Raw genomic sequence first — 57,671 nt, 5'->3', positions numbered from 1 at the left:
GCAAGGTCGTGCACAAAATGCTGTAAAAGAGTTGTGTGAACTTTTGAAAGAGCAGGGTGTTCGCGTTCGCTTTGCAATCCATCCGGTTGCAGGCCGTATGCCTGGTCATATGAACGTACTACTTGCTGAAGCAGACGTAGCATATGAAGACATTTTGGAAATGGATGAGATCAACTCAGACTTCCCAGCAACAGACGTAGTACTTGTAATTGGTGCAAACGACGTTGTAAACCCAGCTGCAAAAGATGACCCAAGCTCACCAATTTATGGTATGCCGATTCTTGAAGCTCATAAAGCGCGTACAATCATGGTGATCAAGCGTTCTATGGCAACTGGTTATGCTGGTCTAGACAACGACTTGTTCTATAATGAAAAAACAATGATGATCTTTGGTGATGCTAAGAAAGTTGTTGAAGATATGACAAAAGCAATTAACGGTACAGGCCACTAATTTGCTTTGAAATAAAAAACCACCTTCGGGTGGTTTTTTTATTTGGGCTGATTTTTTAAAGAAATTTTTCTACAAGATCCATAGATTGTTGATATAAGTCACGTGCCAGTTGCTGATTTTTAGCATGTGATGATTTCCAGTCTGGCATATGTGCACTGACATATTCGCCATTACGGTGTTGCCATGCTTCAGAAGTTGCCATTTCTGTAATGAGGTTTGCTGGAACTGAAGTTGGTACTAGTCCTAATTTCATCGCTGCATAGACAGGTTTTGGTAAGTCTCGATAAATATCAGAAGCAACACCACCCGGGTGTAATGCATTATTGGTAATTGAACTTCCAGCTAACTGTTCTGCTAATGCATTGCTGAATAGTAAATTCGCAAGCTTTGATTGACCGTAATAGAACAGGGGATTGTAAAAACCTTCTGCACGAAATTTATTGGGTTTAATTGAGCCAACCCAATGAGCAATAGACGCAAGATGAATAATGCGCGCTTTAGGAGATTGTTGTAAAACTGGGAGTAGTTTTTGAGTTAATAAAAAATGGCCTAAATAATTAACCCCAAATTGTTGCTCAAAGCCTTCACTGGTCAACTGTTTGGTTTTGGCAAATAAACCTGCATTATTAATAAGTACATCAAGGTTGCCATAGCGATCAGCAATTTCATCGGCGGCTTTTCTAGTTAATTCAAGACTATTTAAGTCGAGAGAAACGACATCGACTTGTCCTTGGTTAAGTGAGCTTAGTTTGTTTTGTGCCTCTTGCGCTTTCTGAGGATTTCGACATGCCAAAATCACATGTTGCCCTTGTTTAACGAGTTGTTCTGCTGTGGCGAAACCTATGCCCGTATTAGCACCTGTAATTAATATCTTCACTTTCTGTACTCTGGTTATGCTATTTATTGGTGGGGACTTCAAGAATTTGTATAGTGCTGTAAATTTGACAATTTGTCATGTCAAATTTAGATATATGTGATGATTGGTGTTTTGGGATAGGGTATGGTATTTGAAAGTGCTTAAAATAGATGTGGATAAATAAAAAAAGCAGCTCAAAAGAGCCGCTTTTTTTAAAAGCAAAATTTTAAGCAACCGACTCTGGAGCCGTACGCCATAAGCTTTCTAAATCATAGAATTTACGAGCTGTTGGTAGCATTACGTGTACTACAACAAAGCCGAGATCAATTAAGATCCATTCTGCATCTCGTTCACCTTCAACGCCAATCGGGCGGAAACCGGCTTTTCGAGCTTCTTCTGCAACATTGTCAGCAAGTGCTTTGACATGGCGAGTAGAAGTACCACTTGCAATTACAATAGCATCAGCGACATTGCTAATTGAGCTAACATCTAACTGGAGAATATCTTTTGCTTTTACATCAACTAAAGCATCGTGGACGACTTTGAGACAAGCTTGTACGTCTTTATTTGAGGTGTTCATTGCGAAATCGTGAGAATTAGACACGCTGGGCGATGGTTCTAAATTCATATAGGGTATATTTTCCTGACAATTACTCACTATCTAATATAGTGGTTTTCGCACTAAATTTCAAACAGAAGTCGTAACAGTTTATATATTTACATCATCAGAAAAGTATTTTTTCTTCCATGTAAACGACTGATTTGAACCATTTTCAGGTTTATATTCCGCTGCAATATAGTTCTGATATGAACTTTGCTTTAACCAAGAAAAAATTTGTTCATAAGGAATTTGAGCTGTATCAGGCTCATGGCGGCCCGGACAGTCTGCAAATTGAATATGTCCAATTAAGTTAATATTCTCTTGCAAACCCTCAAGTACATCTTCCCCCATCATGGCCATGTGATAGCAGTCATATTGCATTTTGAGGGCAGGATGATTGACTGCTTCTAGCATTTCTTGGCCCTGCGCAATGTTCTGCACCAAAAAGCGAGGCATATCCGTGCCATTAATCATTTCAAAAACGGGTTCTATATCATGTTCACTGAGTAAGTTGCAGGCAAGTTTTAAATTGGCTGCTAGTGTTTTTAAACAAGGAAGTAAGTCAGCATCTAGTGGTTGCTTACCCGCCAAAATATTAACACGAGGAACGTTTAAAGCCGTGGCATAGCTAATAGCCAATTCTAATGCCTCATGGAATGCTGTTTCTTGGCCGGGAATGCCTGCTAAACCGTTTCCGCCTTGCATAAGATCACCTGCAGGCACATTAATTAAACAAAGGCTGAGGTTATAGCGTTCGAGTTGAGTTTGAATATCTGCAATAGACAATTCATAAGGGAATTGAATTTCGACATATTCAAAGCCCTGAGCATGGGCCAGAGCAAAGCGTTCAATTAAAGGAACTTCGGTAAAAATCATGGATAAATTGATTGCAAGACGACCCATACTCAAACTCCGTTTATTTTTGCTCTATTAATTGAATCATAGTAGCTAAATCTTTCTCGGCAAAGCCATTTTTTTGGTGAGTTTGTAGCTGTAATAGAGCTTTTTGTGCAACTGGGATATCTAAATTAACATTGTTAGCCAATGTTACTGCGTTGTTAAGATCCTTTGATAATGTTTGAACTTTCCATTGAACAGGTTCAAAGGTATGAGTTGCCATACGTGGGGTGAGAATTTGAAAAGGTTTTGAATCTGCAAATCCACCTGCTAAGGCTGGAGCGAGCAAAGTCGTATCTACACCAGCTCGGTCTGCAAGAGCAACAGCTTCTGCAATAAGAGCACTGTTGGCTGCAACAATGAGTTGATTGCAGATTTTGGTGGCTTGGCCAGTTCCTGTGTCTCCCATTCGTGTTACACGTTGAGATAAGACATTATAAACAGGCGTTAATTCTGTAATGGTTTGAGCATCACCACCTGCAAAAATAACAAGTGTGCCTTGTTCGGCACCAGCTGTTCCACCTGATACGGGTGAATCAATCCATGTAACGTCATGCGCGGAAGCTGCTTGAGCAAGTGTTTTTGTTGCAGCAACAGATAAGCTTGAGAAATCCACAATAACTTGTTTAGCTTTTAAGTTGGGCTGAATTTTTTCAAATACTGCCTCTACGGCTTTGTCGTCTGCTAGACAGATTAAAATAACAGGATATTCGCCAATATTTATAAGATCTAGAGGCTGTGCGCCGATATCAATCAGTTCTTCACATGCAGAAGGGGTTCGATTCCAAACCGCAACTTGAAAGCCAGCTTGAATAAGGCGGGTTGCCATGCGGCTCCCCATAAGCCCTATACCTAAAAAAGCAATAGGGGTGTTGCGATCAAAATTCATAATCTAAGCTCTTTATTTATATTGGCGTGGTAAAAAATTAACTTCCGGATGTTTGTCTTTTTTACGAGCAAGTTTGCTATTTTTACCAAGTAATAATTTAAGTTGCCAGATTTTTTCTAGACGTAATGATTTTTCTGGTTGGTGTTCCATTGCATCAAGTACACGTTTTGCAGCAGTGAGAGCATCGGGTGAGCGTTGTAACATTTCAGTGGCAATTTCATTTGCTTTTTCTAGCGGAGAGTCACTTAAATGAGTTACAAGACCAATTTCTTTTGCATAATTTCCATTGAAAACACGAGCGGTTAAGGTGAGTTCTTTTGCAAGATCAACGCCAATTAGTCCCTTCAATGAACGAGTAAGTCCCATGTCTGGCACTAAGCCCCAACGGCTTTCCATAATCGACATTTTAGTGTCTGGATGAGAAATGCGAATATCAGCTGCTAAGGCAAGTTGCATTCCGGCACCAAAACAATATCCTTCAAGAGCTGCAATCACAGGTACAGGTAAATTTTGCCAAATCAGGAATGCTTTCTGGAATAGGCTTTGTCCGGGTTTCACAAGCTCCCAAATGGCAAAGGCAGAATTTTTCGGATTATTCAGATCAGATAAATCAATTCCAGCACTAAAAACTTGTGCTTCACCTGTCAAAATCACACAGCGGATCTCTCTATCTTTTTTAATGGCTTTTGCTGTTGAAACGAGTTCTTTGAGAAGGGCAAAACTCATGGCGTTACGTTTATCAGGACGGTTTAGATAAACTGTTGCAATGCCATTATTCTTTTCAATACGTAAAAGTGCCATGAAATTCCCGCTTATTTTTTTATCGATAAGCGGAGCATAACATGGCTGTAATTTGGAAACATGACAGCTCAGTCATGCCTATTTAGTCGGTCTGTTAGTCAGGGATTACTAAGATTTGATGAGCAGCACTTTCTACTTCTTTGACAACAAGTCCTAACTCATCAAAGCGTCTCATAACTTCTTCAATAAAGCTTTCATCGGCTATACGGCGTTCTTTGCGTAGTGTTGAAACAAATTGCTCAAAGTCACCGGTCACTTGTTGTAGTTTTGGAGTCCCTACATAGCGTGTAGCGCCATAAAGACGATGTAAAACATGCTCAAGTTGAGGGAAGTCTTCAAGCTCAATAAGCTGCTGCATTTCGTCTAGCTCAGTTGGGAAACTATCAACTAACATTTTAAGTAAATCTTGAGCAAGATCTTCTTTGTTTGCTGCAAGCTGCAAGCTTTGTTGCCAGTTTAGAATTTCTGGGTCTAATGCTTCTGCAACGACATGATGGTCTTTATCTGGAGCTTTTGCTGTAAAGTTGTTTTTAGTCCATTGCGTTAGAATCTGGATAATTTGTTCCATTTGAATTGGCTTGGTGACATAGTCATTCATGCCGACTTTGAGAAGTTTTTGTTTTTCATCGGCAAGGGCATGGGCTGTTAATGCAATAATTGGAAGTTGCATTTCACCATCTAAAGTCGACTCTAATGAACGAATAGCGCGAGTTGTATCAATACCTGACATAACAGGCATTTGAATATCCATAAACACTAAATCAAATGGTTTGAGTTTCTGATCGATTCGCTCTTGAATCAGATTAAGCGCTTCTTGACCACTGATTGCTTTAGTTGTTCTAACGTTAAGTTCACCCAGTAGGGCTTCTAAAACAATTAAGTTAGGTAAATGGTCATCCACTGCCAGAATGTGTAAACCCTGACCATTAAAGTCTTGTTGTTCCTCTTCAAAAATAGGCTGATCATTTAATAATTGAATGAGTCCGCTTCGGCTGAGTGGTTGATAGAGAGGACGAGCACGATATTCAGTGAGCATGTTTGGCTCAAGCGTCATTTGATAGCCATAAACTGCCAAATTACCTTGATAACGACTACGAATTTCTTTTAATAACGCTTCAGTATCACCACTATGGTCAACAATGAGCCATGTATTATCTTTCTGATCAAGATGCTTTAAGCGGCTAAACAAGTCCAGAATCGATTGCGTCTCGATGTGAGGAACATGATAGTTCTCAAGGTAATAACGTAAAACACTTGCTGTAGCGGGGTGGGCAAGATAAGACACCACTTGTAAATGTTCAAAGTGCGGGTGTTCAATCTCGTAATCTTCATCTACTACAAATTGTGCGGTAAACCAGAAGGTTGAACCTTTTTCTGTTGGAGCACGTTCCTGATTGTCCTCAAAGCCAATTTGGCCATGCATGAGATGAACGAGCTGTTTAGAGATCGCAAGACCTAAACCTGTACCGCCAAATTGACGTGTAACGGATGCATCACCTTGCGAGAATGATTCAAATAATTTTTTACGATCTGTACCGCTTAAACCAATACCACTGTCTTGAACACTAAAATGAAGTAGGCATTGTCCGATATCATCATGTTCCATACGAACACGAACAATAATTTCGCCATCTGGAGTGAATTTAATCGCATTCGAAATCAAGTTAGTCAGAATTTGTTTGAAGCGTAAAGCATCACCAATCACTTGTTGTGGAATATTGTCGGCATAGTAAAAAGCCATAGCGATATGCTTTTGGGCAGCCAGTGGAGACAGCATATCCATGACGTCAAAGACGGCTTCTTCTAAATCAAACGGCGCTGTTTCGAGCTCTAATTTACCAGCATCAATTTTTGAGAAATCTAATACATCATTAATTAATGCCAATAAATGGGCTGATGACTTGCGAATAGTTTGCAGGTAAAGATTTTGTTCGTTATTTAGGTTTTGTTGACGAAGTAATAAATGAATAAAGCCATCAATACTGTTTAAAGGCGTTCGAAGCTCATGACTAATATTGGCAAGAAAAACCGATTTGGCTTGGTTTGAAGAAATCGCTTGGTCACGTGCTTGACGATAGGTAATGTTTTGAACTTCTAAGGTATCTAGCGTTCTGCGTAAGTCTTCTTCGGTTTGTTCGGTGTGTTCTTTTAACTCTAAAAAGCTAAAGTGCAATCGTTTAACAACGTTTGCAATATCACGCTGTAATAAGCGCAATTCACCCGTACTGTTAATGACCATATGCTGGTCCAACGTGTCTGCATTTAAACGTTGCAACTGCATGCGAATTTCGTACATCGGTGCAATCCACCGACGCGAATAAAAATTCAAGCAAAGTAAAAGTAACAGTAAGGTCATTAAGCCAGTAATGACGAGGGCAATCAAAATACGGTAACGTGCCAATTCTAGTGGCTGATTATCCATTTCAATCACAAGCCAGACAGGTGCTTTTCCGGGTGTGTCGCTAATCCGCTGTCCATAAATATTGTTGTGGTTATAAGAGATTGGACCAAAAAAATTATTTTTTTCAGTAAAGTTTGGCCAATAACGATTGTCTCGATAACCGATACTTAAATAAGTCTGACCATTGCTATCAATTAACGCAGCACGTTTTAGATTTTTTTCATTAAACATGCTTTGCATGATGTGCTGAGCATGGTCATATTCATCGGGCTGTAGTTCAACTAGGTGGTATAAATCTAGTGCGATTTGATTATAGCGGGCTAAAATTGCTGAGGCATGATGTAGCTGTTGTTGTTTTACTGAATGCGAGGTTTCAGTTAAAACCAGAAAAGCACCAACACACGTTAAAATCATAATGGGCACAAAAATAAGAGCAATCAATTGCCCATATGCGTGATTCAGACGTAAGCGTTTCGATAAGGTTTTATTGAAATTAGACATGGCTACATCAGATTTATCTCTCTGTAGGGCATCTTATCACGCTTTATTTTAAAACAGACGGCATTTTATAAATGACCGAGCTTTAATCGCTTTCATGAAAAAGCATATTGAAATGGGTGCAGTACCGAGCATTTTTTCATACAATAGGCCCACCTCGATATAGGTGTTGATCATGAGTAATACACAACCTGATTTTTTAGCCGACGAATTTTTGTTAGATCACTATGTAGGTAAGACGCCTCTAGTTCGTTTGCAGCGATTAGCTTCTCATACGCAAGCGATAGTTTTAGCAAAATTGGAAGGTAATAATCCGGCAGGTTCTGTAAAAGACCGTCCTGCATATAACATGATTATGCAGGCAGAAAAACGTGGTCAAATTAAACCGGGTGATACATTAATTGAAGCAACCAGCGGTAATACAGGTATTGCTTTGGCTATGGTTGCGGCAATGCGCGGCTATAAAATGAAACTTATTATGCCGAACAATATGAGCCAAGAGCGTAAAGACGCAATGTTGGCTTATGGCGCAGAGCTGATTGAAGTGACACCACAGCAAGGAATGGAAGGTGCACGTGATTTAGCCTTACAAATGGAAAAAGAGGGTAAGGGGCACGTTTTAAATCAGTTTGGTAATCCTGATAATGTTGAAGCTCATTATCTAACGACTGGTCCTGAAATCTGGAAACAAACAGGCGGTAAAATTACCCATTTTGTGAGTTCAATGGGCACAACCGGTACCATTATGGGTGTTTCTAAATATTTAAAAGAACAAAACCCAGATATTCAAATTGTTGGTTTACAGCCTGCAGACGGATCAAGTATTGCCGGTATTCGCCGTTGGCCAAAAGAATATTTGCCTACTATTTTTGATAGTAGCCGTGTTGATCGTATTATCGATATTCCACAAATTGAAGCTGAAAAAACTATGCGTAAATTAGCTCGTATGGAAGGTGTTAGTGCTGGTACATCTTCAGGCGGTGCAGTTTGGGCATCAATCAAAATTGCAGAAGAAAATCCGGGTGCTGTTATTGTTTGCATTATCTGTGACCGTGGCGATCGCTACTTGTCTACAGGTCTGTTTTCAGTACAGGACGATAACTCATAATTGAGAGAAATAATGCGTTTCCCTACCTTAGTTTTTGATATTGAAACTTTAACTGATTTAAAAGCGGGTGCGCATTTATATCATCTTGATTTACCTGAGGCAGATGTAGAGCAAGCATTGACGAAAATCCGTCGCCAAGAATCTGGTATGGACTTTCAGCGTTTGCCTTTACATGAAATTGTTTGTATTTCTGGCTTATGGATCGATGAGTCTGGTTTTCGATTATTTTCTTTTAGTCGAGAACAATATTCTGAAGCAGAAATTTTACAGAAATTTTTATCTATTTTTGATAAGCGCCATCCGACGCTAGTAAGTTGGAATGGTTCGCAATTTGATTTACCAGTTATCCTATTTCGCGCTATGTATCATGGGCTATCTGCCCCTGGTCTGTTTGATCAAGGCGAGATTGATAGCCAGAAGCGTTTTAATAATTACCAAAACCGTTATCACCATCGCCATATAGACTTAATGGACGTTATGGCAATGTTTAATGGCCGTAATTTTCAAAAGCTTGACGATATTGCCTGTATTTTAGGTTTGCCGGGTAAGCGTGGTGAGTCGGGTTATCATGTGCCTGAATATGTTCGTAATCAACAGTGGTTAAAATTAACGAGCTATTGTGAAGGGGATGTGCTCAATACGTGGTTTATTTATTTGCGTTGGTTAGTACTAAAAGGCCAATTAAATGCAGATGAACATAACCATTGGATTAGTTCGAGTATTGAATATTTACAGACCATGCCACAGCAGGCTGATTTTCTTGAAGTATGGAAACGCACTTCAAAACATACTGAATTTACTTCTCACTATTTTAATTCTTCAGATTTTTAGGTTCATTCTTTGAAACAACAAGCCAAATCTCGCAACCTTCAACAACCAGAATATATTTTTCAGGTTGAAACACTTTCTCATGAGGGGCGGGGAATTGCGCATTATGGTTCTCATCCAGATCATCCGGCAGATAAGCATGGCAAAAAAGTTTTTATTCGTTATGCATTGCCAGGAGAAACTGTAAAAGCTCGGATTACCCATCAAGCGAAGCGTCTTGAAGAAGCTGAAATGTTGCAGTTGTTAGGAGAACCTTCATCACATCGTATCGAGGCAATTTGTCCTCATTATGGGATCTGTGGTGGATGTAGCATGCAGCATATTCACCCTGATGAACAAATCCGTTTAAAACAAAGTGTACTTCAGTCACATTTACAGCATTTTGCAGGTATTCAGCCTGAACAGTGGCTACAACCGATTCGATCTTTACAAAGCGATTATCGTCGTCGTGCTCGAATCGGTGTGCGCTATTTACCAAAACCAGATCGCTTAATTATGGGTTTTCGCGAACATCATAGTAATCGTCTAACTTCGATTCATAGCTGTAGTGTTTTGGATAAAAACTTATCAAATAGTCTGCCTGAGTTACGCACTTTACTCCAAAGTCTAAAAGGCAAAGCACATATTGGTCATGTAGAATTAGCAAAAGGTGATCATGAAGTTTCTTTATTGGTTCGTCATGTAGAAAAATTAAACAATTCTGATGTCAACCAATTAAAGCAATTTGCGTTACACAAAGGGTGGCAATTGTATTTGCAACCTAAAGGTCCGGAAAGTATTCATCGTATTGATGATGAACAAGGTGCTTTACGTTTACATTATGCCTTGGAGAGGTTTAATGTAAATTTTGCTTTTTCGCCATTGGATTTTACTCAGGTCAATGCCACAGTAAATGAACAGATGGTTCAATTGGCATGTGAATTGCTTCAGTTGCAACCAGGTGAAAAGGTACTTGATCTATTTTGCGGTTTGGGCAATTTCTCACTCCCGTTAGCACGATGTGTTGGTGAGAGTGGTCAGGTTGTCGGTGTTGAAGGGAGTGAAGAAATGGTGCAGCGAGCAACAGCTAATGCGAAATGCAATAGTTTGGTGCAAGCAACCTTCTTTTCACAAGATTTAACAAAAGATTTTTCGCATCATTCTTGGGCAAATCAAGGATTTGATGCATTATTGATTGATCCTCCTCGTGCTGGTGCATATGAAATTATGCAGTATGTATCAAATTTTGGAGCAAAAAGAATCGTTTATGTATCATGTAATCCAGCTACACTGGCAAGGGATGCGGGTGTTTTGGTCCAATATGGTTACCAGTTAAAAAAAGCAGCAGTGATGGACATGTTTACGCATACCGAACATGTTGAATCCATTGCACTATTTGAAAAAATTCAAGAGATAAACGATTAAAAACATGAGTTACATATTGAGGAGAATGGTATGGTCACAGTACGTGAACAGTTACCTGAACAACTAACCGAGTTGTCAGAGGAAACGACTGTAGAGCATGCCGCCGAAACGCAAATCGGTTTAGCCTCATGGTTGGATCGGGTGCGTGAAATATTAGATGGGGCGGAGCTTGAACAACTTGAAAAAGTCGCTCATTTAACCCTGCAAAAAGAGTTAGATTCAACGGTTAATCATCGTTCCAATACTTTTGCTACAGGCGTTGGAATGGCCGATATTCTGGCACATCTTCACGTAGATGAAGATACTTTATCAGCAGCAATGCTTTATCGTAGTGTGCGTGAAGGCATTACCGATATAGAAGAAGTAAAACAGAAATTCGGAGAGCAAGTTTACAACCTTGTCAAAGGTACTTTGGCAATGGGTAAACTCTCAGAACTTATTGAAAAAAATAAACGGTTAGAAGATCACTTTAATAATAATCAACGAGAACATCTAAGCGGCATTTATAAAATGCTGATTTCGGTGACCGAAGATGTTCGTGTTGTTTTAATTAAACTTGCTGAACGTACTTATTCTTTGCGAGAGCTTGCAAATTCCTCTCGTGAACGCCAAGAACGTGTAGCGCGTGAAATCCTTACTATTTATTCGCCGTTGGCACATCGACTCGGTATTGCTCAGCTTAAATGGGAACTTGAAGATCTAGCGTTTCGCTATTTGGCTCCAGATCGTTATAAAGAGATTGCTTCATTACTCAATGAAAAGCGTTTAGAGCGTGAGCATTATATTCAGTTCGTCATTGACCGTTTGAAAAATGAGTTAGCGTCTTACGGCATTGAAGCTGAAATTACAGGGCGTGCAAAACACATTTATTCGATTTATCGAAAAATGAAGAGCAAAAACCTGAGCTTCGACCAACTTTATGACATTCGTGCCTTACGTGTGTTGGTCAATAGTGTGCCAGAGTGCTACCACTCTTTAGGTATCGTACATCAAATCTGGCGTCATATTCCGCACCAGTTTGATGACTATATTACCAACCCGAAAGCCAATGGTTATCGTTCTTTGCATACGGCTGTAATTGCTGAAAATAAATCTCTTGAAGTGCAAATTCGTACTCATGAGATGCATGATGAAGCAGAGTTAGGCGTATGTTCACACTTTAACTATAAAGAAGGTTCAAAGAATACCGACCATTCTTTTAACCATCGTTTGCATTCGTTACGTGCTGTTTTAGAACACTATCAAGAACGTAATGAAACGACGGTACATCAAAACGAAGATGAAACAGAAGGCTTTGACCAGTTACAAGACTTTGAAGGCTTTGAGAAGATTTATGTTTTCAGTCGTGATGGTGATATTAAAGAGTTGCCGCGTGGTTCCACAGTTTTAGATTTTGCCTATCATGTGCATACAGAAGTAGGGAATAAGTGTTATGCAGCGCGGGTCAACCAGCGTTATGTGCCACTTACCTATACTTTAAAAACGGGTGAACAGGTTGAAATTTTAACTAAAAAAGATCGTGAACCAAACCGTGACTGGTTGGTGAACTCTCTAGGTTATATTAAAACCTCTCGTGCACGTGACAAGTTGCGTCATTGGTTTAGACAGCAAGATCGTAGTAAAAATCTTGAAGTAGGTCGAGAACTTCTTAATAAAGAGTTAGCTCGTCTTGCGATTCATCCAAAAAGTATCGACCTAAACGATTATTCATCACATTTTAATGTGAAGACTGGCGACGACATTTTGGTGAATCTGGTCAGTGGCGATATTAGCTTACATGCCCTGATTAATCAGGTGAACCGCCAAATGCATCTAGATCAGGATGAGCCTGAACTAGTACTTAAACCAACATTAAATCCACGTGCCAGCCATACGCTATCAGCACATGGCATTTTAATTGATGGTTTAGACAATGTAGAGCTCCACATCGCTCAGTGCTGTCAGCCGGTGCATGGTGAATCAATCGCTGGATATATTACTTTGAACCGTGGTGTCAGCATCCATAAAGTCATTTGTTCTGACTATCAGCGTATGATTAAGCAAGAGCCAGAGCGTGCTGTTGAAGCTGATTGGGAAATGCAGCCAACACGTGGTCAAAGCGTTCAGATTGTGGTGGAAGCTTATGATCGTCGTGGTCTGCTTAAAGACTTAACTCAAGTGATTTTCTCTGACCAAATTAATATTCGTCAGGTCAATACAATTTCTGAGGCAGATGGTATTGCTAATATGAAGTTGCTCATTGAGGTTAAAGGTTTAGCGCAGCTTTCTCGTTTATTGGCTCGCCTAGAGCAGCAACCTGGAATCATTAGTGCACGACGCATGATTCAAGGCGTTTAATAAATTAAGTAAAAAGGCTGTCAAATGACAGCCTTTTTATTGCAAATTACTTTCTAGATAAATAAATATTGGTGAGTCGATTTAGAAACTGAGGACTCAACGTTGATAGTTGATAAAGCAGTTTGGTTTTTATACCCACTGGAGTGTGGGTAGGCGTCCAAAAATGAGCCTTTTTCTCTACAAGCGTAAGCACCTGCTGAGCAATATCATTTGGTGTTAAATCTATCCCCATATTTTGAATAGTGCCTGCATCCATATTGTTAACCATTGCAGTTTGTACAAATAGTGGCATCACATCTAAAACGCGAATACCATATTTTTTCCATTCCACATCTAAACCTTCAGTAATCCCGCGAACAGCAAATTTACTGGCTGAATAAGAGATCAAATCAGCTTGACCATAAATTGCAGAAGCTGAAGAGAGGTTGATAATACGTGCAAAAGACGCTTGCTTTAAGTAAGGGAGAGCAGCGTGACAGCCATTGATTACGCCGTTTACATTAATATTTATTGTTCTTTGATGAGCTTTAATATCAGTCGTTTCAAACGCGCCAGAATATAAAACACCTGCATTATTTACCAAAATATTAAGTTCACCAGCCCATTCGGTAAATTCTTTTAATATGTGTTGCCACTGGCTGTAATCACTTACGTCTAGATAGCCGGCACGGGCATTTGAGCCTAAGTCATTTGCTAGTTCCTGAGCAAGCGATTCATTAATATCGTAAATGCCTACTTTATATCCTTGTTTGTAGAATACACGTGCAATTTCAGCCCCAATACCTTGAGCGGCACCACTAATCAGAATACTGTATCTCATCTTTTTTCTCTTTGTCAGTACAATAGTGCGACTGATTTAATCGCTTTGATTTTGATCATAACAAATTAAAATCTTAGATTGACTGACCGACTTTTTAAACTTGAGGGTTACCATGGATAAATTGCTTAAAATCATGCAAGAATTACGTGAAAAATGTCCGTGGGATCAACAACAAACCCCAATCTCACTGACTAAATATGCGATTGAAGAGGCATATGAAGTCGAGGCGGCCATTCGTCAAGGCGATATTAATGAAATTAGAAATGAGCTAGGCGATTTGTTATTACAGGTTGTGTTTCAATCACAAATGTTTAGTGAGCAAGGCGCTTTTAATTTTCAAGATGTTGTTGAGGCAATAAGTGAAAAGTTAATACGCCGTCATCCCCATGTTTTTCAGGCAGATCAATTTAATAATTTAACACCAGAACAAGTAAGTGAGCTTTGGAAACAAATTAAACAACAAGAAAAACAAGGCAAGCCGCAATCAAGATTAGATGAAATAAAGCATGGGCCAGCATTGTTGCAGGCACAAGAAATTCAAACAAATGTAGCTAAGGTTGGGTTTGATTTCGAAACGGTAGAAGATGCGTATGAAAAACTAGAAGAAGAGTTGGATGAGTTTAAGCAGGCCCTAAAAAATCAAAATATTGATGAAATTCAAGACGAATTTGGAGATTGCCTGTTTTCTTTAGTCAATGTTGGACGTAAACTTGCGATTTCAAGTGAAACATCACTTTTATCGACAATACATAAATTTAGAAGCCGTTTTGCTTTTATTGAAGATCAAGCCCAAAAACAGCAAAGAACATTAGAAGACATGACCCTGTCTGAAATGGATGAATTGTGGAATCAGGCAAAGCGGCAGTTAAAGTTAGGGGAAAAAACACATGCAATTCAGCATGAATCTTTGGAAAAATAAGCACAATATTTTCATTATTTTATTTTGGAGCGTGATTTCATCAACTTTTGTTCAGGCTCAATCTTTTGATCAAAATTTTAAGGAGTGGAAGGCTAAACAGCAGATGTATGATCAGAAGTTGAGCATGCAACACGCCTCTCATTCTAATAGTCCAAAAAGCTCAGTTATGACTGATTCATCAGGACAAATTCATTTGAATCAAGCCAATATTGATGAGCTCCAAAAGCTAAAAGGTATTGGTGAGAAAAAGGCTCAGGCAATTGTGGAATACCGTCAAAAGAATGGCGGCTTTAAAAATATTGATGAATTTAAAAACGTAAAGGGTATTGGTCTAGCCATTTTTGAAAAGAATAAAACGCGTTTGACTTTATAAATCATCTGTCTGTCAATTATCATTTCATGCGCAAACTACAGAGAATCAAATTGCCCTTTGTGTGCGTTAGAGCTATGATTAGCGACAACTTGTTATTTACGTCCTGACGTAGGAGACAGCGTCTTTTGCAAACCTTGCGAGCGTCAAAATGTGGTTTGTCCACAGCCCAACTTCCTTCTTCGATTTTAGATGTGATCGATAGCCTGACTAAAGCTGGCTATGAAGCTTATATTGTTGGGGGTGGTGTCCGTGATTTAATGCTAGGGCTTAATCCTAAAGATTTCGATGCAGTCACTAATGCAACACCTTCCCAGATTAAAGAAGTTTTTGGTCGACGTTGTCGAATCATTGGCCGTCGATTTGAATTAGCACATGTCTATTCAGGGCGTGAGCTTATTGAAGTTGCAACCTTCCGTGCTCCTCCAAAAAAAGCAGTCACCAGTGCTTCAGGCATGATTTTACGTGACAATAACTGGGGAACCATCGAACAAGACTTTGCTCGCCGTGACTTTTCAATCAATACGCTATATTACCAACCGCGTAAGAGTATTGTGCTTGATTTCTGCAAAGCAATTGACGATGTAAAAAATAAAACTCTACGTTTATTGGGCGATCCTGCACAGCGCTTCGAAGAAGACCCTGTGCGTATGCTGCGAACTTTACGTTTTGCAGCCAAGTTAAATTTCAAAATTGATTCAGATATTCTCGATATATTTGATGCAGAGATGACGCAACTATTGCGTGATGTTTCTCCGCATCGTTTATATGATGAATCTCAGAAGCTCTTTACAATGGGACATTTGGCGCGTGTTTTGCCAATGTTGATTGAGTTTGGTGTTTGGAAACAACTCTTTGCCGATATTCAGCCTAACCTCACTCCATTTATTTTAAGAGCAGCAAAGAATACAGATCAGCGTATTCAAGTGGGTAAAACAATCAACCCTGCATTTTTCTATGCAGTCTTATTGTGGCAACCATTTTTAGAGCGTTGTGAATTTTATTTATCTAAAGGTGTGGTACCAGCTGAAGCGCGTGCACAAGCTGGTTTAGATGTCTTAAAACGTCAGGCAACACGCACTGTGATTCCTCGTTTTGCAGAAACTTTTATTCGTGAAGTTTGGGAAATGCAGACCCGTTTGCTTAATCCGAAACCACAGCAAATTGAAGCATTGGCTGGACATGCGCGTTTCCGTGCTGGTTTTGACTTCTTGTTACTTCGTGAAAAGTCAGGTGATGACACGACACAGGGAATGGGAAGCTGGTGGGAAGCCTACCAAGAAATGTCGAATGACGAAAAAGAAGCTGCAATTAGCCAGTACAATCGTCAGAAAGCTAGAAACCGTCGTAAAACCGTTGCCGAACCTGTTGAAAACAATAAAGTTGAGACGGAAATCGAACCTTTGGTTGATATTCCTGAACCACGCAGCCGTCGTGGGAAAAAAGAACGTGCTCGACAAGAACAATCGATGGGTCGTTTCGTTGAAAAAGCCTCTGCTTCAGAAGCTGGGGTGATGAGCGACCATCCGATTTTGAAGCGTAAGCGAGTACAACGCGATTTAAGCCAAGTTATTTTTGGGCCAACGCAATGACAACGAAGACCTATATTGGTTTAGGAAGTAATTTGGGTGATTCGCGCCAAATCTTATCTGAAGCCATTGCTAAGCTTAAAACTTTAGGTGCAGTGAAAGTTTCTAAACTTTATCAAAGTCCACCTATGGGGCCTCAAGATCAACCAAATTATTTAAATGCAGTTGCAGAGCTAAATACCGATCTCACGCCTTTAGATTTGTTAGACCAGTTACAGCGATTTGAGCAAGAAGCTGGTCGTGTACGCCTTCGTCGTTGGGGAGAGCGTACCTTAGATCTGGATTTGCTTATATATGGTGATGAAAAAATTCAAAATGAGCGCTTAACTGTGCCACACATCGGAATTCTAGAGCGAGATTTCGTTGTAATTCCTTTATTAGATTTAGACGCTGATTTACATATTAACGATCAGCCACTTAAAAATTTAGAACTCATACAGCAGCCTACGCTGACTGTACTTGCTGATGAGTCTTGGGCTTAAAGCCTGACTTATTACGTTCTGCAAACTCCTGTAGAGGATACCATCATGATTAGTCTAAGTGACTTAAGAAAATTTAAAGCCGAAGGACGTAAGTTCTCTTGTCTAACTTGTTACGATGCGAGTATGGCAAAAGCAATGGAACTTGCTGAAATTGATACAATCTTAATTGGTGATTCTCTTGGAATGGCAATTCAAGGTCGTGACTCAACTCTACCTGTAACTGTTGAGGACATGGCTTATCATACGGCGGCGGTGCGTCGTGGTAACCAGCATGCTTTGATTATGACTGACTTACCATTTATGAGTTATGCCACCTTAAATGATGCTTTGCAAAACGCAAGAACAGTTATGCAAGCTGGTGCTCAGATGATCAAAATCGAAGGCGGCGCTTGGCTAAGTGAAACTGTACAAGTGTTAACTCGTAATGGTGTACCTGTGTGCGTACATTTAGGTTTAACTCCTCAATCTGTACACGTATTTGGCGGTTACAAATTACAAGCTAAAACACGTGAAGCAGCTGATCAACTTATTGCTGACTGTACGGCAGTGGTTGAAGCAGGTGCGGCAGTTCTATTGCTTGAATGTGTTCCTGCTCAGTTGGGACAAGAAATTGCTGAACTATTTCCAAATACACCTGTGATTGGTATTGGTGCGGGTAATGCGACTGATGGTCAGGTACTTGTAGTACAGGATATGTTGGGTTTAACTTTTGGTCGAGTTGCGCGTTTTGTCCGTAACTTTATGAAAGAACAATCTGGCGAAACAGCAATCCTAGACGCTTTTAAAGCTTTTCATGCTGCTGTGCAGGACCAGTCATTTCCAGCCAAAGAACATACTTTCCACGTTGAGCTGTAATTCATGAAAACAGAAACCACCATACAAGGTCTTGCAGCTTCTTTAAATCCTGCTAGAGCTGCGCGTAAAATTATTGGTTTTGTCCCAACAATGGGAAATCTACATGAAGGACATCTCACACTTGTTCGTGAAGCGAAAAAGTTATGTGATGTTGTAGTTGTTAGCATCTTCGTAAATCCAACTCAATTTGGACCAGGTGAAGATTTTGATAACTATCCTCGTACTTTAGAGCAAGATAGCCGTCTATTGGCCGATGTCGGCTGTGACATTATTTTTGCACCATCAGTTGAGCAAATGTACGGTACTCAGCCACGTTTAACCAATATAAGTGTTAGCCAAATTACTGATGCTTTATGTGGTAGTTCACGTCCTGGGCATTTTGATGGCGTAGCTTTGGTGGTCACCAAACTCTTTAATATTGTGCAACCTAACTATGCTTTCTTTGGTCAAAAAGATTACCAACAGTTAGCAGTGATTCGCCAGTTTGTACAAGATTTAAATATCCCGCTAGAAGTAATTGGTGTGCCAATTGTTCGTGCAGCAGATGGCTTGGCTCTTAGTTCAAGAAATGGTTATTTAAGTCCTGAGCAACGTCAGGCCGCTCCGGTTATTTATCAGAGTTTAAAGCAAGCTGAGCAACAATTACATCAAGGCAAAGATCTACAACAAGTTTTAGAAGATATCAAAACTCAGTTGACAGATAATGGGTTTGTTGTGGATTATGTCGAAGCTCGTCAGTCAAATCTGTTACCTGCTACTCAGTTTGATCGTGATATTGTGTTATTTGTCGCGGCAAAATTGGGTGCAACACGTTTGATTGATAATTTAGAAGTTGCCTTTACACCCCAATAAACAGATCAAAGGACAGCCATGCCATGAAGCGTATACTTATCGTGACAGGACAGTCTGGTTCAGGAAAATCTTCAGCTCTCCAAGTGTTAGAAGATTTGGGCTATTACTGTATTGATAATTTGCCTTTGGCATTGCTGCCCGAAATTGTGGCAAAGCTAGATCATGAAAATAATCTAGAACAGTTGGCATTAGGTGTGGATGTTCGAAGCACTCGTGCAGATATGCAAGAGTTCGATCATGTTTTTGAGCAACTACAAAAACATGGCACAGTTGATGTGATTTATCTGACTACGCAAGATCAGGATTTGATCGCACGTTTTAGTGCATCACGTCGTCCGCATCCATTAGCCAATCGTTTTAAAAGTCTGTTGCAATGTATTCATGAAGAAAAGCAGTTACTGCTCCCAATTCAGTTCCGCGCTACGGTTCATATTGATACAACAGATAAAAGTGTTCATGATCTAAAGCATATTTTACTGTCTAAATTGGGGCAGTCAGATAAGCTCATTGTGATATTGCAGTCATTTGGATATAAACATGGCATTCCTCTAGATGCTGATTATGTTTTTGATGTACGGCATTTACCAAATCCGCATTGGGATTTAGAATTGAGACGTTTTTCTGGTTTGGATGAGCCAGTAAGACAATTTTTAGAAGCAAGTCCGCAAGCAAACGAAATGTTTGATGATATTCTTCACTTCTTGAAAAAATGGCTTCCAGCATTTGCTGAAGGACATCGTCACTATATGACGATTTCTATTGGTTGTACTGGCGGTCAACATCGTTCCGTTTATATCGTAGATAGACTAAAACAAGCACTTGAGGCAGAATGGTCTGTTCAGGTCTTACACAGAGAAATGAAGCACTGGTCATGATAGACACAACTGTTGATGTAATTAATAAACTCGGTTTACATGCTCGTGCATCAGGAAAACTGATAGAGGTCACTACAAAATTTCGTTCGTCGATCCAAATTGGAAAAGGCGATCATTTAGTAGATGCAAAAAATATTATGTCTTTGCTGATGTTAGGTGCAGGTAAAGGGACCACTTTGCGATTGGTCATTGATGGTACCGACGAAGAGCAGGCATTAAATGAAGTACAGGCGTTATTCGCCGCAAAATTTTATGAGGCAGATTAATCGTGGCACGTCGTCCCCAACGTTATACTGAAGAAGATTTTGGCTCTTTAGAAGGACGTGCAAGTAAGACAGAGCAGAAAAAAGCAGTTCAACGTATGGCTGCTTTAGGTGAGCAATTAGCACAACTTTCTGTTAAACAGATTCAAAAACTTCCAGTTGATGAACGTTTAATTGATGCGTTAATGGAAGTACAGAACATTAGTTCTTTTGAAGCTCGTCGTCGTCAGTTTCAACGTATTGGTAAATTATTGCGCAATGAAGATGAGACCGTTATTTTGTCTTATCTAACTCCGCAGCAAGGCGCAAAAAAGCAGGCTCAATTGATGCGTTGGGTTGATCGTATGATCGAACAAGGTGACCCTGCAATTAATGAATTTAGTAAAATTTATAATGCTTCGGAACGTCACACCTTGCGTCAGCATGTGTTGAGAATCAAGCGTGATAAGACTCAAGAAGTGAGTGAAGCAGAGCTTGAGGCATCAAAAGGTAAATTTGTTAACTATGTGCAGCAAATTGCCTTATTGTCTGATCAAGGCTAATTGCTCTTCAATAGTAAAAAGCGACGCTCAAGGCGTCGCTTTTTTATTTATAAATTTTCAGCCCGTTCTTTTGCCCATTCACGCAAGATAAATTTCTGTAATTTACCTGTAGATGTTTTTGGAATTTCTGTAATAACCACATCTTTAGGCACTTTAAAGCGCGCTAATTCTTTTTGGCAGTGTGCAATAATTTCTTCAGGCGTTGCTGTAGTCCCCATCTTTAATTCAATAAACGCGCATGGTACTTCCTGCCAGCGCGCATCGGGTTTGGCGACTACCGCAGCGGTTAATACAGCAGGGTGTTTATACAACACATCTTCTACTTCTAAAGATGAAATGTTTTCTCCACCTGAAATAATGATGTCTTTTGAACGATCAGTAATTTTTGCATAACCATCTGGGTGACAAACAGCTAGGTCGCCCGTGTGAAACCATCCTCCAGCAAAGGCTTCTTGAGTCGCTTTAGGGTTCTTTAAATAGCCTTTCATGACAATATTGCCACGGAACATGATTTCTCCCATGGTTTGACCATCATTAGGCACAGGTTCCATAGTCTCGGGATCTAATACACGCATGCTGTCTTGTAATGGGTAGGGTACGCCTTGACGGGAATGAAGTTGGGCTTGTTCAGCAATTGATAGCTCATTCCATCCAGATTGAGAAGCACATAGGGCAGAAGGCCCATAAGTTTCTGTTAAGCCATATACATGGTTTACGTTAATCCCCATGTTTCGCATCCCTTCAATAATGGCAACAGGTGGAGCTGCCCCAGCAACCATGACTTCAACATGGTGATCAAAGTTCGTTTGTTTTTCTTTAGGTAAGTTAAGAATCATTGAAAGAACAATAGGCGCACCACAGAAATAATCAACTTTATGGGCTGCAATCAATTGCATGACTAATTCGGGATCGACTTTGCGTAAACAGATATTGGTTCCACCACTTGCTGCTATGCTCCATGCAAAACACCAGCCATTACAATGAAAGAGGGGGAGTGTCCATAAATACACAGCACGCGGTTTCATTCCACAAGCCAAGATATTGCTTGCAGCATTAAGATAAGCCCCGCGATGATGATAGACCACACCTTTAGGATTACCTGTAGTTCCAGATGTGTAATTTAAGCTAATCGCATCCCATTCATCTTCTGGTAAATGCCAAGAGAAGTTAATGTCGCCTTGAGCGATCCATTCTTCATATTCAAAGGAACCCAAAAACTGATTTTCACCTTCGTATTCCGTATCAGCTACATCAATCACAACAATGTGCTGATTCGGAATAAGTGAGAGGGCTTCTCTTGCCAAATTCACAAATTCAGGATCAACCAACAGCACTTTACTTTCAGCATGTTCCAACATGAAAGCGATTGTTTTTGCATCTAAACGTGTATTGAGGGTATTGAGTACCGCACCCGCCATAGGAACTGCAAAATGTGCTTCAATCATGGCTGGAATATTTGGCAATAAGACAGATACCGTATCATTTTTCTCAATTCCCAGTTGCTTGAGCTGAGATGCAAATTGGCAACAACGTTGGTAAGTTTCTTTCCATGAAATTTGGCGCTTACCATGAATAATTGAAGCTTGATCTGGGTAAATATAAGCCGCACGCTCTAGGTAGCGTAGAGGTGATAACGCAACAAAGTTTGCGGGTGTGCGTGGTAACTCATCATAAGCACTAACCATGTGAAACAACTCCGTGTTCTATTTTTAATTCATTCTTTGAACATATGATTTAATATTAATCAAAGCATCTATGCTTTAGTCTTAAAGAGCGATACCCTCCAGTCAAAAAATGAGCAGAAATGCTATTTTCTTCATCTTAAACCACTTGTGTTAAACATGTTTAAAAATCATCTCAATATATTTTTTAAGTCATTTATTGCTGTTTACGCGATAAGCAAAATGTATTTATGATTTTATGGACTCAAAGGTTTTCACATTGCTTGAACAAGTGTAAAATCTTTCAGGTTTTTTAACTTTGATTTACACCGTTTTTATATTTTGAGGTTCGCCTCGATCATAATCTCGCGGTGAAATGCTCCTTCGTATAGGGCATCACTCCTTAAGGATTTTTTTATGCCAATTATCACATTGCCAAATGGCGATCAAAAGAGTTTTGATCACGCTGTATCTGTTATGGAAGTTGCCCAAAGTATTGGGCCTGGTCTAGCAAAAAATACTGTTGCTGGCCGTGTAAATGATCGCTTAGTTGATGCATGTGACTTAATTACCGAAGATTCGACCTTACAAATTATCACTCCAAAAGATGAGGAAGGTCTTGAAATTATTCGCCACTCTTGTGCACACCTTGTAGGGCATGCTGTTAAACAGCTTTTCCCGGAAGCCAAGATGGTGATTGGTCCAGTCATTGAAGAAGGTTTTTACTACGACATCTGGATGCCACGTCCTTTTACTTTGGATGATATGGCAGCTATCGAAGAGCGCATGAAAAAGCTCATCGATCAAGATTATGATGTCGTTAAAAAAATGACACCACGTGATGAAGTTATTGCTGAATTTACTGCGCGTGGCGAAGAATATAAATTACGCTTGATTGCAGACATGCCTGAAGAAACACAAATGGGCTTGTACTACCATCAAGATTATTTGGATATGTGCCGTGGTCCACACGTACCGAATACCAAATTCTTAAAATCGTTCAAGCTCACTAAAATCTCTGGTGCATACTGGCGTGGTGATGCGAAGAACGAACAGCTTCAACGTATTTATGGTACAGCTTGGGCAGACAAAAAACAGCTCGCTGCATATATCAAGCGTATCGAAGAAGCTGAAAAGCGTGACCATCGTAAAATTGGTAAAGCTTTAGACTTGTTCCATATGCAAGAAGAAGCACCGGGTATGGTGTTCTGGCATCCAAATGGCTGGACTATTTATCAAGTACTTGAACAATACATGCGTAAAGTTCAGCAAGACAATGGTTACCTTGAGATTAAAACACCACAAATTGTAGACTTTACATTGTGGGAAAAATCAGGACATGCGGCCAACTACGCAGACAACATGTTTACGACTCATTCTGAAAATCGTAACTATGCGGTTAAGCCAATGAACTGCCCATGTCATGTGCAAGTGTTCAACCAAGGTTTGAAGTCTTACCGTGATCTACCGATTCGTTTAGCAGAGTTTGGTTCTTGTCATCGTAACGAACCATCAGGTTCTTTACACGGCATTATGCGTGTACGTGGCTTTACACAAGATGACGCACATATTTTCTGTACTAAAGAGCAGATCGGTCAAGAAGTTGCTGACTTTATTAAGCTGACTTTAGAAGTTTATAAAGATTTTGGCTTTGAAGAAGTGCAAATGAAACTTTCTACACGTCCAGAAAAACGTGTGGGTGATGATGCACTTTGGGATATGGCTGAAAAATCTTTAGCAGATGCTTTAGATGCAGCGGGTCTCGAATGGGAATTACAACCTGGTGAAGGCGCGTTCTACGGTCCGAAAATTGAATTCTCATTGAAAGACTGTCTCGGACGTGTATGGCAGTGTGGTACTATTCAGTGTGACTTCAACTTACCAGAACGTTTAGATGCGTCTTATGTGACTGAAGACAATGATCGTGATCAGCCTGTAATGTTGCATCGTGCAATTCTTGGCAGTTTTGAGCGTTTTATTGGTATACTAATTGAACACTACGCTGGTTTCATGCCACCTTGGTTGTCGCCGTTACAAGCATGTGTCATGAATATTACCGACTCTCAAGCTGAAGCTTGTGAGAAAGTCGTAGCAAAACTCAAAGAAAATGGCCTTCGTGCTATTTCTGACTTGAGAAATGAAAAAATCGGATTTAAGATTCGTGAGCGTACTCTAGAGCGTATTCCTTACCTATTAGTTCTTGGTGATCGAGAAGTTGAAGAAGGTACAGTGAATGTGCGTACCCGCTCAGGAAAAAATTTAGGTACTATGTCAGTAGATGCATTCATTGACTTAGTGAAGTCTGCCGTCGCCGAACGTGGCCGGTATATTGTGGAGTAAGAAAGATTAAACAGCCTGACCGTAACCAACAACAAGGTGCAAAAAGCAACCGTCCAGCAATTAACGACGAGATCCGTGCAAAAGAAGTACGCCTCGTTGGTGCTGACGGTGAGCAAAAAGGAATTGTTTCATTAAATGAAGCACTGCGCGCTGCTGAAGAGGCAGATCTTGACCTAGTTGAGATCGTTGCAAACGCCGAGCCGCCTGTTTGTAAAATTATGGATTACAACAAGCACTTGTTTGACCTTAAGCAGAAGCAAAAAGATGCGAAGAAAAAACAGCATCAAGTGCAAGTGAAGGAAATCAAACTGCGCCCTGCAACTGATGTTGGTGATTATCAAGTTAAGCTTCGTGCTATTTTGAAATTCCTTGAAGAAGGAAACAAAGTGAAAATCACTTTACGTTTCCGTGGTCGTGAAATGGCTCACCAACAACTTGGCTTAGCTCAATTACAAAAAATTGAAGCGGATGTCGCTGAGTTTGGGGTTGTGGAACAAGCACCTAAAATGGAAGGCCGTCAAATGGGTATGTTACTTGGACCGAAAAAGAAAAAGTAATACTCAAAAAAAGCACTGCAAAAGCAGTGCTTTTTTATATCCTTATCATAATAAAAAAAGATGATTTAATTTTCTCTGTTCAGTTTTATTTAAGACAATTGCTATATCTTTTAAAAGAAATTCAATTCTTGAATTTTATGTATTTTTTAGTGTTGGAAATCTCATCGTCCCTCTTAAAACATGCTATAACGCAAGACGCAGTCATGATAACGATGAATAGGAAAATAGAATGATTGATCTATATTATTGGGGAACTCCCAATGGACATAAAATCACAATTGCCTTAGAAGAAATGGGACTAGACTACACTCTTTACCCAATCAATATTTTAGAAAATGATCAATTTCAACCAGACTTTCTGAGAATTTCTCCAAATAATAAAATTCCGGCGATTGTTGACCAAGATGGACCTCGTGGTGAGCCAATTTCAATATTTGAATCAGGTGCGATCCTGCAATATCTAGGTCGAAAAACTGGATTATTTTATCCAACTGATGAGCAAGAGCGAGTTGAAGTTGAACAATGGCTCATGTGGCAAATGGGTGGGCTAGGGCCTATGCTAGGGCAGAATCATCATTTTAACCGCTTTGCACCAGAAAAAATTCCATACGCTATAGACCGCTATGTAAATGAGACTAAGCGCTTATATGGTGTGCTGAATAAGCAGCTCATTGGCCAGAAGTTTGTTGCGGGTGAATACTCGATTGCTGATATGGCAATTTTACCTTGGATCTTGCGCTATGAATGGCAAGGTATTCAGCTAGAGGATTATCCTTATGTGCAAGAATATATTGTTCGCTTGACGGCACGTCCTGCGGTACAAAAAGCACTATCAATTAAAGTTATTTAACTTTTATTGGTAGCGTAATGAATAAAGTGAAAGGTGATTTGGTCTAATTTAATATGCTAAGTTACTTTTTACTTTTTTTGAGTGCGTTTGGGGCGGCTACATTATTACCGTTACAATCAGAAGCTGTGCTCGCCACCTTATTATTAAAAAAAGAATATTCTGCTTTTCTTCTCATTTCTATTGCCACCTTCGGAAATGTACTGGGCTCGTGTGTGAACTGGTGGCTTGGTTTAAAAATAGAGCAGTTTAAACACAAAAAGTGGTTCCCAGTTTCTGAAAAACGTTTAGAACAAGCTCAGCGTTTTTATCATAAGTATGGGTTTTATTCGCTGCTTCTAAGTTGGACACCTGTGATTGGTGACCCAATTACTTTAGTTGCGGGCTTATTCAAAGAAAATTTTTGGCGCTTTTTAATTATAGTTTTGATTGCTAAAGCAGGACGCTATATTTTTATTTATTGGATGATTACAGATTTTATTTAAGATAAAAGCATCCGAAGATGCTTCTATTAAAACGATTTAATTAGTCTTCTGAGCTTTTAGTAATATCGACTTTAAATAGATCATTGGTTTTTAGCCAACAGAAGGTGACCACTGCAAGTGTCATACAACCACCAAAAATGGTCGCTGCAATAGTTCCTAAATATTTAGCTGCCAGCCCTGACTCAAATGCACCAAGCTCATTACTAGATGAGACGAACATCCCGTTTACGGCAGCAACGCGTCCACGCATATTTTCTGGCGGAAAAATTTGCAAAATGGTTTGTCTAACCACAACTGAAATGCTGTCACAAGCACCTGTCATAGCCAACGCAAATAGTGATAACCACATGTTGTTTGAGAATGCGAAAAGAATCGTGAAAACACCAAATCCTGCAACAGCAAGTAGCATGTTACGCCATGCATGTTGAGTTGGTGGGAAGCGAGTCAAAGCAATCATAGTGACGAGCGCTCCAATAGAGGGTGCCGCACGTAAATATCCCAGTCCTTCTGGGCCGACTTTTAAGATATCTTCTGCAAAAATTGGTAATAATGCGATGACTCCACCAAATAAAACAGAAGCTAAATCAAGAGAAATTGCCCAAAGAACAATTTTAGTTTTCCAGATAAAACGGAAACCATCTCCTAAACTTTCTAAAACATTAGCAGTTTCAATTTTAGGGAAAGTACGCTTATGCAATAGGTTAATTAAGATAAAACAAATAGCAAGTAAAACCGCAACACTAAATAAGCTTGTTTCTCGGCCTAAATAGGCAAGCATGAAACCACCAAGCATTGGCCCGATAATTACACCACTTTGCCAACCGATTGTCGTCCATGTTGCACCATTTGCATACAGTTCACGAGGTATCAAAAATGGTTTTAAAGACGTTGCAGAAGGATTGTAAAAGCCACGAATTGTACCCAAACCAAAAATAACAGCATAAATACCCCATGAAAGGAAATTTACGCTGATATGACCTAGACCATGCAGATGGAACAGCGACCATAGTACTAAAGGAAGAGGAACCGAGAAAAATAAACAGATTTTCATAATAATCTGTTTATTAAACCTATCTGCAAAATAGCCACCCCAAAGAGAAAGAGCAATAAAAGGAATGGCTTCTGCAAGTCCTATTAAACCTAGAGTCAGAGGATCTTTGGTGATTTGATAGAGTGAGTAAGCAACAATAATTTCTTGAATCAGAATTGCTAAAGTTAAGCAAAATTGATTAATCGTAACAATTGAGAAATCTCTGTAGCGTAAGGCAGCAAATGCATCATGTTTCTGCATTAGGAATATCGTATGTTGATAATTTGATCGTATTATAAATGGAAAAAAGCGCAGGTGCTTTATTTATTATTGATATTGCTAACACCGTGGAAGGCGAAAAAGTCTTTCTTTGCATCATAAAAACAGTAACTAATAGTTTTAATTTTAGTCAGCATACTATAAAATACGCGCTTCCTTACCTGCAGGTCGATTTTGCAATGGTGCGATCGTGCCGAACAGGTGCCCAAAAGAGGTTACTATGGCTAAGTTAAAAACTCGCCGTGGTGCAGCTAAACGCTTCAAAGCGACTGCAAACGGTTTTAAGCGCAAACAAGCATTCAAGCGCCACATTTTGACCAAAAAATCTGCTAAACGTATCCGTCAATTACGCGGCTGTGTAATGGTTCATGTTTCTGACATGAATTCAGTTCGTCGTATGTGCCCATACATCTAAGGAGATTATAAATGGCTCGTGTAAAACGTGGTGTAGTGGCTCATCGTCGTCACAAAAAAATTCTTGCTCGCGCTAAAGGTTACTACGGTGCTCGTTCACGCGTTTACCGCGTAGCGTTCCAAGCGGTAATCAAAGCTGGTCAATACGCTTACCGTGACCGCCGTCAAAAGAAACGTCAATTCCGTGCTCTATGGATTGCGCGTATCAATGCTGGTGCTCGTCAAAACGGTTTGTCTTACAGCCGTATGATCGATGGCTTGAAAAAAGCTCAAGTGATCATCGACCGTCGCGTATTAGCTGACATCGCTATGCATGATGCAGTAGCATTTGCTGCTTTAGCTGAAAAAGCTAAAGGTGCATTAGCTGCATAAGCTTAGAGATTCAAAGAAAGACCGCTTTTTAGCGGTCTTTTTTATTTTTAGTGGTTCTATTTTAAAAAGAGATAACAATCAGAGATAAAAGATAAAAGATAAAAGATAAAAGACGAAAGATGAAAGACGAAAAATTTCTAAATGATTTAATTCAAAAAGTACAGCAAGGTCATCAGGTCAAATATTTATATTTCTGGGGGCATATTCCTAAGAAAGCTGATGTTGTTGATAAGAGTTGTTTTAGTCAGTGGTTTCCTGCGCAATTTGAAGTAGAGGGTATTAAATACTTTACTGCTGAACACTATATGATGGCGCAGAAAGCAAAATTATTTAATGATGAAGAAATTTTTGCACGAATTTTGCAAGTTAAACATCCTAATGAAGCGAAACAGCTAGGTCGTAAAGTGCGTAATTATGATGAACAGGTATGGCAAGAAAAGCGTTTTGACATCGTGGTGCGAGCAAACTCTGCTAAATTCTCTCAGCATTCGGAATTGAAAAAATTCTTATTAGCAACGAAAGATCGTATTTTAGTTGAAGCATCTCCAGTCGATAAAATTGGGGGAATTGGTATGGCGCAAGACCATCCACATATTCAAGATCCATCTCTATGGCAAGGACTAAATTTGTTGGGTTTTGCTTTAATGCATGTTCGAGAGCGACTTTGAACTAAGTAGGTTGGTGTGAGACCAATCAATACTTCACTTTAAAAATAGTGGTGTGAGGAAAGTGAATTGAAATCATTAAATGACATGGATATTCGTATAGCATCACTTAAGGATGCATTATCTATTGCAGAAGTACATGTACAGGGCTGGAAAGAAACCTATACAGGTATAATTAAGCAAGAAATATTAGATGAGCTTAAAGTACTAGATAAAGAACAATTATGGAAAGAAATAGCCCAAAGCCCTGATCATAAGTTATTTGTCTATACTGAAAATGGGTTCGTGAAAGGCTTTCTCGATGGTTATTTAAATCCAGAGAATAATATTGCTGAAATTATGGCTTTTTATCTTTTAAAAGAAGTTCAAAAGCAAAGCATTGGACGTGAGTTATTTCAAAAGTTCTACCAATGTGCTTTAAATCAAGGATACAGTTTTATTCGCTTAGAAGTCTTTAATAAAAATCCAAGTCGTTTCTTCTACGAAAAAATGGGAGCTAAATTAATTGGGGAAACCGAACTACCTGAGTTCGGCCCCGAAATAACAGAGTTATTTTATCAATGGGAACTCTAATCTTTAAAGACCAAAATAATAAGCCAAAGCGCAAATAATAATCGTCAAAACAATCAGCTTAATAACGCCTAAACCATTGCCTTTATGGTGGTGAGACTTAAGATGCTGTGGATTTTCATTTGATTGTTCAAATGGAGAAGGTTTAACTACAGGCACCATCTGAGCTGTCTGATAATGGTTGGCAACTTTCACAATAAGCTTGGCGAACAAATCATCAGTTTTTTGTGTAAAGTTTCTTAGGTTGATGAGCTGTTCTTGATCTAGTTCTTCTCCTAAAGGATCATTTGCAAGGCGTTTCTTTTGTTCTAAATAATTGGCTAATGCTTGTGTACGAGATAAAAGTTGATGAGCATAATCTGCGGGATAATTCTCTGGAATTAATGCAAGTTTTGGCTCTAAGCTTTTAATATTTGTACCATCAAAAACAGCTTTTTGAAATTCTGGTTCCTCAAAGCCTGCTGCGTACTTACTCTGGAATAATTCACTCTCCATAAAATCGGCTATTTCTTGCCATGGCGGATTTTTTAAATCAACTTCAATTTTTTTTGATAATTTTTCATTGAGTTCAAAACGCCAGAAAGTTTCTAAACGAAGCTCACAGGTTTGTGAGGCAGGGGCTTCGAATTCATTATCATTGTTATACCATTCGGCAAGCTCATGGCCAAAAATCCATGCAAACTTCTTATCGTTTTGATGACTCACAATAAAATGAGTATAAGGTAAGAGCTCGACATTGCTATTCGGATTTTGCTCTTCATTGAGAAGGCTTGATAAATGTAAGCTAAGCTTTGTGGTACCTTGTTTTTTTAATGCTTCTAGCCAAACTTGGAAGTGTTGAGCCAATAAATGCTGAGAAGTTAAGTCACGAAACTGAAAACTATGATGGTCGAAAATATGATGTTGTCGCCATTGGTTAAAGCTTAAATTCTGACGGAGGTATTCATTACCATATGTCACAAGCGTAAGTTGTTGTTTCCAAATCTGATTAAGCGCCATAATAGTTGATCTCATTGACGATGCTATTATCTTATACGTTTTGTCTTTTTGTTGCCTAATACATTTTTCATGATGGATAAACTTCATCAATTCGATGAAAAACTGTTAGAATGCAGTGTTTTATTATATTTTTTAAATTTGTTGCTTTGAGAGTTAATATGTCACTGGAAGCCCTGACCACAGAAGCGCTTGCTGCCATTGCAGCAGCTCAAGACCTTGTTGCACTTGATCAGGTGCGTGTGCAATTTACAGGGAAAAAAAGCCAGCTTGCAGAACAATCGAAAGCATTAGGGAAAATGGACCCTGAAGAACGTAAAGTACAAGGTGCTGCGATTCATGCTGTTCGAGAAACAATTAATACTGCATTAACAGAACGTCAAGCGGCACTACAACAGGCAGCACTTGCACAAAAGCTAGCAAGTGAAACGATTGATATTACATTGCCGGGCCGTGGTCAACGTATTGGTACAGTTCATCCTGTTACTCAGGTACAAGAGCGAATTTGTCAGTTCTTCACTAAAGCTGGTTTTACAGTTGCAACCGGTCCAGAAGTTGAAGATGACTATCACAATTTCGAAGCATTAAATATTCCTGGTCACCATCCGGCACGTGCTATGCACGATACTTTCTACTTTGATGCTACTCACTTGCTACGTACGCATACCTCTGGGGTACAGATTCGTACAATGGAGACGAGTGAGCCGCCAATTCGTATCGTATGCCCTGGCCGTGTTTACCGTTGTGATTCGGATCAAACGCATTCACCAATGTTCCACCAGATCGAAGGCTTATATGTTGCTGAGAACACAAGCTTTGCTGAATTAAAAGGTTTATTGATTAACCTACTGAATGAATTTTTTGAGAAAGATTTAAAAGTACGTTTCCGTCCTTCATATTTCCCATTTACAGAGCCTAGTGCAGAAGTAGATATCATGGATGAGCGTGGACGTTGGTTAGAAGTTTTAGGCTGTGGCATGGTACATCCAAATGTATTGCGTGCTGCGGGTATTGATCCTGATAAATACAAAGGCTTTGCTTTTGGTTTAGGGGTAGAGCGTTTTGCAATGTTGCGTTATGGCATTAATGATTTGCGTATGTTCTATCAAAATGATGTGCGTTTCTTACGCCAATTTGCCTAACATTTTTTCAGGATTAAAAAAGGTTTATAAAGATGAAGATTAGCGAAAATTGGCTACGCACATGGGTTAACCCGGCAATTGATAGTGAGACATTGTCTGATCAGTTAACTATGCTTGGTCTTGAAGTTGATGAACTTGCACCTGTTGCTAAGCCATTTACTGGCGTCGTGGTCGGCGAAGTTTTAACAGTTGAGCAGCATCCAGATGCAGATCGTTTGCGTGTAACGACAGTTAATATTGGTTCGGGCGAGCCTTTACAAATTGTTTGTGGGGCACCGAATGTTCGTGCTGGCATGAAAGCTCCAGTTGCAACGATTGGTGCTGTATTACCGGGTGATTTCAAAATCAAAAAAGGTAAACTTCGTGGAGTTGAGTCACAAGGCATGCTTTGTGGTGCTTCTGAAATTGATCTTGAAGATAAAATCGATGGTTTGCTTGAGTTACCTGCTGATGCTCCAGTAGGGATAAATATCCGTGAATACTTAAAACTCGATGATAACGTCATCGATATCAGTATTACACCAAACCGTGGTGACTGTTTCAGTATCCGTGGTATCGCTCGTGAGATTGCAGTAATTAACCAACTGCAAATGAATGAACCTGATATTAAATCAGTTGAAGCGACAATTGCTGATGAGAAGAAAGTAGTGATCAGCACTGAAGGTACTCCACGCTATTTAGGACGTGTAATTAAAAACGTTAATGTAAAAGCTGCTACTCCTGAGTGGATGGAGCAGGCTTTAGCTCGTTCAGGAATTCGCACGCACAGTATTTTGGTTGATGTGACGAACTATGTCCTTATGGAACTGGGTCAGCCAATGCATGCTTTCGATTTAGCTAAAATCGAAGGGACTGTACATGTGCGTCAAGCTCAGCCACAAGAAAAATTACAACTCCTTAATGATCAAGAAGTTGAATTACAAGAAGATATTATGGTGATTGCTGATGACCAGAAAGCTTTGGCAATTGCTGGAATTATGGGTGGTTTAGCATCAAGCGTAACTGATGATACTACCGATATCTTCCTAGAAAGTGCTTTCTTCGCGCCACTTGCTATTGCTGGACGTGCTCGTCGTTTTGGCTTGCATACTGATTCTTCACAGCGTTATGAACGTGGTGTAGATTTTGAGTTGCCGTTAATTGCCATGAACCGTGCTTCGCAGCTTATTCAAGAGTTGGCAGGTGGTGAATTTGGTCCAATTACTGTGGCTGAAAAAACTGAAATTTTACCAAAGCGTGAAGCAATTGAACTGAAACAAGCTCAGGTAGACCAATTGTTGGGATATCAATTGACGGCTGATTTCATTGCAGATGCTTTAACTCGACTAGGGTGTGAAGTAACTGTTAAAGCTGAAGGTGAGTGGAATGTAGTACCTCCATCACATCGCTATGACATGGCTATTTATCAAGACTTAATTGAAGAAGTGGCACGTATTGATGGTTATGACAATATCCAAATTAGCTTACCAAGCATGGATGTTCAATTAGCTAAATATCAAGACCGATTTGAAATTGCAGAGTTACGCCAAACTATCGTGACTTTAGGTTATCAAGAAGCAATTAGTTTTAGCTTTGCTGATGCAAAACTTGAAAAGCAATTGAACCCGCAAGTAAATCCGTTAATGCTAGCAAATCCAATTTCAAGTGATTTGGCTGCAATGCGTAGTACTCTACTTTCAAGTTTAATCCCTTGCGTACAATATAATCTCAATCGTCAACAAAGTCGTGTTCGTTTCTTTGAATTAGGACTTCGTTTTGATTATCAAAATGCTAAGAGTATTGAAGATCTAAAACAGATTCCGACTTTAGCTCTAGTGGCAGTTGGCTCGCAACAACCAGAATCTTGGCATGTGAAGCCTCAACCAATGGATTTCTTTGACTTCAAAGGAGAGATAGAAGAGATTTTGGCTGCTGGTCGTGTCAAAGTTGAATATGTACGTTCTGAGCGTGCATGGTTGCATCCGGGGCAGTCTGCTGAAATTTTAGTTGATGGACAATCAATTGGTTATTTAGGACGTTTGCATCCATCTCTAGAAAATGAGCTTGATTTAACAACAACGTGGGTTGCTGAACTCGATCAAACAGCCGTTTTGCAATCTTATGTATCTAATTTTACAGAATTATCACGTTTTCCTTCGATCAGACGTGATATTGCGCTTTTAATCTCTGATAATATAAATGTTAGAGATATTCAGCAGTTAATCGAAAAAACTGGTGGAGAGCTTTTAGACTCTACATGGTTATTCGATGTGTATACGGGGCAGGGTGTCGAAGAAGGTAAGCGCTCATTGGCGTTTGCATTATTATGGCAACATCCTTCACGTACGCTTGAAGATGCTGAAATTAAATCTGGTATGGACAATATAATCCAAGTGTTGGAAAACACTTATCAAGCGACATTGAGGGCCTCATGACAGCATTAACTAAAGCAGACATGGCTGATCATTTAAGTGAGTTAACCAGCTTAAATCGCCGTGAAGCAAAACAAATGGTCGAGTTGTTCTTTGACGAGATTAGCCAAGCACTTATTGCAGGGGAGCAGGTTAAGCTTTCTGGTTTTGGTAATTTCGAGTTAAGAGATAAACGCGAACGTCCAGGACGTAACCCTAAGACAGGTGAAGAAATTCCAATTTCAGCACGTAGGGTAGTGACCTTCAGAGCGGGTCAGAAGTTTAGACAACGCGTTGGAAATGAGCAGATCGATTGATCTGCTTTTTTTATATTTTAAATAGCTTTATATAGTTTATTGGGCAGCAATATAGGACCGCTTAATCTTAGAAAATCAAAATTTAGATATAAAAAAAGAGGACAAAATGTCCTCTTTTTTATCTAATCTAGAATATAGATTAGTGTGCAGCAGAAGCAGCAGCAACGTCAGAAGCAGCAGCAGCAACGTCAGAAGCAGCGGCAGCAGTTTCAGAAGCAGCAGCGTCAACAGCTACAGCAGCTTCAGAAGCAGCTTCAGTAGCTTCAGAAGCAGCAGCTACAGCTTCAGAAGCAGCAGCAGGAGCTTCTTCTTTCTTAGAACAACCAACGAAAGCTAAAGTAGCAGCAACAGCAGCAGCAACAGCGAATTTTTTGAATAACATGGCATCACTCTCACAAAAAAGATTTGAGATTAAAAAAACCTAAGTTGGACTGTTTTGCTTTTATTATTCCTAAAACGTAGCTAGGTAACAACGCATGGAGCAGTCTAACTGGTCTGCCGCTATGCTATCACTGCAAATGCTGAAATACTACTGTCGTCTGTCAAAAAAACGTATGAAAAAGAGAAAAACAGACTGTTTTTTAACAGAAAAAAACAATTAATCAGCTCGTGTATATTGGAAAAGGTAGAGGTAAGCTACTAAAAAAACTAAGCTTTTTTATGCAAAAATATTTATTATCAAAAGCTTATAAATAATTTTACATAAAAATAAGCAAAATGTATTTTTGTGTAAAGCTTGTCAACCAAATAAAAAGCCACTCAAAAGAGTGGCTTTTTTTGAAGGCTTAATTACTTAAGTTGAAGCTTTACGTTTCATTTGATCAAAGAAATCATCATTTGTTTTGGTTTCTTTCATGCGGTCAAGTAAGAATTCCATTGCTGCCAATTCATCCATAGGGTGAAGTAGCTTACGAAGAATCCATACTTTACGTAATTTATCTTCATCCATTAAACGCTCTTCACGACGTGTGCCAGATTTTTTGATATTCATAGCAGGGAAGACACGTTTTTCAGCAATACGGCGATCAAGCGTAATCTCTTGGTTACCTGTACCTTTGAACTCTTCATAAATTACATCATCCATTTTACTGCCTGTTTCAATCAAAGCAGTAGAGATGATCGTAAGTGAACCACCTTCTTCGATATTACGCGCAGCACCAAAGAAACGTTTAGGGCGCTCTAATGCATGAGCGTCTACACCGCCAGTTAACACTTTGCCTGATGATGGGATTACTGTGTTGTAAGCACGTGCAAGGCGGGTAATAGAGTCAAGAAGAATCACAACATCTTTTTTATGTTCAACAAGACGTTTAGCTTTTTCAATTACCATTTCTGCAACTTGTACATGGCGAGCTGGTGCTTCATCAAAGGTTGACGCAATAACTTCCCCGCGAACAGTACGCTCCATTTCGGTTACTTCTTCTGGACGTTCGTCAATTAATAGAACGATCAGGAATACTTCTGGATTGTTTCTAACAATCGATTGAGCAATATTTTGAAGTAACATTGTTTTACCCGCTTTCGGCGGTGCAACAATAATAGAACGTTGGCCTTTACCAATTGGCGCAACTAAATCAACGACACGAGCAGTTAAGTCTTCTGTCGTACCATTACCTAATTCCATAACCAATTGTTCGGTCGGGAAAAGGGGAGTTAAGTTTTCAAATAAAATTTTATTACGAGAATTTTCTGGCGTGTCGTAGTTAATCTGGTTAACTTTGAGCAACGCAAAATAACGCTCACCTTCTTTTGGAGGGCGAATAGTACCTGTGATGGTATCACCTGTACGCAAGTTAAAGCGTCGGATCTGTGAAGGACTCACATAAATATCATCCGGACCTGCTAAATACGAACCTGCGGCAGAACGCAAAAAACCAAAACCATCAGAGAGAATTTCGAGAACGCCGTCACCAAAAATTTCTTCGCCATTCATCGCATGGCGTTTCAAAATGGCAAAAATAATATCTTGCTTTCTGTTACGAGCCATACCTTCCAGGCCCATAAATTCAGCAATTTTAATTAGTTCGCCGATTGGTTTTTTCTTGAGTTCAGTTAAATTCATAAGGGTCAGAATTAGGAAAGAGTAGAGTGTGGTTTAAAAAGGAGAAAAATCGCTCGCATACAAAAAAGATTATCGCAATTGTATTTACACAATAACAATTCAGAAGTCTGATTAATTGTTTCGAAGAGAAATGTGAAAAAACAATTTCTGTTGCCGAGTGGCGATCTTTATGTTTGTGTCTTGTAAGAAGCCGGACGAAGATGATTCCCTTCAGTGCCTCTTGAGCATGCAATATAAGCCAGCCTAGCAAATTTGTCAATTTATAGGCGAAAAAAATACGCTATAAAAAAGTATAGCGTATTTTCTTTTTTAGCATTTTGACTTAAACGTTTTCATCAATAAAGCTAACAAGTTTAGAGCGAGGTACAGCACCAATTTGTTGAGCTACAACTTCACCATTTTTGAAAAGTAGTAAAGCAGGAATGTTACGGATGTTGTATTTCACTGCTGTATCTTCGCAAGAAGTCACATCAACTTTAACAATTTTTACTTTACCAGCATATTCACTTGATAGGTCTTCAAGAACAGGTGCGATCGCTTTACAAGGTGCACACCATCCTGCCCAGAAGTCAACAAGTACAGGGGTTTCAGCATCTAAAACATCTGCTTGGAAGTTATCATCAGTTGTATTTACAATAGTCGCAGACATGGTACGGCTCCAATTTTTAGAAAAAAGTGCTATTACAGGAGAAATTATCTCTATCAGTATTACATAGCTACTTAGTTCAATGTAAGGGTTTGATGCTATTATTCAAGGCTTAACTAAATTTGTCTAATGGATGCTCACGATATTCATCATCGACTTGTACAATCAACTAATAAATAGAAAAATTTAAATCACAGCTAATTGTTGATGAAAATGGCTTTTCAATTGCATTCTTGTGAATTACTCTAGGCGTGAATTGTTATGGGTTTAGTTCAATAATGTCTGATTTTCTGATTGATGAAGAATTACTTGCCGCCATAGATATGGGGTCGAACAGTTTTCACCTTGCAATTGCACGGGTAGATCATGGCGAAGTTAAAAAAGTTGCTTCGATGTCAGAAAAAGTACAGCTCGCAGCTGGTTTAGATGAGAATAAAAACCTAACAGAAGCCGCTCAGCAACGAGGCTTAGCCTGCTTGGCTCGTTTTGTAGGGAGATTAAGTTCTGTTCAACCAAATCGCTTACGAATTGTGGCGACCAATGCTTTGCGTCAGGCAAAAAATGGCCATGAATTTATTCAAAAAGCAGCAGAAATTTTGCCTAAACCTATTGAAATTATTGCTGGGCGAGAAGAAGCACGTCTGATTTATCTTGGCGTATCGCATACCATGGCAAATGGTGGTCGACGTTTAGTTGTAGATATTGGTGGTGGTTCTACTGAGTTCATTATTGGTGAAGAGTTTGAACCTATTTACACTGAGTCATTGCAAATGGGATGCGTGGCTTATACAAAAGCTTACTTTGCCGATGGAGAAATCACACAAAAAGCCTTTGATAAAGCAGTAGTTGCTGCCCGTAAAGAACTTTCAGCTATTGCAACAACGTATAAAATGGAAGGTTGGGATACTGTAGTTGGTTCTAGTGGAACCATTAAAGCTTGCCGCCAAATTATGGTGAATATGGGCTTGAGTGATGAACAAGAAAACGTTACTCGAGAAGGCTTATATAAACTCAAAGATAAATTACTTAAGTTTAAAAATATTTCTGAAATTGATTTTGAAGGGTTAAGAGAAGACCGACGAGCAGTTTTGCCAGCCGGATTGGCAATTTTGTACGCAGTTTTCGAAGTTTTAGAAATTGATCGTTTGGCATATTCTGATGGTGCATTACGTGAAGGAGTCATGTATGACCTATTAGGTCGTTTTAAACATGAAGATATCCGCGATCGCAGTGTACAAGCTTTAATGGGACGTTATAACGCTGATCCAAAACAAGCAGAAAGAGTCGTAAATACAGCACAACAATTATTTGATGGTGTTGCAGAATCGCTTAATTTAACGAGTGAAGACAGTGACTTACTGCGCCGAGCTGCCTATTTGCACGAAATTGGTTTGGCGATTAGCCATGGTGGGTATCACCGTCATGGTGCTTATTTATTGCAGCATTCTGATATTCCGGGCTTCTCACAAATTGATCAAAATCACCTTTCACATTTGGTCGCTCACCACCGTCGTAAATTGCGAAATGATGTAAAAAATGAAATTTTGAAGGCTGGTGGTAATAAATTACTTTATCTATGTTTATTACTTCGCCTAGCAGTTTTACTCAACCATAGTCGAAGTGATCAGATGCTTCCTGCCATTGAACTGACCATCATAAATGATCAACAATGGCAACTTAGTGTTTCTGGTGATGCCAAACAATGGCCATTGTTAGTTGCCGACTTGCATGATGAGCAAGAGCAGTTTAAGCATTGGGACATTGAATTGAATATTCAGTCGGAAAAATTTATCGATTAAAGGGATAATATTCGACCTATGAAAAAAGCTACTCAGTCCAAAGCGTGGACAACGGTTCAAATTGCACGTCATCCTGATCGTCCGCAGTTTCTAGATTATGTCGGTGAAATCTTTACAGAGTTTGATGCCTTGCATGGTGATCGTTTGTTTGGTGACGATGGTGCGATGGTAGGTGGTCTTGCTCGTTTTGATGGTCAGCCTGTGATGGTTATTGGCCAACACCGTGGTCGTAGTACCCGTGAAAAATTAAAGCACAACTTCGGTATGGCTAACCCAGAAGGTTACCGTAAATCTCAACGCCTATTAGATATGGCAGAGCGTTTTAACCTTCCGGTCTTCACATTTATTGATACTATGGGTGCTTATCCAGGTGTTGGTGCTGAAGAACGTGGACAAGCTGAAGCAATTGCAACTAGCCTTGCTCAGCTTTCAAGTTTGAAAGTTCCTGTTGTCGCAACAGTACTTGGTGAAGGCGGTTCTGGTGGTGCTTTAGGTATTGGTGTTGCTGACCGAGTAATTATGTTGTCGCATAGTATTTATTCTGTGATTTCACCAGAAGGCTGTGCATCTATTTTGTGGAAAACTGCTGAAAAAGCGGCTCAAGCAAGTGAAGCTTTAGGTTTGACAGCAGATAAATTACAATCTCTAGGTATTGTTGAATACGTAGTAGATGAAGGCGAAGGGGCTCATTTAGACCCTGAGCAAGTTATGCAAAACCTAAAAGTAGTTTTGAAGCAAGCTTTGGATGAGTTGCTACCAATGGATGCAAATGAACGATGCGAAGCACGTTATCAACGTTTAATGAAGTTTGGCAGCGAAAATTTAGGCATTCCGTCTTAAAACAGGCTCAAGAGTTTTCAGAAAATAGTACTTTTCTTATTGGATGTAGTGGCGGCATGGATTCAATGCTGCTACTACATTTGATGTCTCAAATTTTCCCTCAAAAGATCCGAGTAATTTATATAGATCATCAACTGCAATCAAAAAGTGTAGAGTGGGGCGAACTCGTTGCTAAACAAGCGACTCGTTTAAATATTCCTTATACCATTCAAAAAGTTCAAGTTACTGACGGTAATTTGGAAGCTCAAGCACGTCAGGCACGTTATCACGCTTATCTACAACATTTACAAGCCAACGAAATTTTATTGCTTGCTCATCACCAGCAAGATCAAGCTGAAACAGTAATATTGCGTTTATTGTCGGGTGCGGGTGTTGATGGGCTTGCTGCTATGCAGTGTATTGATCATCGTGTAGATATGACAATTTGGCGCCCTTTTTTGGATTTAACCCGTGAGCAGATTGCCGAGTGGACTACTCAACTTGAAATTGAGTATATAGATGATCCTACAAATTACGATATCCATTATGATCGGGCGTGGTCGCGTGAAGAACTTTGGCCCTTCTTACAAAACCGTTTTCCAAAAATGCAGCAAGCACTTAGTCGTACCAGCTATCTGATGCAAGATGCTTCTGAAATTTTAGAAGAAGTTTTAAAAGTTGATTTGCAAAATTGTGGTACGGACGAATGTTTGGACTTAAATCAGCTATTAAAACTATCTTCTGCCCGTCAGCGTCAATTGCTTTCGGTTTGGATGAAAGGTGATGGGCAATATCGACCTGCATTTGAAATGGTTGAGCGTTTAAAAAATGAAGTAATTAATTCGAAGTCTGATGCACAAGCGGCATTACACTGGAACCAGTTTTATTATGTTCGTTATCAACATCATCTTTATAGGTTGAGTAAGCAAGTTTTTCTTGTTGAAAAATTAAATCCAGTTGAAACCGAGACAGAGCATTATTTCCAAATGGGGGAAATAGTGCATTGTGCTTCAGGATATTTTCAAATTACTCAAAAAAATATGGGTTTGTCTGCATCTTTATTAAATAAAAAATTAAAAATTATTCGACGCCAAGGTGGTGAAAAGGTCCATTTATATGGTCGTGTTGGGCAATGGCCATTAAAAAAAGCAATTCAAGAAGCACATATTTTGCCTTGGCTTCGTCATACAATTCAAATATTAGTCATAGATAATGTTATGCTTGGGGTTTTTACACCGAAAGGATTTTGGTTGGCTCAGTCTCCGTATTGTGAGCAAGGAGGATGGCAACCAGATTTAATTTCTTATTCTTGTAATCTGGTAAATGGCGAAGATGGTTATGACAAGTGCAGTAAATAGTAATATCTGTTTTATTGGTGGTGGTAATATGGCCCAAGCTTTGATTGGTGGGCTCATTTCAAGAGGTTTACCGCCAACACGTATTACCGTTTCAGATCCTGTTGAGCAAATACGTCAATTATTGCAAGAAAAAGAAGTCCATGTGACACAAGATAATGTAGCTGCAATTAAAAATGCTGATGTCGTTGTACTGGCAGTAAAACCACAAGTTTTGGCGACTGTTTTACGTCCTTTAAAAGGACTGTTATCAGATAAATTGGTTATTTCAATTATTGCTGGTGCTGAAATCCAAACGATATCAAACTTAATTGATAGCAATCGAATTGTTCGAGTTATGCCAAATACGCCAGCTCTAGTTCAGACGGGTGCACATGGTATCTATGCAAATGATGTAGTAGGTACTTCGGATCGTGAATTAACAAGTCAGATTTTAGCAGCCACAGGCTTAACAATTTGGGTAAACTCCGAAGCTCAAATTGATGCGGTAACAGCGGTTTCTGGCTCAGGTCCTGCATATTTCTTCTATCTCATGGAAAGTATGATCCGTGCGGGTAAAAATTTAGGACTTGATGAAAAAGTTGCAACTGCGTTGACTCTTCAAACGGCATTAGGTGCAGCTCAAATGGCAATTACGAGTTCAAATACTCCTTCTGAACTTCGTAAGAATGTGACATCGCCAAATGGCACAACTCAAGCTGCACTTGAAGTTTTTGACCGTGCACAAATCTCCCAAAATATTCAATCTGCATTGGCTGCTGCACAGAAGCGTAGTCAAGAATTGGCTCAAGAATTGAGTGACAGTGCGAAATAGCTTAAATAGGATAAGACAACTATGGGTGCAAATTCTGCGCTAATTTTTGGAATTTTAATTAATGTCGCGATTTTATTGGTCTTTTTCCGTTTTTTAATGCAATTGGCGGCAGTAAGTCCTTATAATCCTGTGGTTTTATCGACCGTAAAGGCGACTAAAATTGTTGATATTTTTGGCCGAATTTTTCCGACGGTCGCAAAAGGCCGATTTAATTTGGCTGCGTTGGTTCTTTTAATTATTTTATATTTACTGAAAATTTTTGGCGTGATGTATCTTTCTGGTTCTATGCCAAATAGTCCGGTTCACTTAGTGATTCTGACATTTGTGACTATGATTCAGGACCTGATCCGTTTCTGCCGTTATTTAATTTTCGCGACAATTATTTTGAGTTGGGTGGTTATGTTCACTCAATCGCGTTCACCTTATATTGAAGTGATTCAAGATTTAGCTGAACCATTACTCGCACCATTCCGTCGTTTATTGCCTAATATGGGAATGATTGACTTATCTCCAATTTTGGCCTTTTTAGCGCTTTATATTGCCGAGATCTTAATGAATGAAGTTGCAAAAGTTCTTTTAACAGGACTTTAACTTAACGCAATAAAAAAAGGGCTGTTAATACAGCCCTTTTTTTATTTCTATTAATTAATGGGCATCATCCCAGTTTTGCCCTTGCCCAACTTCAACAACTAAAGGCACAGAAATTTTTACTACAGATTCCATGACAGTCGCGATTTGCTTAGAGAGCTCTTCGGCAATGTTTTGATCTGCTTCAAATACTAATTCATCGTGTACTTGCAGTAGTAGTTTGGCTTGATCTTTTGGCAAGATTTTATCGACTTCAATCATTGCGAGTTTAATGATATCAGCAGCACTACCTTGTAACGGTGCATTAATTGCAGCACGTTCGGCAGCCTTACGTACCATTACATTTCGTGCATCAATATCTGGTGTATAAAGACGACGACCTAAAATAGTTTCAACAAAGCCTTGTTCCGATGCTACTTGGCGGGTACGTTGCATGTATTCGTAAATGCCAGGATAGCGCTGGAAGTATTGTTTGATATAGTTCTGTGACTCTTGACGTGTGAAACCTAACTGACGAATTAAACCAAACTCAGACATACCATACAGTAGACCAAAGTTTACTGCCTTAGCTTGACGACGTTGATCATTGGTCACATCTTCAATTGCAATGCCCAATACTTCTGCCGCAGTACGGCGGTGAACGTCTTGTCCATGCTGGAATGCGTGTACTAATGCTTCATCTTGAGAAAAATGAGCCATTAAACGTAATTCAATTTGCGAGTAATCGGCAGCCAATAGTACTCGGCCTTCTGGCGCAATGAATGCTTTACGAATTTGACGCCCAATTTGTCTACGAATTGGAATATTTTGTAAGTTAGGATCTGAAGAGGAGAGGCGACCTGTTGCTGTGAGCGCTTGGTGATAACTCGTATGTACACGATGCGTGTCGTTATGAGATTGCTCAACTAGACGATCAGTATAGGTACTTTTCAGCTTTGCTAAACCGCGATGCTCTAGAATAATTTCCGCTAAAGGATGTTCAATTTTTTCTAAAACACTTTCACTCGTGCTGTATTGTCCAGTTGCAGTTTTTTTACCGCCTTTGATTCCTAATTTATCAAATAGTATTTCGCCTACTTGTTTAGGAGATGCAATATTAAAAGTTTCATCTGCAATTTCCATCGCCTGGTTTTCAAGCCCTTCCATCGTTTTTGCAAATTCAACGCTTAATTTATCTAAGAAGGCATGATCTAGACGAATACCATCTTCTTCCATACCCGATAAAATACGGGCAACTGGCATTTCGATGTTATATAAAATATTTTCTAGCTCAGGAAATGGCTTAAGTTTGTTTGAAAGCACTTCATACAAACGATAAGTCACATGAGCATCTTCTGCAGCATAGTGAGCAGCAACTTCAATCTCAATTTGATTAAACGTTTTTTGTTTAGCACTCTTACCAGCAATTTGTTCAAAAGTGGTGGTTAAGTGGCTTAAGTAGACACGAGCTACATCATCCATGCCGTGACGAGTTGCTGCTGCATTCAATACATAAGATGCAAGCATGCTATCGAAATACCAGCCTTTAAGTTCTATGCCATGATTGGCAAAGATATGCGCATCATATTTAAGGTGATGCCCAATTTTTTTAACTGCTTCATTTTCTAGCACAGGCTTAATTTGAGCCAGAATTTGGTCACGATCCAGTTGCTGCGGTGCATTTTCATAATTATGCGCTAATGGAACATAGTAGGCATCTTTCGCATCAAATGCGATTGAAAAGCCAACCATCTCGGCAATACGGTAGTCCAGACTTGTAGTTTCTGTATCAATAGCAAAATGATCAGCATTTTGCATGCGTTGCCAGAGCTGATCCCATGCTTCTTGGGTTAAAACAGTGTGATAATTTGCAGTTCCAAGCTGGTCATCTTGACTAGTTAAGCTTGCTTGATCTTCGGTTTCTATAGATTCAGCAGGTTTAACTTCATTTTGAACAACAGTCTGTGAAGCTTGTTGTTTATAGCTTGAGCTATTTGGATTGTTTGGATGATCAAGTGACTGTAATTGGTTTCTAAACTCAAGCTCAGTATAAAGATTGCGTAGAGCCTCAACATTTGGATCAGTAAGCTTTAACTCATGCCAATCGAGTTCTAAAGGAAGATCACAGACAATGCTAGCTAACTGGTGATCAAGCTTAATATTGTCTAAGTTATCTTTAATATTTTGGCTAAGTTTGCCTTTAAGTTGGTCTGCATTGGCAATAATATTGTCTAAAGTGCCATATTCAGTTAGTAACTTAGCTGCTGTTTTTGCACCAACGCCAGGCACACCCATGATGCCATCAGACGCATCGCCCATAAGGGTTAAGTAATCGATAATTTGATTTGGCCAAACACCAAATTTTTCAAATACCCCATCGGTATCCATGACACGATCTTTAAAGCTATCTTCAAGTTTTACATGATCATTGACGAGCTGAGCCATGTCTTTATCTCCGGTTGAGATAAGTACATGATGGCCTTCGAGTACGGCACGTTTAGCGAGTGTACCGATAATGTCATCTGCTTCTGCACCCGGAAGACTATATAAAGGAATCCCCTGAGCTTTAATCAATGCATGTAAATATGGAATCTGTTGAGATAACTCTTCCGGCATGGTAGGGCGATCACCTTTATAAATAGGTGAAAGCTTGTGGCGGAAAGTTGGCTCAGGCGTATCAAAAATGACAGCCATATGTGTCGGCTGCATACGGCGCATTAATTTTTGAATGGCAGAAATTGCCCCACGTATTGCATTGGTATGTAACCCTGTAGAGGTCGTCAATGGTGGTAATGCATGATATGCACGAAATAAAAAATAGGACCCATCAACCAAGACAAATGGTGGCATTGAACAATTCCTTAATTTGAATTAGGGGTATTTTACGTGAAAACGGCTATGAATGCAGGTTTATGATTTTTGCAGTATTTTGTATGTATAAATATACGCTTGTATTGGCTTGAAGTAAGATGACCTGTAATGAAGGTGTCATATTGCTAAGCCCATGTATAAAAAAGACAAACAGGGAATGATCATTGTTTTGATCGCTTTGACTTTGTTTTTAGCCATTTCAATTGGTTTTAAATTTCAGAGTGCTGTTATTGCTTTATCTATTGCACTTACTGTCATTCTAGTTCAATTACTGTCAAATCTGCATGAGCGTTTAACTCATTTAGAACAGCAGTTTTCTCAGCAGAAAACGCCACTTTATTCTATTCACATGCAAAGAACAGTGATTTATGCAGCAGCCTTGGTTGCATTAGTTGCTTATATCAATCATTGGATGTGGATTGCTGGTGGGGCTTTACTGGTTTTATTGCTATGTTTGATTCAAACCATCAGTGCATTTCATACTCGACTATTATACCTCGAGTCAGCAAAACAAACTGTTCATGTAAATGAGACCATACAAACAGAAGTTATAAATCCTGTAATAGAACAAGTTAGTTCCAATAATACAGACACGCTAGTCCCAGTGGGAACGGCGCCTTTAAATCAAACAGAACAACCAGCACATGTTCAGACCGCATGGTGGCAACCAGCCGTAGATTGGATGATTCATGGTAATCCAATCTTAAGAGTTGCTGTTGCTGTGCTTATGGTTGGGGTAGTGTTGCTATTACGTTTTGCAAGCGAGCATTGGCAACTTAGTTTAGGTGTGAAACTTGGATTTATTGCGATTGCTGGAGGTGTGTTAACGGCATTTGGGTATACATTGCAAAAGAAAAATCAGCTTTTTGCTGTGGCACTGCAAGGTGTCGGGCTGGCTGTTGTATTCCTGACACTTGTGTTCTCACATCATTTTGGTGTAATTGCCAACCTAACTACAGCGAGTATTCTGTTTACGATTTTATTAGCTATTACGGTATTCCTGAGCTTAAAACAACAAGCTATTTATTTGGCAATATTAGCACTGGGTATGGCTTATGCGGCTCCTTTAGTTATTCCGCAATATCGCCCTGATGTAACCTTCTTATTTAGCTATTACTTAGTAATTAACTTAGCAGTTGCTGCGGTTAATTTTATTCAGCCTTGGAAAATCTTAAATCAAATAGCTTTTTTTGCCACAATGTTTATTGGTGGTAGTGCAATCGCATTTTATGCAGAACCCGCAAAATTTAATACATTAGACTGGATTTTGTGGTGCCATATCGCGCTGTTTATTTGGCTTAGTGTTCGTTATAGCCAAAATATATCTCGGACGTCAGCAAGTGAAAAACAAGAAGGCATTCGTTTACCTCCGCTCTTGGATGTTGGTCTTATTTTTAGTGTGCCAGTACTGGGCTTTACCCTTCATGCCTACTTAGTACATGAGTCTACACAAGCATTGACGATTGGTGCAGCCGTCTTGGCAGGTACCTATGCAGTATTAACTTTCTGGATTAAAAAAACTCATCCACAGCTTTCGGTCCTTGCAAAAAGCTTTTTCATTCTCGCGGTTGCGTTTTTTGCCTTAATTTTCCCGCTTGCAAAAGGAGCACATTGGACAGCAATTGGTTGGGTTGCTCAAGGTACGGCTTTAATTGTTTGGGGAGTAACTGAGCGCTACCGTTTAAGCCGATATATTGGTGTAGTTTTAGTTTTACTTAGCTCTATTGCACTGTTTTATCAGGTGTGGGCAAATGAAGAGTTCCCAACGCTAAGCACAAGCATCTATGCAATTGCCCAATTTATTTCTGCCTTTTATTTATTGCAATACAACAGTAAAGAGCAACGCTATTTTAGCGCAAGCATGTTTAGTGGCATTTTCTTGTGTTTAGGGATGTATGCGGGTGCTGTAGCTGGTGTAGAAATCATGGCATGGCATCATCATGCTTTGAGTCCATATTTGATGTTCGCCGTAGTTCTAATCGCAATATTTAGCGCAGTTGTTCACTATAAACTTCGTGTGCACTGGCAAAGTTTGCAGTTAATTTTAATTAGCCTGTTACTGTTGTTAGTTTTGGGTGAAGCCTTTGCGAGTCAAGTGTTTACGTTGTTTAAATGGGTAGACTCATTACAACAAACTACTTTCTTAGTCGCTACCATTATTCTTGGCAGCTTATTTATTATGGCTCAACCGGAGTCGGATGAGTCGGTATACTTAAACGTCTGGGCTGGTTTAAGCTGGTTGGCGTTAGCAATAGTTGGTTTGGCGATCTTTCCACAAATGCCAGTTGTTGCTCTGGCTTTTATCCCTGTGGTTTATTCGCTTTGGGCGTATAAGGCTCATAAAACTGCATTGTTACATCAAATTCCGGTTTGGTGTTTAAGCTTAATTTGGTTGCTAGTTGTGAGCGTTGATCGCCGCTCTGCTGAGTACCTTTATTTTGTTCCTTTATTTAACTTAACTGATTTTCTTTCTATTGTAGTATTTGCAGGTCTGCTCTTTATTATTTATCAACATGCTTTTGAGCAAGATAAATCACTAGAGTGGACTTTTAAAATTACAACAATTTTAGCTGGGTTATTGGTATTCAGTAGTGTGGTCGTTAGGGGCTTACATCATGACTGGGGGACACCACTATGGAGCTTAGCAATTTGGACGAATGGTGAAGTGCAGTTAAGTTTGACATTGCTTTGGGTCATTTTGGCATTTGTATTAACTACATTCTCAAGCCGTAAAATGATTCGTCAACTCTGGTTTGTAGGCGCTGCACTTTTAGGTATTGTGGTATTAAAGTTGATTTTACTTGATCTATCACAAAGTGCGACATTAACTCGAGTCATTTCGTTTATTGGGGCAGGTGGAGTAATGTTAATTATTGCTTATCTTGCGCCATTACCCCCGTCATCTACCGTACAGAAGAATCAAGAGCCTAAGCTTTAGGCTCTCGTTTTAATTCTTTTTGATTGCTATATTGATCGATATCGTCTTCAGCAAAACCAGTAGACGGTCGATCAATCAAGCCCATTTTAGGAACAGGAATTTCAATTCGGTTATCTAAAAATCCATTTCTGATTCGTTCTTGCATTTCATCACGAACTTTTAAAGAGTTCTCTTGTCGACACCACATCGTGAATAAAAGCTCAATTGATGATTCCCTGAATGCGGTAACCGTAACTGCAGGTTTGGGATCATCCAGTACAAGTGGATAATGAGCTGCTACATTTAGTAGAACCTCACGGACTTTAATAATATCTTCGTGAAAGTTGATTGCGAGCGTAATTGGGATACGTCGTATCGGATATTTAGACAAGTTGTGTACAGGCGCACGAATAAGCTGTTCATTCGGCAAACGAATATAGACATTGTCGAGTGTAAGTAATTTTACCGAAAGCAAATCAATTGAAATGACTTCGCCTTCAATTGTATTACCACGAATGAGAGTAATCTGGATCGTATCACCGACTTCAAATGAACCTTCACCAATCAAAAATAAACCACTAATCAAGTTACTGGCAGATGTTTGCGATGCAAAACCGAGTGCTACAGTTAAAATCCCTGCTGCACCAAGGAATACACTAAGTTTGAACCCAGCTTCTTTCAAACTTGTCATGATGAAGAGTAAGAAAATGAAATAAAAAATACCACGGCGCCATACAAGGCGTTGGTGAGCATTAAAACGTGAGCCAATGGTTCTAATAAATGTATTCGAAATAATACGAGCAAGAACAAAGCCAATGAAACACAGTACAACAGCGACTAAAATTTCACTAATACGTTCGGTATTGATATTGGTAAATATACTTTTGAGGCTATCAGCGATATCTTTTGGAATATTTGAATCGGCCATATAAACCTCTTAAAAGAATGAATCAAACATATTGAATAATGCTCCACCAGGTGAGCGTGGTGGGTGAACATAGGTCACTTCACCAGCAAGAGGTGGCGTACGGTTTTCAATACGAATACGTGCCGGACGATCAGAACCCTCATAATAAACTTTAATTTGAGAAGTCCACAAACGACCTGTACTTTCACTATAAAAAAGAGGAAGGGCGGTAACTGGCACATTCATACGATCAAAGCGTAATTGATGATTACTTGTGTTGTGAAAGTCGATTGGAGTAACAGCACGGAAAGCGCGTGGTGTTAATAGATTCAAATCAGTACGGCCATCCACGGAAGTGGCATAACAGATTTCTCCTTGCTGCGCATTAGGACCAAACCACGTATCTTTAGGCTGAATCACAGGAATCTCAAACAAAGGTTCATGCTGACTTTCAACTAAGCCTGCAATCCATAATGGTGTGCTGATATATAGAGTCCCACGTTGACCTGCTGGAATGTAAATAGGATCAACAGGTTTTATGACCACAGAACGATCTGCCAGACGTGGCATCAGTAAAAATTCTGGATTAGTCTTTCGAAACATGTAACGTTCTACTTGAACCGTATGCGGAAAGGCAAAATGTGGATCGGCAATTGGGTGCCAATCTTGTTCATTATCATCTTGGAGAGATGGACGATAATATTCGATGCGCCATTCTTTTATGCCACGTGTTAAACGAAAGAGCATTGAACCGAATTGCCATGCTTTGGACTGGTTAATTTCAAAGTGCTGTTCACCCCACCATTTTAAAGAATTCTGGGGGCGAGGCTGATATTCATTATTTTCAAACAAGACGCAAAATTCCTCTACCGAGTTGTTAAACAGACTTCACGCTGTAATCTGCTTAGAGTACACTCAAAATCATCTTACTCATCATTATAAATTGTGATGCAAATATTGAAACAAATACAAGTTCCATATAGTTTTGCCAAGCGTCATGGTGTTTTATTTCGTTATGACGGTGATCAGGTATTTATTATTAGACGTCAAAACACTGAAAAAATTGCATTACAGGAAGCAAGACGCATCTTGGGTAAGCCAGCTCATTATCAATTATGTACTGAACAAGAATTTAATACGCTCTTAAGTACGAGTTACGCAGGTGATACAGGGGAATCACAACAAGTTGCAGCTGGTTTAGAAGATCATCCGGATTTATTGAGTTTGGCCGATCAGGTTCCTGAAACAGAAGATTTGATGGACCAAGAAGATGACGCACCTATTGTTCGTCTGATCAATGCACTTCTCTCTGAAGCAATTCGAGTAGGGGCTTCTGATATTCATATTGAAGCTTTTGAAAAGAAACTATCTGTACGATTACGTGTAGATGGCCAATTGCGTGAGATTGTACAGCCACGCCGTGAATTGGCGCCTTTACTGGTTTCGCGTATTAAAGTTATGGCGAAGCTCGATATTGCTGAAAAACGTGTACCACAAGATGGTCGTATTTCTTTACGTCTTGCAGGCCGTGAAGTGGATGTGCGTGTTTCAACTTTGCCATCGTCACATGGTGAAAGGGTCGTTATGCGTTTGCTTGATAAACAAGCGGGCCGACTCAACATGACTCACTTGGGTTTAATGGCTAATGACTATGAGCGTTTAACTCAGTTAGTACATCGTCCCCACGGTATTATTTTGGTCACAGGGCCTACTGGCTCGGGGAAAACGACCACCTTATATGCAGCCTTATCTGATCTAAATGACAATACCCGTAATATCTTAACTGCTGAAGATCCAATCGAATATCAACTCGAAGGTATTGGTCAAACACAAGTGAATACCAAAGTGGATATGACATTTGCTCGTGCTTTAAAAGCAATGTTACGTCAAGATCCAGATGTGGTGATGGTGGGGGAGATTCGTGATTTAGAAACTGCTGAAATTGCAGTTCAAGCATCTTTAACAGGACATTTAGTTTTATCAACACTACATACCAATACAGCTATTGGTGCAGTTACTCGACTTAAAGATATGGGGATTGAACCCTTCTTATTATCAAGTTCTTTAATTGGGGTGATTGCTCAACGTTTGGTTCGTACTTTATGTCCACATTGTATGACATGGCGTGAAGCAGATACTTTTGAGAAACAGGTTTTTCAGCATATTAATAATGAACCGTTGTTGCAGTTACCTGAAGCTAAAGGGTGCGATCATTGTTCACATTTAGGTTTTAATGGACGTACAGCGATTTATGAAATCGTACCAGTTGATGAACCTATGCGCCGTCTGATTCATGGTAACGCAGCTGAATATGAATTAGAAAATCATGCTCGTGAGTATTCAGGTTCTATTCGTGACGATGGTTTGCGCAAAGTACTTACAGGTAAAACTACACTCGAAGAAGTACTTCGCGTAACCAATGAGGCAAGTGAAGCATAATATTTAAGATGTAAAAAATGCCCGATTTGATTCGGGCATTTTTTAAATATCAAAACTTATTCAGTCACAATATTAAACGTCACATCAATATTATTGCGAGTTGCATTTGAATATGGGCAAACAATATGAGCTGCTGCAACTAACTTTTCAGCTTCTTCACGATCCATACCCACTAAGTAAACATTTAAAGTCGCTTCGATGCTAAAACCTGTAGGAATTGGACCAATACCTACTTCACCTTCTACATAAGCGTCTTTGCTAATGTTAAATTTATCGCGGTTTGCAACAAATTTTAAAGCACCTAAAAAGCATGCTGAATAACCAGCTGCGAATAGTTGCTCTGGATTTGTTACAGCACCACCAGCGCCACCCATTTCTTTAGGTACACCAAGTTGTACATCTAATACGCCGTCTGATGAAGTCGCACGGCCATCACGACCACCGGTTGCTTTAGCTTTTGCACGATAAACAACTTTTTCTAATGACATCGTTTTTATTCCTAAAATAAATTGAATACAAATATATCGTACACGACTTAATTATTTTGACAAGTATATTTTTTAAAAAAATTGCTGTTTATTTGACTAAGTTTGTACGGAGTTTAGTAAGTTGATCTTTAAGGCCGAGTAGTGTTGTCATATCACATGAACTTGCTTCTAATACGCCTGATGGAATATGGATTGCTTGATCTTTTAATTTTTTTCCTTCATCACTTAGCGTAATAATCACTTGTCTCTCATCTTGAGTTGAACGGGTACGATGAAGTAAATGCGAGGCTTCTAACTTTTTCAAGATAGGAGTGAGGGTAGATGATTCTAAAAAAAGTTTAGCTCCAATTTCTGAAACAGTCACTTCATCCTGCTCCCATAACACTAACATCACTAAATATTGGGGATAGGTAATGCCCAAAGGTGCTAGAAGTTTTCTGTAGAGTTGATTAAGCGCTAAATTCGTTGAATAAATGAGGAAACATAATTGATTCTCAAGCTTTAAGTTTTGACAGTCTTGGTCCATATCTTCCTCAAAGAAACTAGTATTGCTTTTGTAGTATATCGCGTTCTATTCAGTTTCTTAAATGTTCATAAGAATAGGTTATGAATAAAGTAAATTAAGGGATATAAAAAATGGAATAATTACATCAATTATTCCATAAGATAAAAATAGTCTAGATGAAAGTGTTTACCACAAATCTGCAATCTTTTTCATTAAACGCGCACGATACTTCGCAGTAGGATTATTTGCATTACGTTGCTGCTCTTGTTCATAAAAATCTTGCCATGCAGTAATCATTTCAAGCGTAGTTCCTTGTTTTTTAATTACAGAAACATCTGCTGGCTGAATATTTTCTAAACGTTGTCTTGCACCTTCTGCGCCTGTACCCCAACCAATAATTCTTTGGCCAAAAGCGGGCAAGGGGATATTTTTAGGAGTTTCTGGAAGAATATCTGATTTGAGCTGTGCAGTAGGCGAAACAAAATGGTTTGTTGTACCAAGCTCTGCATAACAATGAATATTTGCCCCCAAGCAAAAAATGCTAAATAAGTATTTCCACATGAATAATTAAACTTTTAATAATGAATCAATTTACGGTGAGTCATGAGAGGCATTGAAGAGCGGACGAGTTCTTGTGCTGTTAAATCAAAGGGTACAGTGATTAAACCACTCCCTTCATATCCAATCATACTTAAAATTTGACCACGACTATCTGTTGCCCCAGAGTGTCCCCAGGTTTGTCGTTTTTCACCATGCCAGCCCTGTTGTGCTGCGCCTAAAACATAACATTGGCTATCCATTGCCCGAGCTTGTAGCAAAAGCTGCCAGTGCATTTGTCCAGTTGTATAAGTAAATGCAGCAGGGGCAGTAAGAATATGAGCGCCTTGTTGTCTCAGAGTTAGAGCAAGCTCTGGAAAACGTAAGTCATAACATACCATTAAGCCAATATTGCCAAAAGGGGTAGATGTGACTACTACGTCTGTTCCAGGTTCAAAGAAACGAGACTCTTGATAACCACCGACAGCATCACCCACTTGTACATCAAATAAATGGATCTTGTCATAACGTGCTTCTGTACGCTCAGGGCTAATACAAAGACTAACCGTCCGGACTCGACCATCTTGAATGGTAGATCCATCTGGACGAAATGGGCATGGTAAGGTACCGGCCACAATCCAGATTTGATATTGATGTGCTAGTTTCTCAAGCCGTTGTTGAATAGACTCAAATTGCTCAGCTGTTTCGCGTTGTTTTCCAGCTGCAAAACATACAAAGTTTTCGGGGAAAACAATCAGGCTAGCATTTTGCGCCTTACTTTGTTGAATCAACGACTCAATGACTTGAAAATTATTTTCAATATCATCTTGAGAGTTCATTTGAGCAACAGAAATAAGGGTCATATTCTAATAATCCGGCTTAATGATTAAAGTCAGGCATTTTGCTTATCTGATACCTGTTCAAGCGTATCTTGTTCTTTCTGTAACTGCTTCACAAGTGGCTCAAACATATTCTGATTGTTTGCATTGAGTTTCATCAATGTCTTATGTGCATCCAGAACTGTTCTTAGCATTGCATTATGAGTGATCTGTTCATCAGTTAACGTTAATGTGCAAACGTTGGGATCGCCACAGTAATTCAAAATGACAAAAACCTGCCCTAGCCCCATACTGTTGGCTAAGGTTGTGATATCTGGATTGGTAGATAGCATCACAGCTTGAATATGATGAGTTTGTTTAAGCTTTAAACCTAGCTTAGCTAGGATGCCTAACACCGTACTATCAATAAATGTTGTTTGGGTTAAATCAACGATTGCACCAACAACATTCTCTTGCTGTTCAATTCTGTTTAAAAGTTTGTCTAGACTTATACAAGAATGGGCTCGCACTTCACCAATAAGTTTGAAAATATGCGTTCCATTTAAACTTGCATATTCAACATGACCTGTTGACATATAAATGCCATTTTCAGAGAAGGATAGAAAAATTATCACATAGTGCCATCGCAGACTCAAGAGTCCTTAAGTCGTATATTATGTAATTAATTGATTTGTAAATTAATTCATTCGACAAAGACTGAAAATGGCAATGTCATCAGCCACATGATCGGGTGCTTGGAATGATTGATTTTGCAAATGATGAACCAATTGTTGGAACTGATCATTTAACCCCCCATCAAAAGGTTCAAGTGCTCCATCTGAGCAAACAATGAAGCGTGCTTGATGATTTAATGTACAAACATGCTCTTCAACTTCGAGTTCATCAGTCAAGCCTAATGGGAAACTACTTGTTGTTAAAATTTTTGGAGCTTGATTTGGTTCAAAAATGATAGGAGGAGGGTAGTGCCCAGCACTTGACCAGCGAAGTGTATGTGTTTCAAGGTTTAAAATACCCACCACAATCGTAATGTGCTTTTCAATATTCTCTTGAACCAACATTCCATTTAATTTTTTTATTAATTGTCTTGGGGTTTTAGAGCGGCCATGGAAAGCTGCCATCCAAGAAGTTAATAAACTACTGGTCACACCATGTCCTGAAACATCGGCAAGATAAAATAAAACTTCCTTATCGTTTAATTTCCAGTAGTCATACCAATCACCAGAAAGATAAGCTGAAGGCTGAAAGAAAGTTTCGACTTGATAATTTAATAAATCAATTGGATTAGGTAATAGTCTTTTTTGTAGTTCAGCAGCTGAAGGTAAATCACGACTATCTTGATTACGTTTATATTGAGCATCGATTCTTGATAATGCTTTATTTAAATCGTTAGGTAGTTGATTCCATACCCAACCTGCAAGAGCACCCGCTTCCCAAGCTTGAGCTAAAGCACTACCTTCATGTTCAAAAGCAATGACAATCGTTGGTAAATTCCATTTATATGTCAGGAAATCTTGTACATCTGCTATTGCAATGATGGTTGGATCATATAAATCTAAATCATCTATGTTAATGACTTGTAAGCCTGGCAATTTATCCAAAGCTTGCTCTAAATAAGGGATAGAGCGTGTCGGTTTAATAAAATACATAGAAGAGATGGTAGTCCTTTTATATGATCACTTTATTCATCATAGAGTATGTTTGATCAAAATCAAGGTATTGCCCAACTCTTATCCGGGCAATACCTCGATTTCATCTTTTAAGGGTTTTGATTCTCATCTGGTGTATCTTCTGAGTCATCATCAATGAAAGATACATCAGCTGAGTCGCCCTTTTTCTCTGCAATTTGGAATGCTTTACGTTGCAGATATAAATCTCGAATCATGGCATATTGATCACCTTGTAAGGTCTGATCTAGGTCTAGATATTGAGCGCGTGTATCAACCGCTTGTAACATATTACTTGACCAATAAAGACCCTCTTGATCATCCATAACATATTTCTGTGGACGTGCTTGGGCGTCTACTGCTAAACCAAAACCATCACGTAAGGTACTTGGCCCGAAAAAAGGCAACATCAGGAATGGGCCAGAAGGAACACCATAGTAACCAAGAGTTACACCAAAATTCTCTTCTTCAGTCGGTAAACCTAAACGGCTGGCAGGGTCAGCTAATCCAAGAGTCGTTAATGTATTAATTGTAAAGCGACCTATGGTTTTTGCTGCACGACCAGGGCGACCTTGAATAAGCTGGTTAACAGCATTCCAAGGTTCTCCAAGATTTTTACGGAACTGACGATAAGAACCACGGACATCTTCTGGAGTCTTTTCTCTATATTGCACAGCAACTGGGCGTAAAAAATTTCGATCCAACATGTCGTTAAATGAGTAAATTGGACGATTTAATGATTGTAATGGGTCTTTTACAGGATCTGGTTGTGCTGCATTCGCATTAATTTTTAAATCTTTAACTTTAATATTTTTTAAATCTTTAATAATTTGTGAGCGCGTATGAGTCGGTGCTGTTTCTTCTAGTGAGCTAGCATCAGAAGATTCACTTATAGTATTTTCTTGAGCATATAGAGAGGTACAAACACCTACAGATAATACGCTTAGTAAAATTAAATTAGAATAATTCATATAATTCCTTAACCGCCAGCCAGGCTAATACTTAAATGTGCAGTTGGGTGGAGATATGTTTTAATACAAAATTGATAACCTATTATCAATGTAAAATTGATCAAATAATATAGATAAAATGCTAAAAAGCTTAAAAAGTATCCAGTTGATGATATTGATTTAAAAAAAAGGTTGCAAAGGGGATGAGATGGTCTATAATGCACATCCATCGGCGGTGATGCAGATAGAAACTTGTTGAAAAACAGTTACTTGGAATTAAGTTGGTTGCTTTAAGTGATGAATTTGATGGTAAGTTGGTTTGAGAGATAAGTTTTAAAAATATCGAAATTACCTGTTGACTTTTAAGAGATTAAGAGTAATATAGCCGACCTAGCTTGCTGGTGACGAACCAGGAAGAAGATCATTAAGAGAATTGAAGAACAACTTGTGTGGATTTTTACTGATTGATTAATCGAAATAATTTTCATTGATTGATTGGTTTAAATTACTCGAAGTTTATTTGAGCGAAATTTAAGTCAGTAATTGATGAGCCAGAATTGGCACCTTGTCTTTAAATAAGGTGCAAAATGATTTTAACTGAAGAGTTTGATCATGGCTCAGATTGAACGCTGGCGGCAGGCTTAACACATGCAAGTCGAGCGGAGAGAGGTAGCTTGCTACTGATCTTAGCGGCGGACGGGTGAGTAATGCTTAGGAATCTGCCTATTAGTGGGGGACAACATTTCGAAAGGAATGCTAATACCGCATACGTCCTACGGGAGAAAGCAG

The 57,671-nt window shown here is 39.3% G+C and carries 57 protein-coding genes and 1 rRNA gene (1 of these 58 running past the window's edge); 35 read left to right on the top strand and 23 right to left on the bottom strand.

Translation table 11 applies throughout. The features are described from left to right. Positions 1-451, top strand: partial view of an NAD(P)(+) transhydrogenase (Re/Si-specific) subunit beta gene (locus J536_RS06700; RefSeq protein WP_017387605.1) — the final stretch only. 1,004 nt of this gene lie to the left of the window's left edge; 451 of the gene's 1,455 nt are visible here — the last part of the coding sequence; its start codon lies beyond the left edge, outside the window; the stop codon is at positions 449-451. 55 nt (positions 452-506) lie between these two features. Here the strand turns inward: J536_RS06700 and J536_RS06695 are convergent, their stop codons facing one another. From J536_RS06695 to J536_RS06670, 6 genes are all read right to left on the bottom strand, one after another. Then, the gene (locus tag J536_RS06695; RefSeq protein ID WP_017482396.1) at positions 507-1,328 is read right to left on the bottom strand and encodes an SDR family NAD(P)-dependent oxidoreductase; all 822 of its coding nucleotides are present in this window, start codon (positions 1,326-1,328) and stop codon (positions 507-509) included. 205 nt (positions 1,329-1,533) lie between these two features. Continuing rightward, positions 1,534-1,935, bottom strand: a complete 402-nt coding sequence (gene rsfS, locus J536_RS06690; protein WP_001047580.1) for a ribosome silencing factor — start codon at positions 1,933-1,935, stop codon at positions 1,534-1,536. Positions 1,936-2,016: 81 nt separating this feature from the next. Continuing rightward, on the bottom strand, positions 2,017-2,811 hold the full coding sequence (locus J536_RS06685; protein ID WP_017387608.1) for a hydroxypyruvate isomerase family protein: 795 nt from the start codon (positions 2,809-2,811) through the stop codon (positions 2,017-2,019). Between the two features lie 13 nt (positions 2,812-2,824). Further along, positions 2,825-3,694 (bottom strand): NAD(P)-dependent oxidoreductase, encoded by an 870-nt coding sequence (locus J536_RS06680; protein ID WP_017482395.1) that lies wholly within the window; start codon positions 3,692-3,694, stop codon positions 2,825-2,827. A gap of 12 nt (positions 3,695-3,706) precedes the next feature. Then, on the bottom strand, positions 3,707-4,495 hold the full coding sequence (locus J536_RS06675) for a crotonase/enoyl-CoA hydratase family protein (RefSeq protein WP_017482394.1): 789 nt from the start codon (positions 4,493-4,495) through the stop codon (positions 3,707-3,709). 94 nt (positions 4,496-4,589) lie between these two features. Beyond that, positions 4,590-7,397 (bottom strand): ATP-binding protein, encoded by a 2,808-nt coding sequence (locus J536_RS06670; RefSeq protein ID WP_032062470.1) that lies wholly within the window; start codon positions 7,395-7,397, stop codon positions 4,590-4,592. 172 nt (positions 7,398-7,569) lie between these two features. Here J536_RS06670 and cysM point away from each other — a divergent pair, with 172 nt between their 5' ends. The 4 genes from cysM to J536_RS06650 are packed head-to-tail and all read left to right on the top strand — an operon-like array spanning position 7,570 to position 13,071. Beyond that, positions 7,570-8,502, top strand: a complete 933-nt coding sequence (gene cysM / locus J536_RS06665) for a cysteine synthase CysM (protein WP_017482392.1) — start codon at positions 7,570-7,572, stop codon at positions 8,500-8,502. Between the two features lie 12 nt (positions 8,503-8,514). Next, positions 8,515-9,333 carry a 3'-5' exonuclease gene (locus tag J536_RS06660; RefSeq protein WP_017482391.1) on the top strand — a complete coding sequence of 273 codons (819 nt, stop codon included), beginning with the start codon at positions 8,515-8,517 and terminating at the stop codon, positions 9,331-9,333. Between the two features lie 9 nt (positions 9,334-9,342). Further along, entirely contained in the window at positions 9,343-10,734 is a 1,392-nt protein-coding gene (gene rlmD, locus J536_RS06655) for a 23S rRNA (uracil(1939)-C(5))-methyltransferase RlmD (RefSeq protein WP_017482390.1), read from the top strand. A gap of 30 nt (positions 10,735-10,764) precedes the next feature. Next, positions 10,765-13,071: a RelA/SpoT family protein gene (locus J536_RS06650; protein ID WP_017482389.1), complete on the top strand. Its 2,307-nt coding sequence runs from the start codon at positions 10,765-10,767 to the stop codon at positions 13,069-13,071. A gap of 46 nt (positions 13,072-13,117) precedes the next feature. Here the strand turns inward: J536_RS06650 and J536_RS06645 are convergent, their stop codons facing one another. Continuing rightward, on the bottom strand, positions 13,118-13,891 hold the full coding sequence (locus J536_RS06645) for an SDR family oxidoreductase (RefSeq protein ID WP_017482388.1): 774 nt from the start codon (positions 13,889-13,891) through the stop codon (positions 13,118-13,120). 112 nt (positions 13,892-14,003) lie between these two features. Here J536_RS06645 and mazG point away from each other — a divergent pair, with 112 nt between their 5' ends. The 9 genes from mazG to yjgA all read left to right on the top strand — a co-directional run bounded on the left by mazG (position 14,004) and on the right by yjgA (position 20,638). Next, positions 14,004-14,810: a nucleoside triphosphate pyrophosphohydrolase gene (mazG, locus tag J536_RS06640; RefSeq protein WP_017482387.1), complete on the top strand. Its 807-nt coding sequence runs from the start codon at positions 14,004-14,006 to the stop codon at positions 14,808-14,810. After that, positions 14,779-15,183, top strand: a complete 405-nt coding sequence (locus tag J536_RS06635; RefSeq protein ID WP_017482386.1) for a ComEA family DNA-binding protein — start codon at positions 14,779-14,781, stop codon at positions 15,181-15,183. The genes mazG and J536_RS06635 overlap by 32 nt, the downstream gene beginning before the upstream one ends. A 125-nt stretch (positions 15,184-15,308) precedes the next feature. Beyond that, the gene (pcnB, locus tag J536_RS06630) at positions 15,309-16,772 is read left to right on the top strand and encodes a polynucleotide adenylyltransferase PcnB (RefSeq protein WP_017482385.1); all 1,464 of its coding nucleotides are present in this window, start codon (positions 15,309-15,311) and stop codon (positions 16,770-16,772) included. Beyond that, positions 16,769-17,251: a 2-amino-4-hydroxy-6-hydroxymethyldihydropteridine diphosphokinase gene (gene folK, locus J536_RS06625; protein WP_017482384.1), complete on the top strand. Its 483-nt coding sequence runs from the start codon at positions 16,769-16,771 to the stop codon at positions 17,249-17,251. The genes pcnB and folK overlap by 4 nt, the downstream gene beginning before the upstream one ends. 45 nt (positions 17,252-17,296) lie before the next feature. Then, a complete protein-coding gene (panB, locus tag J536_RS06620) occupies positions 17,297-18,106 on the top strand; it encodes a 3-methyl-2-oxobutanoate hydroxymethyltransferase (RefSeq protein ID WP_002117298.1) in 810 nt (269 codons plus the stop codon). Positions 18,107-18,109: 3 nt separating this feature from the next. Next, positions 18,110-18,958 carry a pantoate--beta-alanine ligase gene (panC, locus tag J536_RS06615; protein WP_017482383.1) on the top strand — a complete coding sequence of 283 codons (849 nt, stop codon included), beginning with the start codon at positions 18,110-18,112 and terminating at the stop codon, positions 18,956-18,958. A gap of 23 nt (positions 18,959-18,981) precedes the next feature. Then, entirely contained in the window at positions 18,982-19,833 is an 852-nt protein-coding gene (gene rapZ, locus J536_RS06610) for an RNase adapter RapZ (RefSeq protein ID WP_005066272.1), read from the top strand. Continuing rightward, entirely contained in the window at positions 19,830-20,099 is a 270-nt protein-coding gene (locus tag J536_RS06605) for an HPr family phosphocarrier protein (RefSeq protein ID WP_000567533.1), read from the top strand. Before rapZ ends, J536_RS06605 begins: the two co-directional genes overlap by 4 nt. A gap of 2 nt (positions 20,100-20,101) precedes the next feature. Next, the gene (gene yjgA, locus J536_RS06600; protein WP_014208401.1) at positions 20,102-20,638 is read left to right on the top strand and encodes a ribosome biogenesis factor YjgA; all 537 of its coding nucleotides are present in this window, start codon (positions 20,102-20,104) and stop codon (positions 20,636-20,638) included. Positions 20,639-20,685: 47 nt separating this feature from the next. On the opposite strand, the gene J536_RS06595 is transcribed toward yjgA, so the two are convergent. Continuing rightward, positions 20,686-22,323: an acyl-CoA synthetase gene (locus J536_RS06595; protein WP_017482382.1), complete on the bottom strand. Its 1,638-nt coding sequence runs from the start codon at positions 22,321-22,323 to the stop codon at positions 20,686-20,688. Between the two features lie 393 nt (positions 22,324-22,716). Here J536_RS06595 and thrS point away from each other — a divergent pair, with 393 nt between their 5' ends. The 4 genes from thrS (at position 22,717) to J536_RS06575 (ending at position 26,528) form a co-directional block, all read left to right on the top strand. Next, on the top strand, positions 22,717-24,639 hold the full coding sequence (thrS, locus tag J536_RS06590) for a threonine--tRNA ligase (protein WP_002117224.1): 1,923 nt from the start codon (positions 22,717-22,719) through the stop codon (positions 24,637-24,639). A gap of 5 nt (positions 24,640-24,644) precedes the next feature. Continuing rightward, positions 24,645-25,196, top strand: a complete 552-nt coding sequence (infC, locus tag J536_RS06585; protein ID WP_075383312.1) for a translation initiation factor IF-3 — start codon at positions 24,645-24,647, stop codon at positions 25,194-25,196. 229 nt (positions 25,197-25,425) lie between these two features. After that, a complete protein-coding gene (locus J536_RS06580) occupies positions 25,426-26,046 on the top strand; it encodes a glutathione S-transferase N-terminal domain-containing protein (RefSeq protein WP_002117212.1) in 621 nt (206 codons plus the stop codon). Between the two features lie 53 nt (positions 26,047-26,099). Continuing rightward, entirely contained in the window at positions 26,100-26,528 is a 429-nt protein-coding gene (locus J536_RS06575) for a YqaA family protein (RefSeq protein WP_032062467.1), read from the top strand. 40 nt (positions 26,529-26,568) lie between these two features. Here J536_RS06575 and nreB read toward each other — a convergent pair whose 3' ends face one another. After that, entirely contained in the window at positions 26,569-27,819 is a 1,251-nt protein-coding gene (gene nreB, locus J536_RS06570) for a nickel resistance MFS transporter NreB (protein WP_032062465.1), read from the bottom strand. A gap of 38 nt (positions 27,820-27,857) precedes the next feature. Here nreB and J536_RS0104215 point away from each other — a divergent pair, with 38 nt between their 5' ends. The 5 genes from J536_RS0104215 to J536_RS06550 all read left to right on the top strand — a co-directional run bounded on the left by J536_RS0104215 (position 27,858) and on the right by J536_RS06550 (position 29,861). Next, complete coding sequence (locus J536_RS0104215; RefSeq protein ID WP_032062463.1) at positions 27,858-28,070, top strand: hypothetical protein; 213 nt, start codon at positions 27,858-27,860, stop codon at positions 28,068-28,070. Beyond that, positions 28,058-28,252 carry a 50S ribosomal protein L35 gene (gene rpmI, locus J536_RS06565; RefSeq protein ID WP_002054552.1) on the top strand — a complete coding sequence of 65 codons (195 nt, stop codon included), beginning with the start codon at positions 28,058-28,060 and terminating at the stop codon, positions 28,250-28,252. Before J536_RS0104215 ends, rpmI begins: the two co-directional genes overlap by 13 nt. Positions 28,253-28,263: 11 nt before the next feature. After that, entirely contained in the window at positions 28,264-28,623 is a 360-nt protein-coding gene (gene rplT / locus J536_RS06560; RefSeq protein WP_000124858.1) for a 50S ribosomal protein L20, read from the top strand. Between the two features lie 119 nt (positions 28,624-28,742). Next, positions 28,743-29,291, top strand: a complete 549-nt coding sequence (locus tag J536_RS06555) for an NADAR family protein (RefSeq protein ID WP_032062461.1) — start codon at positions 28,743-28,745, stop codon at positions 29,289-29,291. Positions 29,292-29,357: 66 nt separating this feature from the next. Beyond that, entirely contained in the window at positions 29,358-29,861 is a 504-nt protein-coding gene (locus J536_RS06550; protein ID WP_032062459.1) for a GNAT family N-acetyltransferase, read from the top strand. A gap of 3 nt (positions 29,862-29,864) precedes the next feature. Here J536_RS06550 and J536_RS06545 read toward each other — a convergent pair whose 3' ends face one another. Then, a complete protein-coding gene (locus tag J536_RS06545; protein ID WP_032062457.1) occupies positions 29,865-30,857 on the bottom strand; it encodes a hypothetical protein in 993 nt (330 codons plus the stop codon). Between the two features lie 158 nt (positions 30,858-31,015). On the opposite strand from J536_RS06545, the gene pheS reads away from it, so the two are divergent. Genes pheS through J536_RS06530 form a run of 3 tightly spaced genes read left to right on the top strand, consistent with a single transcriptional unit; the run spans position 31,016 to position 34,703 of the window. Then, positions 31,016-31,996: a phenylalanine--tRNA ligase subunit alpha gene (pheS, locus tag J536_RS06540; protein ID WP_002117277.1), complete on the top strand. Its 981-nt coding sequence runs from the start codon at positions 31,016-31,018 to the stop codon at positions 31,994-31,996. 32 nt (positions 31,997-32,028) lie between these two features. Next, the gene (gene pheT, locus J536_RS06535; protein WP_017482376.1) at positions 32,029-34,410 is read left to right on the top strand and encodes a phenylalanine--tRNA ligase subunit beta; all 2,382 of its coding nucleotides are present in this window, start codon (positions 32,029-32,031) and stop codon (positions 34,408-34,410) included. Continuing rightward, positions 34,407-34,703 (top strand): integration host factor subunit alpha, encoded by a 297-nt coding sequence (locus J536_RS06530; RefSeq protein WP_000126166.1) that lies wholly within the window; start codon positions 34,407-34,409, stop codon positions 34,701-34,703. Before pheT ends, J536_RS06530 begins: the two co-directional genes overlap by 4 nt. A gap of 139 nt (positions 34,704-34,842) precedes the next feature. On the opposite strand, the gene J536_RS06525 is transcribed toward J536_RS06530, so the two are convergent. Next, the gene (locus tag J536_RS06525; RefSeq protein ID WP_002117215.1) at positions 34,843-35,085 is read right to left on the bottom strand and encodes a hypothetical protein; all 243 of its coding nucleotides are present in this window, start codon (positions 35,083-35,085) and stop codon (positions 34,843-34,845) included. A 94-nt stretch (positions 35,086-35,179) separates the two neighbouring features. Here J536_RS06525 and J536_RS24940 point away from each other — a divergent pair, with 94 nt between their 5' ends. Further along, a complete protein-coding gene (locus tag J536_RS24940) occupies positions 35,180-35,305 on the top strand; it encodes a hypothetical protein (protein WP_002117184.1) in 126 nt (41 codons plus the stop codon). 191 nt (positions 35,306-35,496) lie between these two features. Here the strand turns inward: J536_RS24940 and rho are convergent, their stop codons facing one another. Both rho and trxA read right to left on the bottom strand, forming a co-directional pair. After that, positions 35,497-36,765, bottom strand: coding sequence for a transcription termination factor Rho (rho, locus tag J536_RS06520; protein ID WP_002117304.1), 1,269 nt, complete (start codon positions 36,763-36,765; stop codon positions 35,497-35,499). Positions 36,766-37,087: 322 nt separating this feature from the next. Then, positions 37,088-37,414: a thioredoxin gene (gene trxA, locus J536_RS06515; protein ID WP_002054512.1), complete on the bottom strand. Its 327-nt coding sequence runs from the start codon at positions 37,412-37,414 to the stop codon at positions 37,088-37,090. Between the two features lie 275 nt (positions 37,415-37,689). Here trxA and ppx point away from each other — a divergent pair, with 275 nt between their 5' ends. From ppx to J536_RS06490, 5 genes are read left to right on the top strand one after another with little or no spacing between them, the layout of a single operon-like run. Continuing rightward, positions 37,690-39,210 (top strand): exopolyphosphatase, encoded by a 1,521-nt coding sequence (gene ppx / locus J536_RS06510; RefSeq protein WP_014208409.1) that lies wholly within the window; start codon positions 37,690-37,692, stop codon positions 39,208-39,210. 18 nt (positions 39,211-39,228) lie between these two features. Further along, positions 39,229-40,050, top strand: coding sequence for an acetyl-CoA carboxylase carboxyltransferase subunit alpha (locus J536_RS06505; RefSeq protein WP_032062454.1), 822 nt, complete (start codon positions 39,229-39,231; stop codon positions 40,048-40,050). Positions 40,051-40,106: 56 nt separating this feature from the next. Further along, on the top strand, positions 40,107-41,387 hold the full coding sequence (tilS, locus tag J536_RS06500; RefSeq protein WP_017482375.1) for a tRNA lysidine(34) synthetase TilS: 1,281 nt from the start codon (positions 40,107-40,109) through the stop codon (positions 41,385-41,387). Beyond that, on the top strand, positions 41,362-42,198 hold the full coding sequence (proC, locus tag J536_RS06495; protein WP_005804294.1) for a pyrroline-5-carboxylate reductase: 837 nt from the start codon (positions 41,362-41,364) through the stop codon (positions 42,196-42,198). Before tilS ends, proC begins: the two co-directional genes overlap by 26 nt. Positions 42,199-42,219: 21 nt before the next feature. After that, complete coding sequence (locus tag J536_RS06490; protein ID WP_000501183.1) at positions 42,220-42,789, top strand: YggT family protein; 570 nt, start codon at positions 42,220-42,222, stop codon at positions 42,787-42,789. A gap of 54 nt (positions 42,790-42,843) precedes the next feature. Here J536_RS06490 and polA read toward each other — a convergent pair whose 3' ends face one another. Further along, positions 42,844-45,615: a DNA polymerase I gene (gene polA / locus J536_RS06485; RefSeq protein ID WP_032062453.1), complete on the bottom strand. Its 2,772-nt coding sequence runs from the start codon at positions 45,613-45,615 to the stop codon at positions 42,844-42,846. Between the two features lie 154 nt (positions 45,616-45,769). On the opposite strand from polA, the gene J536_RS06480 reads away from it, so the two are divergent. Further along, complete coding sequence (locus J536_RS06480; protein WP_032062452.1) at positions 45,770-48,574, top strand: DUF2339 domain-containing protein; 2,805 nt, start codon at positions 45,770-45,772, stop codon at positions 48,572-48,574. Here the strand turns inward: J536_RS06480 and J536_RS06475 are convergent. Together J536_RS06475 and J536_RS06470 are read right to left on the bottom strand one after the other, a co-directional pair. Beyond that, positions 48,564-49,481, bottom strand: a complete 918-nt coding sequence (locus J536_RS06475; protein WP_005066312.1) for a mechanosensitive ion channel family protein — start codon at positions 49,479-49,481, stop codon at positions 48,564-48,566. The genes J536_RS06480 and J536_RS06475 overlap by 11 nt on opposite strands. Before the next feature lie 9 nt (positions 49,482-49,490). Beyond that, entirely contained in the window at positions 49,491-50,312 is an 822-nt protein-coding gene (locus J536_RS06470) for a hypothetical protein (protein WP_002117309.1), read from the bottom strand. Between the two features lie 96 nt (positions 50,313-50,408). Here J536_RS06470 and gspE point away from each other — a divergent pair, with 96 nt between their 5' ends. Next, positions 50,409-51,899, top strand: a complete 1,491-nt coding sequence (gspE, locus tag J536_RS06465) for a type II secretion system ATPase GspE (protein ID WP_005066314.1) — start codon at positions 50,409-50,411, stop codon at positions 51,897-51,899. Positions 51,900-51,955: 56 nt separating this feature from the next. Here gspE and J536_RS06460 read toward each other — a convergent pair whose 3' ends face one another. From J536_RS06460 to J536_RS06430, 7 genes are all read right to left on the bottom strand, one after another. Further along, complete coding sequence (locus J536_RS06460) at positions 51,956-52,387, bottom strand: organic hydroperoxide resistance protein (protein WP_005066315.1); 432 nt, start codon at positions 52,385-52,387, stop codon at positions 51,956-51,958. Between the two features lie 88 nt (positions 52,388-52,475). Next, positions 52,476-52,913, bottom strand: a complete 438-nt coding sequence (locus tag J536_RS06455) for a MarR family winged helix-turn-helix transcriptional regulator (RefSeq protein ID WP_005804299.1) — start codon at positions 52,911-52,913, stop codon at positions 52,476-52,478. A gap of 165 nt (positions 52,914-53,078) precedes the next feature. Then, positions 53,079-53,453, bottom strand: a complete 375-nt coding sequence (locus J536_RS06450; RefSeq protein WP_005066318.1) for a DUF4951 domain-containing protein — start codon at positions 53,451-53,453, stop codon at positions 53,079-53,081. Between the two features lie 14 nt (positions 53,454-53,467). Continuing rightward, a complete protein-coding gene (locus J536_RS06445) occupies positions 53,468-54,292 on the bottom strand; it encodes a carbon-nitrogen hydrolase family protein (RefSeq protein WP_005066320.1) in 825 nt (274 codons plus the stop codon). Positions 54,293-54,321: 29 nt separating this feature from the next. Further along, positions 54,322-54,843 (bottom strand): anti-anti-sigma factor GigB, encoded by a 522-nt coding sequence (gene gigB, locus J536_RS06440; RefSeq protein ID WP_002117273.1) that lies wholly within the window; start codon positions 54,841-54,843, stop codon positions 54,322-54,324. Between the two features lie 102 nt (positions 54,844-54,945). Then, positions 54,946-55,914, bottom strand: a complete 969-nt coding sequence (gigA, locus tag J536_RS06435; protein WP_002117221.1) for an RsbU family protein phosphatase GigA — start codon at positions 55,912-55,914, stop codon at positions 54,946-54,948. 110 nt (positions 55,915-56,024) lie between these two features. After that, positions 56,025-56,903, bottom strand: coding sequence for a VacJ family lipoprotein (locus J536_RS06430; RefSeq protein ID WP_002117157.1), 879 nt, complete (start codon positions 56,901-56,903; stop codon positions 56,025-56,027). 573 nt (positions 56,904-57,476) lie between these two features. On the opposite strand from J536_RS06430, the gene J536_RS0104210 reads away from it, so the two are divergent. Next, positions 57,477-57,671: ribosomal RNA gene (locus J536_RS0104210) — 16S ribosomal RNA — on the top strand; the annotation flags it as partial.

It is taken from the genome of Acinetobacter sp. 809848 (genome assembly GCF_000581275.1).
In the GTDB taxonomy this organism is placed as follows: domain Bacteria; phylum Pseudomonadota; class Gammaproteobacteria; order Pseudomonadales; family Moraxellaceae; genus Acinetobacter; species Acinetobacter pittii.
Note: the sequence above shows the minus strand (reverse complement) of the source record. Positions and strands in the feature narration are given on the sequence as shown.

Coding starts and splice junctions, on each gene's coding strand:
- rsfS (WP_001047580.1), bottom strand. CDS start 1,935: ATGAATTTAGAACCATCGCCCAGCGTGTCTAATTCTCACGATTTCGCA.
- J536_RS06685 (WP_017387608.1), bottom strand. CDS start 2,811: ATGGGTCGTCTTGCAATCAATTTATCCATGATTTTTACCGAAGTTCCT.
- J536_RS06680 (WP_017482395.1), bottom strand. CDS start 3,694: ATGAATTTTGATCGCAACACCCCTATTGCTTTTTTAGGTATAGGGCTT.
- J536_RS06675 (WP_017482394.1), bottom strand. CDS start 4,495: ATGGCACTTTTACGTATTGAAAAGAATAATGGCATTGCAACAGTTTAT.
- J536_RS06670 (WP_032062470.1), bottom strand. CDS start 7,397: ATGTCTAATTTCAATAAAACCTTATCGAAACGCTTACGTCTGAATCAC.
- cysM (WP_017482392.1), top strand. CDS start 7,570: ATGAGTAATACACAACCTGATTTTTTAGCCGACGAATTTTTGTTAGAT.
- J536_RS06660 (WP_017482391.1), top strand. CDS start 8,515: ATGCGTTTCCCTACCTTAGTTTTTGATATTGAAACTTTAACTGATTTA.
- J536_RS06650 (WP_017482389.1), top strand. CDS start 10,765: ATGGTCACAGTACGTGAACAGTTACCTGAACAACTAACCGAGTTGTCA.
- J536_RS06645 (WP_017482388.1), bottom strand. CDS start 13,891: ATGAGATACAGTATTCTGATTAGTGGTGCCGCTCAAGGTATTGGGGCT.
- mazG (WP_017482387.1), top strand. CDS start 14,004: ATGGATAAATTGCTTAAAATCATGCAAGAATTACGTGAAAAATGTCCG.
- J536_RS06635 (WP_017482386.1), top strand. CDS start 14,779: ATGCAATTCAGCATGAATCTTTGGAAAAATAAGCACAATATTTTCATT.
- folK (WP_017482384.1), top strand. CDS start 16,769: ATGACAACGAAGACCTATATTGGTTTAGGAAGTAATTTGGGTGATTCG.
- panB (WP_002117298.1), top strand. CDS start 17,297: ATGATTAGTCTAAGTGACTTAAGAAAATTTAAAGCCGAAGGACGTAAG.
- panC (WP_017482383.1), top strand. CDS start 18,110: ATGAAAACAGAAACCACCATACAAGGTCTTGCAGCTTCTTTAAATCCT.
- rapZ (WP_005066272.1), top strand. CDS start 18,982: ATGAAGCGTATACTTATCGTGACAGGACAGTCTGGTTCAGGAAAATCT.
- J536_RS06605 (WP_000567533.1), top strand. CDS start 19,830: ATGATAGACACAACTGTTGATGTAATTAATAAACTCGGTTTACATGCT.
- J536_RS06595 (WP_017482382.1), bottom strand. CDS start 22,323: ATGGTTAGTGCTTATGATGAGTTACCACGCACACCCGCAAACTTTGTT.
- thrS (WP_002117224.1), top strand. CDS start 22,717: ATGCCAATTATCACATTGCCAAATGGCGATCAAAAGAGTTTTGATCAC.
- J536_RS06580 (WP_002117212.1), top strand. CDS start 25,426: ATGATTGATCTATATTATTGGGGAACTCCCAATGGACATAAAATCACA.
- J536_RS06575 (WP_032062467.1), top strand. CDS start 26,100: ATGCTAAGTTACTTTTTACTTTTTTTGAGTGCGTTTGGGGCGGCTACA.
- nreB (WP_032062465.1), bottom strand. CDS start 27,819: ATGCAGAAACATGATGCATTTGCTGCCTTACGCTACAGAGATTTCTCA.
- J536_RS0104215 (WP_032062463.1), top strand. CDS start 27,858: ATGGAAAAAAGCGCAGGTGCTTTATTTATTATTGATATTGCTAACACC.
- rpmI (WP_002054552.1), top strand. CDS start 28,058: ATGGCTAAGTTAAAAACTCGCCGTGGTGCAGCTAAACGCTTCAAAGCG.
- rplT (WP_000124858.1), top strand. CDS start 28,264: ATGGCTCGTGTAAAACGTGGTGTAGTGGCTCATCGTCGTCACAAAAAA.
- J536_RS06555 (WP_032062461.1), top strand. CDS start 28,743: ATGAAAGACGAAAAATTTCTAAATGATTTAATTCAAAAAGTACAGCAA.
- J536_RS06545 (WP_032062457.1), bottom strand. CDS start 30,857: ATGGCGCTTAATCAGATTTGGAAACAACAACTTACGCTTGTGACATAT.
- pheS (WP_002117277.1), top strand. CDS start 31,016: ATGTCACTGGAAGCCCTGACCACAGAAGCGCTTGCTGCCATTGCAGCA.
- pheT (WP_017482376.1), top strand. CDS start 32,029: ATGAAGATTAGCGAAAATTGGCTACGCACATGGGTTAACCCGGCAATT.
- J536_RS06530 (WP_000126166.1), top strand. CDS start 34,407: ATGACAGCATTAACTAAAGCAGACATGGCTGATCATTTAAGTGAGTTA.
- J536_RS06525 (WP_002117215.1), bottom strand. CDS start 35,085: ATGTTATTCAAAAAATTCGCTGTTGCTGCTGCTGTTGCTGCTACTTTA.
- J536_RS24940 (WP_002117184.1), top strand. CDS start 35,180: ATGGAGCAGTCTAACTGGTCTGCCGCTATGCTATCACTGCAAATGCTG.
- rho (WP_002117304.1), bottom strand. CDS start 36,765: ATGAATTTAACTGAACTCAAGAAAAAACCAATCGGCGAACTAATTAAA.
- trxA (WP_002054512.1), bottom strand. CDS start 37,414: ATGTCTGCGACTATTGTAAATACAACTGATGATAACTTCCAAGCAGAT.
- ppx (WP_014208409.1), top strand. CDS start 37,690: ATGTCTGATTTTCTGATTGATGAAGAATTACTTGCCGCCATAGATATG.
- J536_RS06505 (WP_032062454.1), top strand. CDS start 39,229: ATGAAAAAAGCTACTCAGTCCAAAGCGTGGACAACGGTTCAAATTGCA.
- tilS (WP_017482375.1), top strand. CDS start 40,107: ATGGATTCAATGCTGCTACTACATTTGATGTCTCAAATTTTCCCTCAA.
- proC (WP_005804294.1), top strand. CDS start 41,362: ATGGTTATGACAAGTGCAGTAAATAGTAATATCTGTTTTATTGGTGGT.
- J536_RS06490 (WP_000501183.1), top strand. CDS start 42,220: ATGGGTGCAAATTCTGCGCTAATTTTTGGAATTTTAATTAATGTCGCG.
- polA (WP_032062453.1), bottom strand. CDS start 45,615: ATGCCACCATTTGTCTTGGTTGATGGGTCCTATTTTTTATTTCGTGCA.
- J536_RS06480 (WP_032062452.1), top strand. CDS start 45,770: ATGTATAAAAAAGACAAACAGGGAATGATCATTGTTTTGATCGCTTTG.
- J536_RS06475 (WP_005066312.1), bottom strand. CDS start 49,481: ATGGCCGATTCAAATATTCCAAAAGATATCGCTGATAGCCTCAAAAGT.
- gspE (WP_005066314.1), top strand. CDS start 50,409: ATGCAAATATTGAAACAAATACAAGTTCCATATAGTTTTGCCAAGCGT.
- J536_RS06460 (WP_005066315.1), bottom strand. CDS start 52,387: ATGTCATTAGAAAAAGTTGTTTATCGTGCAAAAGCTAAAGCAACCGGT.
- J536_RS06455 (WP_005804299.1), bottom strand. CDS start 52,913: ATGGACCAAGACTGTCAAAACTTAAAGCTTGAGAATCAATTATGTTTC.
- J536_RS06450 (WP_005066318.1), bottom strand. CDS start 53,453: ATGTGGAAATACTTATTTAGCATTTTTTGCTTGGGGGCAAATATTCAT.
- J536_RS06445 (WP_005066320.1), bottom strand. CDS start 54,292: ATGACCCTTATTTCTGTTGCTCAAATGAACTCTCAAGATGATATTGAA.
- gigB (WP_002117273.1), bottom strand. CDS start 54,843: ATGTCAACAGGTCATGTTGAATATGCAAGTTTAAATGGAACGCATATT.
- gigA (WP_002117221.1), bottom strand. CDS start 55,914: ATGTATTTTATTAAACCGACACGCTCTATCCCTTATTTAGAGCAAGCT.
- J536_RS06430 (WP_002117157.1), bottom strand. CDS start 56,903: ATGAATTATTCTAATTTAATTTTACTAAGCGTATTATCTGTAGGTGTT.